Genomic DNA, 56,736 nt, shown 5'->3' with positions numbered 1-56,736 from the left:
CCAGATCGATCGCGGCGACGAGCAGGCGCGTGATCAGCTCCGCAGGTTGCTCGAGCGCGCGACGAAGTGGGACGACCTCGCGACCGTGCTCGAGCAGGACGCGATGAGCACGCCCGACACGGAGCAGAAGCTCGCGATCGAGAAGAAGCTCGCGGGCCTGCACGAGGCGAAGCGCAAGGATCCGGTGGCCGCGGCCGAGGTGTGGACGCGGATCGCGTCGCTCGTGCCGGAGGACGAGGCCGCCGTGAACACGGCCGTCAAGCTCTACGAGAAGGGCGAGCGGCTCGACCTCGCGGCGCAGGCCATCGCGGACAACATGAGCGGGTTCACGGACCCGAACACGCGCGCCGGGCTCTTGCAAAAGCTCGGCGAGCTGCGGCTCAAGCTGAACGATGCCGGCGCCGCGGGCGACGCGTTTGCCGAGGCCGCGGAGCTCGGCAAGCAGGCGAAGATTTGGGAGCAGGCCGAGAAGGCGTACACGGCTGCGGGCCGCATCGCCGATGCGGCGAACGCGATCGAGCAGCGCGCCGAGCTCGCCGATGGCAAGCAACAAGCGACGCTGCTCGCGCAGGCGGCGGATCTCTTCGCCAAGGCGGGGGATGCGCCGGGCGCAGTGATCCGGCTGGAGCGCGCCGCCGAGATCGATCCGACGAACGACGCGTACGTGCAGGCCCTCGAGGAGCAATACCGCGCGGCCGGGCGGCTGCCGGATCTCGTGCACCTCTTGCTCGGGCGCGCGGAAAAACTCTCCGATCGCGGCAAGCGCGTGGCGTCGCGGCGCGCGGCGGCCGAGGTGCAGCGCTCGCTCGGTGACAACGAGGGCGCGCGTGAGAGCCTCTTGCTCGTGCTGTCCGACGGCGACGACGAGGGCGCGCTCGCGCTGCTCGTCGAGGACGCGGCGCAGCGCGGCGATCACCAGGAGTGCGTGGAGCTGCTCCGGAGGCTCGGCGGGATCACGAAGGCGCCGGCCGACAAACTCAACCACGCGCTGCGTGAGGCGAGCATCCTGGCCGAGGGGCTCGACGACGTGGACGGCGCGATCGAGCGGTACGAGGGGATCCTGAAGTCGCTCGATCCCAAGAGCCGCGTCGCGCTCGCGGCGATCGCGAATCTCGAAGAGCGGCGGAACAACCCGCAAGGCGCGGCCGCGGCGCTCGAACGCGAGGTCGTGCTCGCCGAGGGCGAGCAGAAGGTCGAGCTCGCGCAGCGCCTCGCGCAGATTTACGAGGGCCAGCTCTCCGATCCGCGCGGCGCGATCCGCGCGCTCGAGATCGTGCACGCGGCCGACGCGGAGGACTTCGACGCGATTGGCCGCCTCGAGCGGCTCTGCGCCGAGGTCGAGGACTGGCCGCGCGTCGCGCACTTCCTGCAGATCCTCATCGAGGTCGAGGGCGACGAGGAGGAGCTCTCCCGCATGACCCGGCGGGTCGCGGACATCCTCTTCGACAGACTCGGCCGCGGCGACGAGGCGCTCGCGGCGCTCGACAAGGTCGCCGAGACGGGCGACGAGCCGTGCCGACGCGCGTACGTCGAGCTCGGCGACAAACTCGGGTGGAAGGGGCTCGTCGCGTCGAAGCTCGTCTCGTGGAACGAGTCGGGGTCGGGCCCGGCCCGGAACGAGGCGCTCCGCGGCGCGTTCGAACGGTTCGTCGAGGTCGGGCGTGAAGCGGACGCGGCGCGCGTGGCCATGGAGCTCGCGCGCTCGCGCGGCGCCGATCGCGGGCTCGCCGAGCAGCTCGAGCAGCTCGCGATCAAGCTGAAGGATCTCGACGCCCTCGGCGTCGCGCACGACTTGCTCGCGAAGGACGTCTCGGGCGCGGGCCGCGCGGCCGAGATGGTCCGGCAGGCCGAGGTGCAGATCGCCGCCTCCGTGCCCGCGAACGAGGCCATCCAACACGGCGAGGGCGCGCTGGCCAGCGTCCCGCCGGGCGAGGTCGAGCCCTTGCTCGCGCGGCTCGCGGCGCTCGCGCCCGACGTCACGCAGATCATCGACGTGTACGAGCGTCAGGTCGGGCGTTGCCGTTTGCCGGCGGATCGGCTCACGGCGCTCGCGCGCGCGGCGCAGGTCGCCGCCGAGCGTGGCGCGAACGATCGCGCGCGCAGCTTCTTCGAGCTCGCGCTCAGCGCGGGCGTCCAGGAAGAGACGCTCGGCGCGCTCGAAGCGGCGGCGGCCGCGGGCGACGAGCGCGCGGGCGGCACGGGCCTGCGCCGCATCCTGGCCGAGGCTCTCGCCGGCGGCGGCCAGGGCTCGCGCGACGGCGGGCGCACGAAGAGCGCGCTCCTCCGGCGCGCCGCGACGATCGCGCACCGCGCGCTCGGCGACGTCGAGCGCGCCTTCAAATGGATCGGCGACGCGATCGTCACGCATGTCGACGACGCTTCGCTCGACGCGCTCGAAGCGCTCGGCCGTGAGCTCAATGATCTGCCGCGCGTCGAGGCCACGCTCACGCGTGCGCTCGAAGAGGTCTTCGACGGCCCGCTCGTCCGCAAGCTCCTGCAGCGCCGCGCGCGCCTCCGCCGCGACGCGCTGAACGACAAGAAGGGCGCGGGCGTCGACTTCAAGAAGCTCCACGACCTGTCGCCTGCCGATCAGGACGTGATGAACGAGCTCTCGAACCTGCTCATCGAGCTCGGTGATCACCGCGGCATGATCCAGCTCTACGAGGATCAGATCCTCCGCGGCCGTGATCCCGCCGTCCGCGCCGAGCTCGCGCGCAAGGTCGCGCGGATCTGGGAGGAAGAGCTCGGCGACGCGCGCGAGTCGGCCGACGCCTGGCGCCGTGTCCTGCGCATGAAGGCCGGCGACGCCGAGGCGACTGCGGGCCTCGAGCGCGCCAAGACCGGCAAGCTCAAGCGTACGCCGCCGCGCTCGACGATGGCCTCGGTGCCGCCGACCGCCGGCGCAGGGCCCTCTGCGCCGCCGCCCGCGTACACCCGTACGTCCACGCCGCCGCCGCCCGCGTACGCCCGTGCGTCCACGCCGCCGCCGCCCGCGTACGCGGCTCCGTCGGTCCCGCCGCCCGCCGCGGTCCCGACGCCGTCTGCGCCGCCGCCTGCGGTCGCGACGCCGTCGACGCCTCCGGCGTGGCAGGCCCCGACCGACAACGAGCCGACGCCCCTCGCGCCTGCGGCGGATCTGCCTGCGCCTCCGGCGATGGTCGCGCCTCCGGCGTACGTCCAGGCCGAGCAAGCCCCTGCGTACGTCGATCCGCACGCGCAGCAGCAGGCGTACGCGCAGCAGCCCGCGCAGACGCCGGAGGCGTACGCGCAGCAGCAGGCGTACGCGGCGTACTACGCGCAGCAGCAGGCGTACGCGCAGCAGCAGGCCGCGCAGCAGCAGCCCGCGCAGACGCCGGAAGAGGCGTACGCGCAGCAGCAGGCGTACGCGGCGTACTACGCGCAGCAGCAGGCGTACGCGCAGCAGCAGCAGGCGTACGCGCAGCAGGCGCAGCCGCCCGCCGCGCAGCCGGCTCCGGGCGAAGAGCTCGAAGAGGCCGAGCTGCTCGACGACGAATCCTGATCCACGTGAGGGGGCGGTCCCGCCGCCCCTGCCTCACCAGAAGACCGACTTCCGCTCCTTCAGCCCGCGGTTCAGCATCGACTGGATGGTCGCCTTCACGCGGAGGACCTTCTCCTCGATGATCGCGTCGTCGTCGTCGGGATCGCCGTCGAAGCGCATGGGCTCGCCGAACGAGAGCCTGTAGCGCGTGGGCAAGGGGAGGACTCCGCCGGGCAAGAGGAGCTGCGGCAGGATCGGGAAGCTCGGCAAGTGCAGCGTCTTCGCCACGCGGTGGAGGTTGCCGAGCGAGACGTACTGCTCCTCGGCGCCGATGACGGCCACGGGCACGATCGGCGTGTTCGTCTCGAGCGCGAGGCGCATGAAGCCGAGCCCGAAGTCCGTGAGCTTGTAGCGCTCGGCGAACGTCTTCGTCACGCCACGCACGCCCTCGGGGAACACGAGGATCGCCTCGCCGAGCTCGAGCAGCCGCCGCGCGTTCTCGGGCACGCCGACGACCTGCCCCACGCGCGAGAAGAACGTCGAGACGAACGGCAACGTCTGCGACCACTTCTCCACCATGCTCCGCACGATGCGCGGCGGTTCCGCGTCGAGGAACATCGAGGCCGCGATGATCACGCCGTCCATCGGGATCTGCCCCGAGTGGTTCGCGATGAGCAGCACGCGCGACGCGGGCACGCGCTCGATCCCGCTGACGATCGTGCGGAAGTAGAAACGGTGGAAGAACGCCGCGCCGCCGATCGCGTACTTCGCCCAGGAAGGATCGAGCCCGAAGGGATCGACGCCGCCGCCGCCCAAGGGGATCGGCACGCGACGCAGGCGCTCTTCGAAGTCACGACCGAGCAGCTTGATGCCGAGCTCGTCGATTCCGTCTCGGGCGACGCCGAAGGCCGAGCGCGCGACCGGCAGGGCCTCGCGTGTCGTGAAGGTCGAGAGCCTGCCGAGGGTGCGCGCTGCTCCATCCAGCATGCATGCGAACGTAGCAAACCGAGTGCATCGCAGCACGACGCGAAGTGCTTGACGTGACGTGCTCCCGAGCTTCACGGTGAACGTTGGGGATTGGGGGGATGCGTGTGACGAACGGGGGAGGCGAGGCGATACTCGTCGCGCCGCGGCTCACGATGCGGCCGCCGCGCAGGGCGAGCGTGAGCGTGGATGTGGACTCTTCGCGCGAGCCGAGCGTGGAGAGTGATCGTTCGCATTTGCCGGTGCTCATCACGGGCATCTGCGGGCGGCTCGGGCGCAGGCTCGCTCGGCACTTGCATCGCGAGCGGCCGGTGATCGGCATCGATCGTCGATCGTTTGAAGACAAACCAAAGGACATCGTCCACCACCAGGTCGACATCCGCCGCAAGAAGACGCAGGACGTCTTCCGCCACGAGCGCATCGCCGCGGTCGTGCACCTCGGCGTCATGCACGATCCGCGCGTGGACCAGGCCGAGCACCACAGTTGGAACGTCGTCGGCCTGCAGCGCCTGCTCGAGTACGTCGCGCACTACGACGTCCCCAAGCTCGTCGTGCTCTCGAGCGCCAACGTCTACGGCCCGCGCCCGGACAACCCCCAGTTCCTCACGGAGGACGCGCCGCTGCTCGGCGGCGCTTCGTTCAGCGAGATCCGCGACCTCATCGAGGTCGACATGCTCGCGCAGTCGTTCTTCTGGAAGAGGCCACGCACCGAGACCGTGATCCTCCGGCCGGTCCACATCCTCGGCGCCGTGCGAAACGCGCCTTCCAACTACCTGCGCCTTCCCGTCATCCCCACGTTGCTCGGCTTCGATCCGATGGTGCAGGTCATCCACCAGGACGACGTCGTCAGCGCCATCGCGCGCGCGCTCATGCCCGGCGCGCGCGGCATCTACAACATCGCGGGCCCGCCACCTTTGCCCTTGTCGCGCCTCGTCGGCATGACCGGACGCACGCGCGTCGCCGTTCCCCACGGGATCGCGCAGGGCGTCGTCCGTAAGCTCTGGCAGTACCGGGCCACCTCGTTCCCCGCGCCCGAGATCGATCACATCCGTTACGTGTGCATGGTCGACGATACGCGCGCGCGCACCGATCTCGACTACGCGCACAGACACGACATCACGCAGACCGTCGCCGCGATCGACGACGTCTTCTGAGGCGCCGCGGATGCGTGCACGCTTCCGTCGTTCGTCCGGGGGTCACGCGGTGGTACGCTCGGCGTCCATCTCCCGCCATGTCTCTCTTGCCCGCGCTCCTCGCGGTGACCACCCAGGCGGCCACGCCGCACCTCACCGCGACGCGTGTCTCCACGCCGCCGGTCCTCGACGGCCGCCTCGACGAGCTCGCCTGGAAGCACGCCAAGGGCAGCGACGCCTTCACGCAGAAGCTCCCCACGCCCGGCGAGAAGCCGCGCCACCGCACGCTCGTGCGCGTCGTGTACGACGACGAGGCCGTCTACGTCGGCATCGACTGCGAGCAGACGAACGACGAGATCATCGCGCGCCTCACGCGGCGTGACAGGCAGGTCGAGGCCGACGCCGTCACGGTCACGCTCGACACGCGCGGCGATGGCAGGAGCGCGCTCGAGTTCGAGGTCAACGCGGCCGGCGTCCTCTCCGACGCGCTCCGCTTCAACGACACCGAGCTCTCGCGCGAGTGGGACGAGATCTGGGACGCGCGCACCACGCGCACCACGCACGGCTGGTCGGCCGAGTTCAAGATCCCGCTCCGCATCCTGCGCTTTCGTGATCTGCCCTCGCAGAGCTTTGGCCTGCAGGTCCGGCGCCGCGTATCGATGCTGCAGGAGGTCGACGAGTGGACGTTCATCCCTCGCGACGCGGGCGGCGAGGTGTCGCGGTACGGCAAGCTCGACGGCCTCTCCGGCCTCCGGCCCAAGGCCTCGCTCGAGCTCCGCCCCTTCCTCGTCGGCGCCCTCCGCTACAGCGAGAGCGAGGCCGAGATCCGCGGCGCGAGCGTCTTCCCTGCGGGCTCGGCGGGGCTCGATCTCAAGTGGCATCCTTCGCAGAGCCTCACGCTCGACGCCACGATCTTTCCGGACTTCGGCCAGGTCGAGGCCGATCAGGTCATCCTCAACCTCAGCAACTTCGAGCGGTTTTTCCCGGAGCGCAGGCCGTTTTTCCTGGAGGGTGCGGACAACCTCGCGACGCCCTTCAAGCTCGTCTACACGCGCAGGATCGGCCGCGCGCCGGGCATGCCGGCCGTACGGGACGACGAGGAGACCGTGGGCTCGTCGTCCCCGGCCACGGTGTACGCCGCAGCAAAACTCTCGGGCGAGCTCGCGGAGGGCGTGTCGGCGTTCGAGCTGCTCGGCGTCACCGCGCCCGTCCTCGTGAACGTGAAGCGCGCCGACGGCAGCTTCGCCTCGCGTGTCGCCGAGCCCCTTGCCGCGTTCAAGGTCCTCCGGCTCCGCAAGGATTTCGGCTCGCGCGCCTCGCTCGGCTTCATGGCCACCGCGAAGAGCCGCTTCGAAACACCGACCGTGTACCCCACCGTCGCGCCCGCTCCCGGCAGCGGCCGTGCGCGCGTGCTTTGCCCGAAGGAACAGGTCGTCGCGCACGGCGCTCGTTGCTTCCACGACGCCTACGTCGCAGGTGTCGACGGCCGCTTTCGTTCGCCGGGCGGCGACTACGTGATCAGCGGACAAGCCGTCGCCTCGCTCGTGCACGACGGCCCGCCGCGCACGCTGCCCGACGGCACCGTCCTCTCCTCCGGCGACATCGGCCCTGCGGTGCAGGCGCGTGTCGCGAAGGAGGGCGGCAAGCACTGGACCTTCAACACCGAGTACGCCGGGCATGGCCGCAAGGTCGACTACAACGACGTCGGTTACATGCAGCGGCAGAACCTCCACGCGTTCACCGCGTCCGTCGGCTACCGGACGCTCGATCCGTGGTGGGTGACGCTCGAAACGCAGACGACCATCGACGTGGTCGAGCGCGACACGCTCGACTGGCTCACGCAGGAGCGCATGCTCTTGCTCGGCAACTACACGCGCTGGGCGAACTTCTGGGAGAGCTTCGCCGGGATCCACGCCAAACCCTCGCGGTTCGACGATCGCGAGGTCGGTGACGGCACCGCGCTCGAACGCGCGCCCCTCTTCGGCGGCGAGCTCTGGATCGCGACCGACGGCCGGCGCGTCGTCAACGGCGAGGCGTGGGTGATGGTGCAGGGCATCGAGACCGGCCTCAACGTGGAGGCCGACGGCCGCTTGTCCCTGCGCATCCTGCCGCAGCTCGATCTCGATCTGATCCCGACCTTCCTCTACACGCGCGGCGAGCCGCGCTACGTCACGACGATCGGCGCGGGCCACGTCTTCGGCCGGCTGCGGGCGCAGAGCCTCGGGCTCACGATGCGCGCGACGTACACATTCTCGCCGCGGCTCTCGCTGCAGGCCTATGCGCAGGCCTTCCTCGAAGCGCAGAGCTTCCACGACCTCACCCTCTCGAAGGCGCGCGGGGCGGGTCGGGTCGCGCGCCTCGCGGAGCTCTCGCCGCTCGGGACGCCGCTCGACGACGATCCGGACTGGGAAGGCGGCTCGATCAACGCGAACATCGTCCTGCGCTGGGAGTACCGGCTCGGCTCGACCTTGTTCCTCGTCTACACGCACGCGCAAGGCGACGGACGCGTGCCCCTCGCCCGCCGCGGCGCGGGCTTCGACTTCGGCTGGCTCGGCCCGCGCGCCTCCGAAGAAACCTTGCTGGCCAAACTATCGTACTGGTGGGGCTAGCTTCCACAGGCGCCCCGCACCCGGGGCGCTGCCCCGGACCCCGCGGGGGGCTGTCCGCCCCCTCGACCCCGGACCAGCCAGGGGCTGGACCCAGGATCGATGAACTGCGCGATGCGCAGTTCATCGAACAGGCCCGGTCAAGACCTGCAGCGGCATTGCCAACCAAGACAGCCGCGCTGCTGGTTCGATTGGCAACCCGGCTTCTTCGTCGGCCTGTTTGAAAAACTGCGCGGAGCGCAGTTTTTCAACCCTGGGTCCAGCGCCTCGCTGGTCCGGGGTGCAGGGGGCGGACAGCCCCCTGCTGGGGCCTGGGGCAACGCCCCAGCGCTACGTCTCAGAGCCCCGTGCAGGCCGTGGGCGTCGGGTTCGCCTTGCAGTACGCGGCATCGTTCGGCGCGCCCACGATGAGCATCGCGTCTTGCGACACGAGCCGTGGGCGCGCGTTCGTCACGGCCTTGCACGTCTTGCCGTCGGACGTCTGCGGCTCGGCCAGCGCGCACACGCCGGCCTCGTTCGGCACGCTCCACGCCTGCCCCGTCGGATAGACGAGGTTCATCGAGTACTGCCCTTCCGGCAGGCAGCCGTAGACGATGTCGAACGGGCGGCCGAAGCGCGCCGCGAGGCTCTGCTTCAAGGCCTCCTCGTCGGCGATGATCGCTGTCCCGTCCGCGGCCGTCTTGCGGCTCAGCACGAACACGCCCTTCTTCGACGGATCGACCGGATCGATGCACAACGCGGCCGGCCGCACTGCGACCGTCACCTCGGGCTCGGCTGATTGGAACGGCGGCACCGGGTTCATCGGGTCCGGCATCGCGGGCGGCAGCTTCGTCGACGTGAGCAGGAGGTTCTTGAGGAGCGTCAGGCCCTGCATGATCACGCGCGGCCGCGACTGCGTCTCGATGCGCTTGTCGTTTGCGAGCCGGGGCGCGTTGATCTTCGAGAAGACCGAGGTTGGGTAGAGCTGCGGCACGTTCACCGACTCGACCACGTGATCCTCGTTGTTGAGCAGGCCGTCGCCGTTCACGTCCTCGACCGCCATGTAGAGCGTCGCCGCCGGGTTCTTCACGGGCAGGAAAAACGGCGTGAGCGCGGCTGCGTCGACCTCGGTCGGATCCACGCCGGCCGTGAGCGTGATGCGGATGAACGACGTGTCGGTCGGCGGGAACGTCGCGAACTCGAAGTCCGACGGCACCACCACCTTGCGCGGGTCCGTGTTGCCCGCGACGCTGTCGGCCACGGCCGACGGGTAAAACACGGGGCGTTCGAGCGGGAGCACCTGCCCGAGCGTCACGCCCACGCCGAGCACGCGCACGCCGACGGCCGGGATCACGAGGTTTCCGTTCCCGTCGGGCTCGCCGATGTTGACCTCCGTGTACCGCGGCGCCGCGCCCATGAGCACCTCGGCGGCGTTGTCGATCGCGCCGCCGCCCACGTCGCCGGCCGTCGGCAGGTTCGAGATGGAGAAGGCCGGGTTGAAGTCGCCGTCGCGATCGTAGAACCCGCGGAACTGGTACGTCCCGCCGCTCAGCGGCGCGATCGTCCACGTCCCGCTCGCGGTGACGTTGGGCGCCGAGGCGTCGGGGCAGCGGAGCTTGCCGTCCTTGTCGAAGACGAGTTTGTCGCGGATGCTCGCGAAGAGCACATCGCCCGGGATCGCGTCGAGGCTCGCGGCGCCCGTGCCGAGGCCCGAGGGCGGCGGCAGGAGGCGCTTGTCGAACGCGAGCACGAGGGCCGCGCCGACGACGTGGCCCTTCTCCGTGCACGGCGGCGGACCCGTGTAGGTCAGCGTTCCTTCGACGACGCCCGCCGGACCGCTGAACCCGGGGATATCCGGGACGAAGGTGTCGGGGTCACCGCACCCGGCGGCGAGCGCGAGGAGCAGGGCAGGGAAGGGAAGCGCGAGGGAGCGGCGCATCCGAGATAGGGGACCTCATCGACGCACGGCCGTCAAGCCGCGCCCCGTTTGTCGCTCGCGGTGTTCAGCCCGTCGCGCGCTTCGACATGGCGTCGAGCACCTCCTGGAGCTCGGGGAACCGGCCTGCCGACTGCTTCGAGAAGATCAACTCGCCGTCGACGATCACGTCGAACTGACTGGGCTTTCCGATCTCGAGTTTGCTGTCGACGTCGAACGCATCCTTGATGGCGGCCGCGAAACTCACGGCCCGGGGCTTGTAGTTTCAAACGTGGCAGTACTTGATCACGACGTTCATGGACGCCTCCTCGGAAATTCATGGAGGCCGGCGCGGCCGAGCGCAAGGGGCGGGGCGCTTCACGCCGAGGGGCGTTCGTCCCGCGCGAGCCAGAGAGCAAGGGCGACCGTGAACACGAGGGCCGCGGCGGCCGCGATGGCGTTTTCCGTGCGCTTCGCGCGTGAACGTGCGCGCGGCTTGTCGCGTGGGCTCTCCGCCGCGGGACGAACCTCGGGCTTTCCCGTGGGGGCCGAGAGCGTGCCGGGCGCGCCGTCCGCGGGCAGATCCTCGCGATCGAAGAGCGCGTCCTCGGCGAGCGCGCGTCGCACGTCCCGATCGAGCCAGTGCGAGATCCACAAGCGTTTCCCTTCGGGCATCCCCATCCCGCGGCGGAGCTCGGGCGCCATGGCGCGCGCCACGTCCTCCGGTTTCGCCTCGAAATCGTGCAGGAGGCGCGCCGATGCGGGCGGATCTTTCCACACGTACCGCGAGGACCCGACGAGCACGAGGTGCGTGCGGCGCGCAGGCGTGCGCGGCGGCTTGAACGCGAGATCCGCGGAGAACTTCCAGCCCTCGTCCGTCCGCGGGAACTGCCGCGCCCGCAGGATCTTCACGACACACGTCGCGAACGCGCGTGTCGCCTCTTCGCCCTTCTCGCTCGGAGAGCGCAGCGACGCCGTGTCGCCCTTCGGCCGGATCGAAGCCTCGATCGTCACCTTCGTGGCCTCGCCGGGGCGGCGCTCCAGGAACGTCTCGTAGCAGTCGAGCAAGGGGCCACTGCGCGCCCGCAGCACACGCGCGATCGCATCGCTGCTCGGCGCGACGGCCTTCGGCTCGGCGCGCACCGACTCCACCACGAGCGGGATCGCCGCGCCTTCCTGGGCTTCGTCCACGGGTGGCTCCGCGCGCGGCGGCTCGCGGCGCGCGACGATCACGCGCGGCGCATCAAACGAGACGTGCGCGGCCGGCGTCATGATCTCGAGAGGGCCTCCCGGCGGCGTGACCACGTCGAGCACGGCGAACGAAAAATTCCGATCGACGTAGCCTTTCGTCCACGCCGCGTCGAAGGGCTGCTCCCCCGCGGAGGGGGCGACGACGAAGCCCGAGAGCGTCGATCGATCGAGCACCCACGCCGCCGGAGGCGCCGGCGCGCGGCCGCGGGTGCGTCGCTCGTACGGCTCGACGAGCGTGTGCACGAGCGCCGCGAGATCGAGCTTGGGCAGCGGCTCGATCGTCGGCGTGCTCGGCGTCGGCAGGCCCATGAGCACGCGCGGCGCGGCGGGCGCGAGGCGCGCGGCGAAGAGCACGTGCTGCCGCCCGCTCGCCTCGTCGTGGCTCACGATCAGGTAGTCCTCGTGCACCACCGGCGAAGGCGTCGCGCCGCCTAGGGCGACGGCGCCGGCCGGGGATACGAGCGCCCCGATCGAGAGCGCGACGAGCGGGCCGAGCGCCTTCATGAGGCCGGAAACCAGCCGTGGCGCCCTTGCTGCTTCAGATCGTTCATCGTCCGCTGCATCGCGCTCCGTACACGTTCGAAGAGGTCCTCCACCGCCTCGGGATCATCGGCGGCGGAGGGCGGCAGATCGGTGTGGATCGGCGCGAGGATACGCGTGTGGATCTTCACGGGCGGAGGCAGGTGCGGCAGCGGGATGCCGGCGATGAGCCCCCAGGGCAACGCCACGCCGATCGGCGCCACGTTCGATCGCGCGAGCAGCGGCAGCCGGAGCGCCTCCGCGATGCGTCGCCCGTCGGTCCAGATGTAGAGCGAGTGATGCGCGCCCACGCTCACCACGGGCACGATCGGGACCTGGTGCCGCAGCGCCGTGCGCACGAAGCCGCGGCGCTTGCCGAACTCGATCTCGTACCTTCGCGAGAACGGCTTGCACGCGTCGATGTCGCCGCCCGGGAACACGAGCACCGCCGCGCCACGATCGAGCGCGCGCGCCGCGTTCTCGGGGCTCGCCGCGATCGCGCCCGCGGCGTTCAGCCACGCGCCCGCGCCGGGGAAGCGGAACGGCACGTCGTGCATGAGCCCGTACGAGATCCGATCGGGCGAGTAAAGCCTCCAGAACGCGAGCATGTGACAGAACATGTCCGGCGTTCCGGTCATCGCGTTGTGGTTGCCGACCACGAGCGCAGGCCCGTCCGTGAACGGCGCTTCGAGCTCCGTCTCGGCGCGGAAGTAGTGGTCGTAGAACATCCCCAGGAGCGGCATCGCGCGCTTGATGAAGTGCGGATCACGGCTCGCGAGATCGTTCGGGCGCACGGTCACGCGCGCCTTCTCCGCGAGCGCGGCGAGCCCGTCTTTCAGCACGTCGACGGAAGGGACTGGCTCGTGTGGAACGACGAAAGCAACCACGCATTCCTCGTATACCGAAACCAACAAAAGCGTGCCAAGCCCCGCGCCCTGTTGGGGGCTCGAAAGGCGTCGCGCGCCTCGCCCCTTCGTCCTTTTTTCCTCGAATTCATGCGACGATAGGTCGTCGATACCCCGGCGCCGCGCCCCATCGCGCGGCAGGAGGAGACATGATGTCCGCGCGTTCGATCTTCGTCATCGCTTGCTCGTTTCTCGCGCTCAACGTGTTCGCTTGCGCCACAGGCTCGACCGGCGGCGTCGGCGGCGGAGGCGGCGAGGGAGGCGATGACTGGGGAGGTCAAGGACCCAGCTCGAGCTCGAGCAGCAGCAGCAGCGGTTCGGGCGGCAGCGGCGGCAGCGGCGGCGGCGTCCCCATGACCACCTGCGACATGAACTCGAGCGACTGCTCCACGTGCTCGACGTGTTCGCGCGAGACCGGTCTCTGCACGTCCGAGTACGCGGCCTGCGCCGACAGCTTCGATTGTGGCGACTTCATCACGTGCATCGACGGGTGCGCGAGCGGCGATACGGCCTGTTACACGAGCTGCGAGACGGCCTATCCGACCGGGTACAGCATCTTCAACGACTACGCCTCGTGCGTGATCTGCAACGACTGCTACGTGCTCTGCGACGGCGCGGGCTCCTGCAGCTAGCGCTAGATCCCTTCGAGACGCACCTTCTGGCCGGCGCGCACCCCGTGCCGCCGGCAGTACCCCGCGTTCACCTCGATCACGTACCGCGACGCGCACGGCACCGAGAACGTCGAGTCGTTCATCGTCGGCGCGTTCTCCTCGATCCCCACGATCGTCCCGTCGTCGTCGACGAAGAGCATGTCGAGCGGGATGCACGTGTTGTGCATCCAGAACTGGTGCACCTCGCGCCGCTCGAAGACGAAGATCATCCCGCGCGTCTCGTCCATCTGCTTGCGGTACATGAGCCCGCGGGCGCGATCGTGCTCCCGCTGCGCGATCTCCACGGTGACCGCCTCGTCCTTCGCGTCGACGAACACCACCTTGCCCTCGCGCAGCAAGGGCGGCTTCGCGAGATCGTCCGGCGGGCACGCCGGATCGGCGCCCGTCCGCGCCAGCGTGCGCTTGGGTTTGTCTTCGGTCGGGTGGATGCACCGCGCCTTGGCGTTGTGATTCTCCAGAGCCTCGGGTCCTTGCACGATCGGCGCGGGGCGCGCGTCTCGTGAGGGCGGCACGGGCTCCTCGACGCGCGGCTCGCAGGCGACGATCAGAAACCCGAGCGACAGGGCGACGGAGAGCTTCGTGGCGGGCATGGCTCGTGCCCCTTCGTAGCACGATGCGCGCCCGCGCTTGACCTTCGCCGCGCCTCGCCGCAAGGAGAAACATCTCCTATGAAACTTCCCTCGCTCCAAGGTCCTCGTTTCGCCGCGTTCACCGCGGCTTCTGCCCTGGTCGTCGCCGCCTTCGCGAGCGGCTGTGAGTCGAGCCCGCCCGAGCCCACGGCCGCGCCCGATCGCAAGCCCGAGGCGCAGACGCAGGCGAAGGACACGAACGGCCTCCTGACCGAGAAGACCTCGCGGCCGCGCATCCAGCTCCCGAAGCCCACGAAGAAGAAGGTCTCGGCCAAGCCCGTCGCCGAGGTCAAGCCGAGCGAGGACGACCCGGTCAAGGGCAAGTGGACCCTCGCCGACGCCACGAAGGGCCTGCCCGAGGGCAAAGCGCTCACGGCGACCCTCGAGACGGACCAGGGCACCCTCGAGTGCGCGCTCTTCGACGACAAATCCCCCATCACCGTCGCCAACTTCGTCGGCCTCGCGCGCGGCGTTCGCCCGTGGAAGACGCCCGAGGGCAAGTGGGAGAAGAAGCCGGCCTACGACGGGACGATCTTCCACCGCATCATCAAGGGCTTCATGATCCAGGGCGGCGACGCCAAGAAGAACGGCACGGGCGAGGCCGGGTACGTCATCCCCGACGAGGTATGGGAGGACGCGAACCACGATCGTCCGGGCCTCCTCTGCATGGCGAACCGCGGGCCGAACACGAACAGCGCGCAGTTCTTCATCACGGACGAGGCAGCCTTCCACCTCGACGGCGGCTACACGATCTTCGGCGAATGCGCCCCCGTGGACGTCGTCCACAAGATCGCCTCCGTTCCCACAGTCCGCGAGAAGCCGGAGACCGCGCCCGTCATCAAGAAGGTCACCATCACCCGGAAGTGATCTTTTCTGCGCGATCTCCCCCTCGTCCTCGCAGCACGCGCAAAAAAATTCGGTTACCCTTCGGGCATGCAGAAGCGGCTTATCTTGGTGGCCGCCGCGCTTGGCCTCGTCGTCCCGGCCGCGGGTCTCGGCGGGTGCGGCAGCTCGATCGTGCGAGAGACCGAAGGCCAAGGCGGGGGCGGCGGCGAGGGCGGGGATTCGTCGAGCAGCACCTCGACAGGCCCCATCTGGGATGCAGGCAAGGACGCCTTCGACGAGTACATCGATCCCGGCTGTCCCTCCACGCCGCCACCCCTCGAAGACTTCCAGTGTGATCCCTTCGATCAACTGAACAGCGGCTGCTTCCCCGGCGAAGGCTGCTTCATCTTCGTCTCGTACCCGAGCGAGCCCTGCGGCCAAGAGGTCTACGGCGCATTCTGCTCGCCCGCAGGCTCCGGCGTGCAAGGCGATCCGTGCGGCAGCGGCTCGGGCCTCTGGTGCGCAGGAGGGTTCGCCTGCGTCGTGACCGGATCAGGCACCCAGTGCGTGCAGCTCTGTCCGCTCGATGGCAACGACGGCTGCCCATCCGGGCTCGTCTGCGAGCCCATCGACGTCGAAGGATTCGGCGGATGCCTGTGAAGCGTTTGCGGAAGGCGCAGGGCGGTCGAAGCCTGCTCGGACTCTCGCTCGCCGCACTCTCGGGCACCCTCGTGGCCGCAGGGATCGTGGCAGGCGGCTGCGGCGCGCGCACGCCGCTCGACGTGGGCCCGCCCCAGCCCCCGTGTTTCGTCGACTCGGATTGCCCCGGTCACAAGAACCTCTGCGAGCCCGTCTACTGCGATCTCGCAGCAGGCGCCGAAGCAGGGGCTCCGCGGAACGGCGGGCTCTGCGTCGACCTGCCGCCCGTCACCTGCGACGACAACGATCCCTGCACGGACGACGCATGCGTCCCGAAGACAGGGCAGTGCACCTACGAGATCGCGACACGCGACAACGACGGCGACGGCTTCCGCGGCCCGCGGCCCGGGACACTCCCAGGCGATCCCAACGCGTGCGGCGACGACTGCGACGACAAGAGCGATCTCGCATATCCAGGCGGCACCGAGGTCTGCGACGGCGTCGACAACGACTGCAACGGGATCGTCGACGACGGCGCGACATACATCCCGCTGCTGAACGAGCCCATCCGCCTCTCCGGCGACATCGCGCCCGCAGGCCCCGGCGGCATCGCGTGGAGCGGCTCCTCGTACGCAGCCGCCTACACAGGCACGATCTCCGGCTTCTCGATGCGCCTGAACATGCTCGCGCCGACAGGCCTGCCGCTCGGCCCCGAGTCGCCGATCGTCTTCCAGAACGGCGACAACGCCGGCGGCCCGATCGTATGGGTCGGCGATCGCTACGGCATCGCATGGCAAGATCGTCGCAGCGGCGACTACGAGGTGTACTTCACGCTGCTCGACGAAGCCGGCGCGAAGGTCCTCCCCGACACGCGTCTCTCCTTCGCCGAAGGCTTCTCGATCAACGTCTCCCTCGGCTGGACCGGCGGAGAGTTCATCGTCGCATGGCAAGACGAGCGGGAAGGTCTCTTCGACCTCTACGCGCAGCGCCTGACCATCGACGGCGCGCCCATCGGCGGGAACGTCAAGCTCACGCAAGCCTTCAACGTAGGCAACGAAGCGCCACAAATGGCCGCCGGCCTCTCGTCGATCGGCGTCGGCTGGGCACCCGGCGACGCCCTCCAGCACTTCATCCAGTTCCAGGTCTTCAACCAGGACCTGACGCCACGCTCCCAAGCCGTATCCCTGACAGACGGCTTCTCCGACTCGGTCTACCCCACCGTCGTCTGGAACCAGAACCAGTACGTGATCGCCTGGTTCGACCGAACGGCAAACCCCAAAGCCATCTACGGCGCCGTCGTCGACGAGGACGGGAACATCCTCGTCCCCCCCAAACCCCTCACGAACCCCGGCTCCTTCCGCTCACGCTACCCAAGCCTCAAAGCCCTCGGCGATCGCGTCCTGCTCGTCTACGCCGACGACCGAGACCAAAACGACGGCTACGAGCTCTACGCCCTCATGCTCGACCAGGAACTCAAACCCTCCGGCCCCGAGCAACGCGTGACCTTCGCCAAGCGCGACAGCATCTACCCCATCGCCACCTTCGGCCCCGACGGCAACGTCGGCATCCTCTTCCGCGACGACCGCGAAGGCGAACAACACGTGTTCTTCACACGCCTCGGCTGCATCGTCCCGTAGGCGCGAGGCCCTGGGCCGTTGCGCTGGGGCGTTGCCCCAGACCCCAGCAGGGGCTATCCGCCCCTGCACCCGGACCAGCCAGGGGCTGGACCCAGGGTCGATGAACTGCGCGATGCGCAGTTCATCGAAGGGACAGGGGAAGACCGGCGACGATGTTGCCCGTCGAGGTCGCAGCGTTGGTGGTTCCACCAGCAACGGTGCCTGTTGCCGGCCTGCACCCGAGCGGTGAGCCGTGGCCGTTGCGTCGCGGCATGCTCGACAGGGGACATCGGCTCTCGTCCTCGTTGGTTCGACGGCGCCGACAAGTCACGTCGTCGTGCGTGGGACATCGGGCACGAGCCGAACAAGGTTCGTCCGCGCGACAGGGCAAGTGTCTCGCCGCCGAACACGTGGGGACGCGTGTTCCCGGGGGAAGGTCGAGCCCGAAGACACGGGCCGGCGGCGCCCGAGGGGCCTCGACGCGCTGCCGAGCACGCACCTTCCGCCGTCGAAGGCGCTTGTCACGGGCGAGGACCGGCCAGAGCCCAGGCCAACGTCAGGAGGGCGGGCAACGCCCCACGGTCGGTCCCCCACCGCGGACACCTGCCGCGCTGCTAAACACGCGCTGTCGACACCCAAGGGCACGTGTCCGCCGCGCCAACGCGCCCCCCAGCCACGATACCAGCGCCACTCTCGTGGCCGGCAACGTCGTCGCCCGCCTTCCCCTGCCGTGTCTCGATGAACTGCGCGCATCGCGCAGTTCATCGACCCCGTGTCCAGCGCTTGCGCTGGTCCGGGTCCAGGGGCGGATAGCCCCGGTGGGGCCTGGGGCAACGCCCCAGCGCAACGCCGCCAGGAAGAACCTCAGCTCGGCCGCCTCCGGAAGGCGCCTGCTTTGTGCACCTTGCCCGGCAACGGACGCCCGAGCACCCGCTCGGCCACGTTGCCTGCTTCGAGGAGTTGGTCGAGGTCGATCCCTGTCTCGATCCCCATCCCTTGCAGCATGTACACGAGGTCTTCCGTCGCCACGTTTCCTGCGGCGCCTGGCGCGTAGGGGCAACCTCCGAGACCTCCGACCGACGCGTCGAAATCTCGCACCCCGAGCTCGAGACCTACCAGGATGTTCGCCAGGGCCGTCCCGCGTGTGTCGTGCAGGTGCAGCGCGAACTGATCCACCCGCATCGCGTCGAGACATCGCAGCACGATGTCGCGTGTCTGCTTCGGTGTCCCCACGCCGATCGTGTCGCCCAGGGATACCTGGTAGCAGCCGAGCTCGAGGAGCTTCTTCGTGATCTCCACGCTCCGCTCGGCGGACACCGGGCCCTCGTACGGACATCCCCACACGGTCGACACGTACCCGCGCACGCGTAGACCTGCTTCGATCGCGGGTGGCACGATCTCCGAGAACACGCCCAGCGTTCGGTCGATCGACTTGTTGATGTTCTTCTGGTTGTGCGTCTCGCTCGCGCTCATGAAGACCGCGATCTCGGTGAGCCCTGTGGCGAGCGCGCGCTCCAGGCCTTTTGCGTTTGGACAGAGCGCGCTGAACGTCACGCCCTCGGGCGGGCGCATCCCGCGTGCCAGCTCCTCGGCGTCGGCGAGCTGCGGCACCCACTTCGGCGACACGAAGCTCGTGATCTCCAGCCGCTTCACGCCGGACGCGACGAGCGCTGCGACGAGCTGCTTCTTCGCTTCGAGGGGCACCACGACTGCCTCGTTTTGCAGGCCGTCGCGTGGGCTCACCTCGTAGATCGACACCCGATCGGGCGTGTGGGCGAACAGATCGGGCGGGGCGGCGCTCGGGCTCGAGGGGCGATCCGTCATGGGGTGACCATTGTTCGGCATGCGCGCGCATCGTCAACGCACCGCGCGCGCGCCGTGATCTTAGCCGTGGACGAGCCTCAGATGCCGCGATTTCGGGCTCGGCGAGAAGGGCACCGGGTAGGTGCCCGAGAAGCACGCGGCGCAGTAGCCGTTCTCGGCCGCCTCCCCGCTCTTCGTCGAGGGCGGAGGGCTCGCGGATGCCGCTTGCTCGATGGTGCGCACCGACGTCACGAGCCCTTCGAGCGACAGGTATCCGAGCGAGTCGGCTGTCACGTACTTGCAGATTTCGTCGAGGGTGTGCGTCGCGGCGATCAGCTCCGCGCGTGTCGGCGTGTCGATCCCGTAGAAGCAGGGCCATCGTGTTGGCGGGCTCGAGATCCGGAGGTGGACCTCGCGTGCCCCGGCGTCGCGCACCATCTTCACGATCTTTCGGCTCGTCGTGCCCCGGACGATCGAGTCGTCCACGACCACCACGCGTTTGTTCGCGAGTGCGGCGCGGTTCGGGGAGAGCTTCAGCCGCACCCCGAAGTGGCGGATCGACTGCTGCGGCTCGATGAACGTCCGGCCCACGTAATGGCTGCGGATGAGGCCCATCTCGAACGGCGCGCCTGCGCGCTCGGCGAAGCCGATCGCCGCGGGCACCCCGGAGTCGGGCACGGGCACCACGACGACGTCGCCGGTGTCGCTCCCGCCGGGGACGGGCACCTCTTCGGCGAGCTTGCGGCCGAGCGCTTTGCGCACCTCGTACACGCTCGCGCCTTCGATGAGCGAGTCGGGGCGCGCGAAGTACACGTGCTCGAAGATGCAGAGCTTGCGCGTGCGCGGCGCGAAGGGCCGGAGCGAGCGCGTCCCGGTTGCGTCCACGATCAGCATCTCGCCCGGCTCGAGGTCGCGCACGTACGTCGCGCCGATCAGATCGAACGCCGTGGGCTCGCTGGCGACCACGATCGCCTCGGCATCTCCGTGCGTGAGGCGCCCCATGCAGAGCGGGCGAAAGCCCATCGGATCCCGCACGGCGATGAGCTCACGCTCCGTGAGGAACAGGATCGAGTAGGCGCCTTCGACCTGCCCGAGCGCCTCGGCGACGCGGCTTTCCACGGTCGCCTGCGTGCTCGCGGCGATGAGGTGGACGATCACCTCCGTGTCGCTCGCGCTCTGGAAGATGCTCCCGCGCGCCTCCAGCCGATCCTTCAGCGCCTCGAAGTTCGTCAGGTTGCCGTTGTGCCCGACGGCGATCGATCCGCGCGCGTAGTCCACGGCGAACGGCTGTGCGTTGCGGATGTGCGAGCCGCCGGCGGTCGAGTACCGCACGTGGCCGATCGCTCGGTCGCCGCGCAGCGCTGCGAGATCCGTCGGGGAGAAGCCTGCTTGCACGAGGCCCATCGACCTGTGCGGCGTGAGCCGCTCGCCGTCGCTCGTGACGATCCCCGCCGCCTCTTGACCTCGGTGCTGCAGCGCGTGCAGCCCGAGGTACGTGATGTTGGCGGCCTCGGGGTGGCCATAGATGCCGAACACACCGCACATGCGGCGTCTCTTTAGTACGAAAGCAGGAGCCGGCCACGCGAGGTGGCCTTTGCGGGGCGGGGAGGGGTGGAGAGGGCGGAAAGGCGAGGAGAAAACCTCGCTTGCGGGCGAGCGCTACTTCTTCGCGATGCCCCAGACCTTCGTGATGATGTCGCCCTCGAAGGGGTCACCGTGGCACGTGCCGCACTCCATGTCCTTCTTGTCGGCGCGCGTGAGCTTGTCCTCGTACTGCTCGTCCATGAAGGTCTCGAGGGCCTTCTTGTCGGCGTGGTTGAGGACGTGCTCGTTGCCGTCGTGGCACGAGTCGCAGAAGAGCGCGCCGCCCTTCTCGTCGCGCAGCCCGACGACGAAGTTCTTCCACATGCCGCGCGTGATCTTGATCTTGCGCGTCTCGGCCTTGAAGTCGCCCTCGACGTGGCAGCCGTTGCAGTCCTTGTAGCCGAGCGCCTTCTGGAAGAGCGGCATCAGCTTCTTCTTCTGCGCGAGGCCGATCTTCGGCAGGTCCTGGAGCTTGTCCGGGGCGAGGCCGATCTTCTTGATGTCCTCGAGAAGCTGGCTCTGCCGGAGGTTCGTCGACGGCTTGCCCGCCGCGGCCGGCGGCGTGGCGGCCGTCCCGCCCGTGCCCGTGTCCGCGGGCTTCGCGTCGCCCGGCTTCGCGTCGCCGCCTTCGGGCTTCGCGTCCGTGGCGCCGCCCGGATCGGCGGGCTTGTCGGTCGAGGACCCGTCCGTCTTCTGATCGTTGGCGGTGTCGGGCGGAGGCGTCGAACCGCCGCCGCAGGCCGCGGCGACGCCCGACAGGGCAAGAGCAAAAACGAGGGCGAGGTGCTTCGTGGCTACCATGGTGTCTCGGCCAGACACTACACGACCCGCCTCGCAGGACGGAAGTCCAAGGCGCGAAACCCGCGCCGGCGCCGTCAGAATTTGCCGGTGACGGTGAGGAACGTGAGCTTGTCGTTCGTCTCGCGGAGCCGTTGCGTCAGCATCCGGACGAAACTCCAGAGCACCTCGTAGGCGAGGTCCTTGTGCAAAAACAGGAGGTCCTCGAAGGCGTCCTTCGGCACCGTGAGCAGGCGGCATCGCTCGTGGACACGGGCGTCGGCGGAGCGCGGCGCCTCGTCGAGAAGGCTCATCTCGCCGAACACCGAGCCCGGGCCGAGCACCGCGAGCGCCTCCTCGCCCATGCCCGGCACCTCGCGGCTGATGCGCACCTTGCCTTCGAGGATGATGTAGAGCTTGTCGCCCGGATCTCCGTGCTGGAAGATCTTCGTCCCGAGCGCGTGGGACTCTTCGTTGGCGACGCGCGAGATCAGCTCGAGCGCCTGGGTGGTGAGCCCCTCGAAGAGGGGCACCTTGCTGAGCTTTTCGATGCGTTCGGCGACGTCCACGGGTGCGCCGAGGATAATGAGGCGCCGCGCGGAAAGGAAGCGCGGCCGCGGGCGATGAACGTCAGCGGGTGAAGCGCACGCGGATCGGCGGGGTCGCGGCCACCATCGGCGTCCCGGTCCGGTCGAGCGCGGGCGTGTAACGCCGTGACAGGGCGCAGAGGCGCGCGGCGCGGCCGAAGCCGTAGCCCGGATCGTTCACGACCTTCACGGATTGCGGCGAACCATCCCCCCGCACCGTCACGATGATCGACACGACGGCCTGATCGATCTGTTCGGCGTCGGCCTCGGGCGGGAAGGGACAATCCCAGGCGGAGCTGCCGACGAGGCCCGCGGCCTTCGACAGATCCGGCCCCGTGGGCGCCGGCGGCGGCCCGCCTTTGCCCGTGCCGGTGCCGCCTTCTTTCCCGTCGAGCGAGGCGGCCTTGTTGTACGTCGGGGTTTTGCCGGTCCCCTGCGCGCTCACCATCCCGTAACTCGGGCCGCTCCCCTCGCCGCTCACGAAGCCTTGCCCGGTCATGTCCACGGGCTCTTCTTCGTCCGGCTCCTGCGTGAGCACCTTCGCGGCTTGCGAGGGCGGCGGCGGCGGACTGTTGTCGGGGACCTCTTCTTCTGGCGCCTTCTCGGCCTTCGCCTGGGGCACGGGCGGCGGGGCTTCGGGCTCGGGCTCCGGCTCCGGGGGTTTTTCCTCGGGCTTCGGCTTGTCTTCGTTCTTCGGCGTCAGGTCGATGTCGTACTCGGTCCAGAAGAACTCGTGCAGACCTTGACGCATCTCGCCGACCGCGCGGCGCATGTCGAAGAGGGCCGTCATCGCCTGCGCGGAGGCGTAGCCGTGCGAGAGCAGCGCGAGCACGAGCCCGATCACCGTGCCCGTCTTCGCCGCGCGATCTCCGAGCGCGACGACGGGCGCGAGCGGATCACGGTCGCGCTCGGCGGTGTGGTGGAACGGGCCTCCCCCCATCACGACTCTGTTCGCCGCCGAGCTCATGATTGATGCATCTCCAAGGTTCTAACGTGGAGCTCCGCGTGGCCTGGCGGAGCCCCTCAAGTTCGAGCGAAAGCTATCACGGCGTCACGGGCGTGGGCGGCGGGGCTGGGGCCGCCTTGCCGTCTTCGGCGGGCACAGGCGTCACGCCGAAGGCGATCTTCGTGATTCCGGCTCGCTTCAGGAGATCGAGCGCGTGAAGCACGCGGCCGTGCTGGACCGTCTGCTCTGCGCGGATGACGGCGCGCAGATCGGGCGTCTTCGCCTGCGCCTCCTTCGCGAGCGGGAGCGCGGCATCGTCGTTCGGCAGCTTCTTGCCGTCGATGACCATGTCCCCGTTCGCGCGGAGTTCGACGCTGAAGACCATCTGCACTTCTTGCCCCGACGCGGCCTTCGGCAGGTCGAGCGGCAAGGCCTGCGACACGATGATCTTCGCCGTCACCATGAAGATGATCAGGAGCACGAGGGTGATGTCGACGAGGGGGGTGACGTTGATCCCCTCGACCATGTTCTCCTCGTTGTTGGAGCTCGACCCAGCCATCAGCCGTTCTCCTCGCTGGACTCGTCCTCGTCCTCGCCCTTCTTGGCGGCCTTCTTGTTCTGCGCGCCGTTCGTCTTCGCGGGCTTCGCCTCGGCCTTCCTGTTCGCGGACACGGCGAGGGCGATGTCCTCGACCGCCTCCTCGAGCGCGCTCTCCTTCTCACCATGCAGGTGCGCGAGCAGCACGCGCGTGAGCGCGTCGGTGTTCGCGATCGTCGAGCGGATGAGCCGCTGGAAGTAGTTGTTCGCGGCGACGGCCGGGATGGCGACCGCGAGGCCGACGGCCGTGGCGACGAGCGCCTCGGCGATGCTCGACATGACCTGCTGCGGCGCCATCGCCGCGGAGGCGGCCTGCGCGAGCGGCTTCTCGGCGGCCTTGCCGAGCGCGTCGAACGCGCCGACGACGCCGATGACGGTGCCGAAGAGGCCGATGAACGGAGCGTTGTTGCCGAGGGTGCCGAGGTAGGCGAGGCGCCGCTCGAGCTTCATGCGCTGGAGGGCGAGCGCGCCGGCCATCGCCTCTTCGGCGGCCTTCGGCCCGCGATCAGCCTCGACGAGGCCTGCCTTCACGACGGCCGCCTCGGCCGAGGGCGAGGCCTCCATGCGCTTCTGCGCGGCCTCGATCGAGTCCTTCAGCGCGTTCCGCAGATCCCGCGCCAGCACGACCACGTCGTCCCGCAGCGACCAGAAGAACCAGGCGCGCTCGAGGATGATCGCGACGCTCACCACGGAGAGCCCGATCATGAGCCACATGACCCAGGCAGCGCCGAAGCCGACCATGATGCGCTGCAGCCACTCGATGAGATTCATCTTCCGGTTGTGCCTTTCCGTCGTGGGCCGTTGCAGCCCTGGCTTTTGATCTGTTCACACGCCCTCTCGACGAGGCTCGAGGTGGGCGCGAAGGGGCGCTAAGCGGAACCCGAAGGCTCGGAGGAGGACTCGTCGCCTTCTTCGCCACTGTCCGCGTCGCTTTCGCGGAACGTCGCATCGGCGATCTGACAAGCGGTGGCGAGGACCGTTGTGGCGTAGCCACCCTTCGGTAGCACAAAAGAAACGGTGAGCCCGCCGGATGCGTCAATCGGACGCACCGAGAGATCAGCGACCATGAGCCGCAGGGGCCTTCGGGTGCCCTCGCCGAGGGCGCGGAAGGACTCGAGCCGGCTCGCGTCGGGCAGCACCGTGGCGAGCACCTCGCGCTCGATGTCCCGCGGCGCGCCCTCGGGCCAGCGCATCTTCGCGCCGAACATCGGCCCGGTCGGTGAGATGGCCCCAGCCTCGGCCCGCGCCTTCGCGTCGTCGAGGTCCCGCCCTTCCGCGGGCACGGCAAAGATCCCGCCAGAGTCGTGTTTCTTCGCGATGTCCCCCGGGAGCACGGCGGCCCACGTTCCGGCCGCCACGCGCCGCGCGAGCACGTCATTGAACAGGATCGACTGCAGGGCCGAGAACAAGAACCGCTGCTCGCGCCGGTCCCTCGGCCCGCGCTCCTCGCCGCGTAGCCAGGCGAGCGCCCGCGCCGGGTTCTGACCGTCGCGCCCGAACCGTTGCGGGCCAAACGAGTTCGGCACGCCCACACGGCCGGCCTCCGCGAGCCGCTCGCCGACGCGGGCGGCGTCGTCGCCGGCGAGACCTCGCAGCGTGATCGTGAACCGGTTTCCCACGAGGTGCCCCGGCTTCAGCTTGTTCCCGTGCCTGCTCGCGCCGAGGATCTCGACGCCCGGCAGCGACACCTGCGCGAGCTTCGCCTCCGCGTCCTCCGCGATCGGCACCTGGATCGAGATCGTCTGCGTGGTGATCGCGTGCCGGTCCTTCATCCCGGCGAAGCCCGTGCTGCGGGCGTCGGCGCCGAGGGCGCGGGAGAGGTCACGCACGACGTCGAGCGTGTTTTTTCCGGTCTTGCGCAGGGTGACGTAGAGGTGCTCGCCCTTGCCGCTCGGCGCGTACGCGGGGATCTCCTCGACGACGAAGTCCTCGGGGCTCGTACGGATCTTGGCGATCGGGAGGGGCGCCTGCATGGGCGGCAGAGGTTGACCGAAAACCGGGGCCCGTCCAAGCGGCCACGGCGCATTTGCCCCCGCCGGAAGCTTTCGGTATGAGTCGACGAGGCGGCTCGCTCGTCCTTCGTGGAACCATGAAGCCCATCGTCTTTTTCCACTCTCCGCGAGCTTTGGGCCTCGCGGCTGTCGCGCTCCTCGCGGCGACCTTGCCGGCGCCTTCGGAGGCGGAGGCCAAGGGCAAGAAGTGCCCCGAGGGCATGGTGAGCATCGCCGGCAAGTACTGCATCGACACGTACGAGGCGCACGTCGTCGAGATCGTCGGCAAAAACAAGGCGAAGGGGCACTCGCCGTACCAGTCCGTCGCGGGCCTGCGCGTGAAGGCCGTGAGCAAGAAGGGCAAGGCCCCGCAGGCGTACATCAGCCGCAATGAGGCCGAGGAGGCGTGCAAGAACGCGGGCAAACGGCTCTGCGTGGACGACGAGTGGATCGGCGCCTGCAAGGGCAAGAAGCCCACGACGTTCCCGTACGGGAGCGATCGCGTCTCCGGCAACTGCAACGACGGCGGGTATTCCTCGTTCAACGCGCTTTACGGCGTCGCCGGCGGCCCGCCACCGCAGGAGGCGTACACGTTCGCGAACATGAACGACGAGCGCCTCAACCAGATGAAGGGGACGCTCGCGAAGAGCGGCGCGTACAAGAAGTGCCGGTCGAGCTACGGCGCCTTCGACATGGTCGGCAACCTGCACGAGTGGACGGCCTCGAAGACGGGCACGTTCCGCGGCGGCTACTACCTCGACACGCACCAGAACGGCGACGGCTGCGACTACAAGACGACCGCGCACAACGCGCGCTACCACGACTACTCGACGGGCTTTCGCTGCTGCCAGTAGCAGGCTGCCGATAAGCTTGCTGCGCGCCCCGGCGCTCGCGGCGCTTCTCGACAGCCTGCTGGGGTCAGAGCTCGTGCGGCATCAGGTCCCGCGGGCTGCGCCAGTACTGCAGCGGCGAGTACGCCAGCATGTTCGACACGCGTGACGTGTAGATGCAGGCGAACTCCTCGACCTGATCGCCGAAGCTGCTCGGCTCGATCGACTCCTTGAGCAGCGAGCCCCAGTAGGGGTGGAAGCGCTGATCGATCTCGCGCTCGAGCTTCGTCGCCTCCGCGTCCACCGAGCGCAGCATGCCGCGGATCCGCTCCACGGCGCGCTTCGCCCGGCCGCGCTCGGCCTCGTACGAGATGCCGCTCCCGCTTCCGCCCCCGTGCCCGTTCTTCGCCGCCTGCGCCGCGTCCTCGATCTTGCGCGTCAGGTCCTTGTACCGCTGCTGGTAGTACCGGAGCTGATCTTCGAGCTCGTCCCGTCGCTGCTCGAGCTCCGCGCTCTTCTGGTGCTCCTCGCGGCACATCTCGTGCGCGATCACCTCGGCTTCCATCTCCTGGATGATCATCGCCGTGCGCCAGGCCGACTCTTTCTTGGACCTCAAAATGTCGCCGTAGATGTGATCACCGACGTAGAGGATCCGGTCGCCGCCGATGCCGAGGGCGGCTTCGAGGTCGTGCAGGTTGCCGCCCTCGTAGATCACGCCTCGTTCGAGTGGGTACGTCGCGGGGCGAAGGTTCTCTCCGTCCCGCTCGAGCAGCGGCCTGCGCTCCTGGAAGAACGCCGGCTTCTGCGCCGCCACGATGACCAGATCGAAGTAGTGACGGAAGCTCGGGTACTCCGGCATCGCGTCGCCGAGCAGGTACGTCATCATCCGCTCGGTGTACGGCCAGCGCGAGTTCGTCAGCAGAAACAGCCGTTTGCCCGCGGAGCGGAGCTTGTGCAGCGTCGGCGCGAGCAAGGGGTCGCGCTCGATGAACCGCGGCAGATCGGAGAGCACCACGTCCAGGATGGATCCGTCGCGATGCGCCTCGTCGATGCACTCGCGGATGTCCGTGAACAAGGTCGCGTAGTCGAGCTCGATCCGTCGCGCCTCGAACGCCTCCACGATCCCCGTGTAGAGCGCGACCTCGCTCAGCGCGTAGAGCGTGTCGATGAAGTGGTAGCGGCCGGTGTTCGGCTTGACGCGCTTCTGGTGGTAGAGCGAGCGCAGCTCCTCTTTCGTGAGCTCGCGCAGGCCGTGGTAGCCTTTGTGGACCACCTTGAAGCGGTCCATCTTGAGGACGTTCCCGGCCTTCTTGTCGATCAAGAGCCCGCGGATCGGGAAGTCGATGGGCCAGGTGATCCCGCGGAGGACGTCCTCGTCGTAGCCGCGCCTGGCGAGCTTGGGGATCACGGCGTCGATGGACAGCTTGTCCATCTCGACCTGGTTGTAGATCGCCAGGGTGTAGTCCATGTCGAACCCCACCCAGTCGATCCCCGCCATCTTCAGATTGCGGTTGACGAACACCCGCCGCGTGCGCGGGATTCGCGCCGGCGCGGTCGGGGTGAGATGCCCCTCGAACGGTAGAGAGAGCTGTTCGAACGCCACGGGACCCGCAGCCATCCTACCTCATCCGCAGCACATAGGCGCGCCGTCCACGTTGCACGCGTGCGTTCTTGTTCCAGCCCGCTCTTCCTCGCTTGCTCGTCCGCCTTCTCCGTGAGCCCGTGCCCGTTCGGCCTGCGTGCGCTATCGTCCGCCGGCACCTCCGTCCCAGGCAGCGATGACGAAGAACAGGGAGAGCGGCCCGCTGCGGCGCCCCACCTCGTGGTGGCTCGGGATGCTGCGCAAGCGGGCGGAACGGATGTACGAGGAGAAGCTCGATCTCGGGGAGCCCATCGTGTGGACCTCCGAGGCGGAGCGGCAGGCGGCCATCGCCTTCTTCAACGCGGCCTTCCGCGCCGAGGAGTCGGGCTTGCGCCAGGCCCACGAGCTCGCGGACGAGATCGCCACGTGGGATCCCGAGCTCGCCGAGTGCCTGCGCCTCTACGGCGACGAGGAGGGCTGGCACCGCGCGCTGCTCACCGAGTTCCTCGCCTATCTCGGCGGCGAGGTCCGCCCCATGGGCCGCGTCACCGGCACCTTTTACCGCCTCTACGGCCGGGCCAAGCGGATCGAGACGATCGTCCTCACGAACCTGATGTTCGAGACCATCGGCTCGACGACCTACCGCCTCGCCTTGCGCCGCGCGCGCCACCCGGCCGTGCGCCACATGCTGACGATCCTCACGCGCGACGAGTCCTTCCACGTCCCGCTGAACGTCCACTTCCTCCGCGAGACCCTCGCGCGAAACCCCGGCACCTCGCGCCTGCGCCTGCAGGTGATCCACGACGTTCTCTACGTCGCCCTCTTGCTCTCGTCGTACGCGAGCCGCCGCCGGGCCGAGGCCTTCGACCACATCCCGTTCCGCGTCCTCTGCCGCGCCTACGCCGAGCACCTCGCGCGCCTCTTCGTGAAGGAAGACGACCTCCGCCTGCGGCCGCCGCGCCTCCTGCTCTGGCTCTTCGGCTTCACGGACGAAGCGCTCCGCGAGGCCGAGGACACGTCGGCCGTGAGCGTACGCGCCGCGGAGGCCGCCGTGGATCGCGAGCGCGTCGTGGTCTCGGCGTTGTGAACGTCGCGGCCATCCGCACCCGTGGTCTCGGCCGCGTGCACGACGGCGGCCGCGACGCGCGCCGGGCCCTCGTGGACGTGGAGATCGTCATCGAAGAGGGCGAGTTCGTTTGTGTCCTCGGCCCGAGCGGATCGGGCAAGAGCACCCTGCTCGCCGTGATCGGCGGGCTCGATCGTGGCTACGAGGGGCAGGTTGAGCTCTACGGGCAGGACCTCGGCCGCATGAGCGACGCGGCCCTCGCGCGGCTGCGCGGCGAGCGCATCGGCTTCGTCTTCCAGCACTTTCACCTCTTGCATCACCTCACCGTGATCGAGAACGTCACGACGCCCGCGCTCTTCGATCCACGCGGCGACGAACATGCGTGCCTCGCCCGCGCGAAGCAGCTCCTCGAACGGCTCGGCCTCGCCGATCGTGCCGGCGACACGCCTGCGGAGCTCTCGGGCGGGCAGCGACAACGTGTCGCGATCGCGCGCGCGCTCCTCCGCAAGCCCAAGCTCCTCCTCTGCGACGAGCCCACCGGCAACCTCGACGCCGATACGGGCGCGCGCATCATCGAGCTCTTCGAGGAGCTTCACCGCGAAGAGGGCCTCACGATCGTGGCCGTCACGCACGAAGAGCGCCTCGCGCGTGCCGCGACACGCATCCTCCGTCTGAAGGAGGGCCGCGTGGACACCTCGAACGAGGAGCCTGCATGAAGCTCGCTGCCCTGGTCCGCCTCGTGCGCCGCGACCTCGCCCGCGCGCGCCGCGCGCTCGCCGGCAGCGCGTTCGGCATCACCGCGGGCACGGCCACGCTCGTGTTTTTCCTCGCCCTCGGCCTCGGCGTGCGCGCCGTCTTGCTCGGCGAGGTTTTTCCCATCGATCGGATCGAGCTCGAACCACCGAAGGCCAAAGATCCGGGCCTGCTCGGCTTGCTCCTCGGCGGCGGCGGCGAGCCCCCAGGCATCTCCCCCGACGACGTCGCCAAGCTCGGCACGCTCCCCGGCGCCTTGCGGGTCCGCCCCAAGCTCTCGTTCGCTTTCCCCGCGAGCGCGCGTGGCGGCCGCGAGATCATCGGCCACGACGTCGGCGCCGGCGAGCTGCCCGGTGACGGCATCGATCCCGCGCTCGCCGCGAACGACGTGAAGCCTGGCCTCTTCGTGGATCCGCTCGACACGCCCGGGCCCGCCTGCACCGACGACGCCGCCTGCACGGGGGGCGCCTACTGCGAGCGCGCCGCCGATGCCGCGGAGGGCCGTTGCTCCGCGCCCGTGCCCGCGATCGTCAGCCGTTACCTCGTCGAGATCTTCGACAAGAGCATCGCGCCTGCGCACGGCTTTCCCGCCGTCGGCGAGACGCTGCTCGGCCGCGCGCAGGGCATCACCTTCACGATTCGCCTCGGCGAGAGCCTGCTCGGCCGGGCCAAGCAGGGCAGCCCTCGCACCATCAAGGCGCGCATCGTGGGCATCTCGGGCAGCGCCACCGACCTCGGCCTCACGTTCCCGCTCGGCGTCGTGCGCCGCTGGAACCGCGAGTTCGGCGGGCAGCGCGCGGCCGAGCGGTATTCGAGCGCCGTCGTGGAGGCGAGCTCCGGCGCCGAGGTCGCGGGCATCATCGACGCGGGGGCGCGCATGGGTTTGTCTCCGAAGGACACCCGCGCGCGGGATGTAAGCGTCCTCGTCTCCGGCGTGATGGCCTTGCTCTCGCTCGTCGCGGGCATCGTCCTCGTCGTCAGCGCGTCGAGCATCACGCAGACGTTCCGCGCCCTCGTCCTCGAGCGTCGCGGCGAGATCGCCCTCTACCGCGCGGTCGGCGCCACGGCGGGCGAGATCGGCGCGTGGACGGTCTCGCTCGCGGCCGTCGTGGGGTTCTTCGCGGGCGCCGCGGGTCTCCTCGTCGCGCGGATCCTCGCGTTCCTCGCCGACTGGGCCGCGGCCGAGAAGCTCCCGGACTTCCCCTTCAAGCCCGACACCTTTTTCGCGTTTCCCTGGTGGCTCTGGCTCCTCGGAATGGGATTTTCCATTCTGTTTTCGGTCCTCGGCGCCATCGGCCCTGCGCGGGCCGCTGCGAAGGTCGATCCGGCGCGGGCGCTCGCCGGCAGCTAAATCGACGCGACCCCGTCACACTTCACCGCGCCCTGCCGATGAGGGGATAGCACCATGCTTCGATCCCTCTGGCTCCTCCTCCTCGCCTCGATCCTCCTCGTTGCGACCTCGGCCCAGGCCGCCGAGCCGCTCGTCGTCCACGTCGTCGTCCCTCTTTGCTCGAATGAGCAGATCGATTGCGGCAGCAACGTCGCCGGTGATCCCGACCGCCTCGACACGAACCTCTACTGGGGCGCCGCCTTCGGTCATCGCCGCTTCTTCGACCGCAAAAAGAGCGGCTTTTCCCGCGTCGACGTCATGGGCGCCGAGGGCGCGCGCCTCGAACGCGTGGTCTATCGCCGCAACGTCTCGGCCGAGCCGTTTGGCGGCAAACCCGGCGACACGATCGAGCAAATCATCGTCCTCGACGCCTACCACGGCGATTCCATCGACCGCGCCGTCGAGGCGTTTTGGCGCCTCGCCACCCGCGGCGGACGGATTCGTTTCCGCGACGGCGGCAACGAGCGCGACGTGCGCATTTCGGTCGCCGGCTACGCGGGCCACAACCGCCTCATGGATGGCGTGCGCCTCTCGCCGCCGCCGGGCCCCGAGGAGCGCGCCCGCGCCATTCCCTCGTTCGTCCTGGCCTGTGACTCCGAGCCTTATTTCGGCCCCGCCTTGCGCGCCGCCGGGTCGGAGACGTGGCTCATGACGCGCTCCCTCATGGCCCCCGAGGGGTACGTCCTCGACGCTGTCGTCACCGCGATCGGCGAGCACGCGTCCCCCACCACCATTCGTGAGCGCGCCGTCGCCGCGTACGCCAAATGGCAAAAGCTCTCCCACGGCGCCGCAGGCACCATCTTCGCGAAGCCCCAGTAACGACCGCACGCGGATTCGAGGCTATCGATTCCCTTTTTTGACCTCGAACAGATGCGCGCCGTACGCCGGTAGCTCCACGTAGAGCCCGCGCCGATCGTCGAGCAGCTCGTCCCCGCTGCGCCGGTATTCCTCGCCGCCGATGCGATCGACGAGCCGCACGTTCCTCCCCGCGATCCCCGCCAGATCCAGCGTCAGCGTGCAATGTCCGCGGGCCGGGCCGAGGTTCACCACGACGACCACGGCGCTCGCCCGCGCATCCCAGCGATACGCGACGAACGATTCGAAGCTCGTGCTCCCCGGCCCCGCGGCGCGCGGCGAGAGCAGCGCGAAACGGCCGCGCCGGAGGACGTCGAGCTTCATCGCGTCGAGCAGCGCGTGGTGAAACGCGAGGCTCGCCTCGTCCACGCGTTCGTCCGCGCGCCGCGCGAGCTGCACCGGCGCCCGGATCTTCCGTCCTTCGAGTTGCCCGTCGTGGAAAAACCGCATCCCCGGCGTGGTCCCGAGCAGCACCGTGGCCGCCTTGCGCCGATCGGGCGGCAACGCGGACGCGATCCGCGGCTCGTCGTGGTTCTCCAAAAATCGCGCCGAGCGCGCCTGGTAATCGAACGATCCGGAGAGGTGCCCGCGCACCGCGCGCGCCGAGCCGTGCAGGAGCCGGTCGTACATGCTCTTGTCGTACGTGTAATCGAACCCGAGCGTCTGCAGCCGCCATTCGAGGTCCCAGTACGCCTCGGCGAGCAGCACGAACGTCGGATATCGCTCCCGCACGGCGTCGATCGCCTCGGCCCAGAACTCGCCTTCGGCCTCCCGCGTCTCCTCGGCCCGCCGCGCGTGGGCCCACGTCCGCTGAAAGACGTCCGAGAGCACGAGCATCGCCATGTCGCACCGCACGCCGTCGCAACGCGAGGCGACGTCGAGCAGCGCCTCGATCGATGCCTGCCGCGTCTCGGCCGCGCGGAAATCGAGCTGCGCCGTGTCGGTCCACGGCGGGAAATAAGGGTCCTTCCCGCAGGCGATCTGCCCGTTCGCCTCCCGCACGAAGAGCTCCGGCCGCTCTGTGATCCAATGGTGATCCCGCGCCAGATGATTCGGCACGAAATCGAGCAGGAGCCCGATTCCACGCGCCCGGAGCTTCTCCCGCAGCACGGCGAGCGCCGCGTCCCCGCCGAGCGAGGGATCGACCGCGTACCGCGCCACCGCGAACGGCGAGCCGATCACGTCCGCCTGCCCGAGATCGGGCAAGGCCCGCTCGTATTCGGCGCGGAGCGACGGCATCTCCCGTGCGATCTTCGGCCCCACCTCGCCGAGGGTCCACACGCCCATCAGGTACACGTAATCGAAGCCGAGCCGCGCGAGCCGATCGAGCTCCTCGTCGGGCACGTCCGCGAGCGTGACGCGCGCGCCCTTCACGCGGCCAAGATCGTAGAGCCACATGCGCGCGAAGATTTCGTAGAGGGCCGGGCTGTGGACGCTCGTATCACCAAGGATCATCGGTTCCTCCCCCGAGCAGGGACGCCATTTCCTGCGCGACCTCCGCCGGGACATACCCCTCTTCGTCGAGGGCGCGCCGCGCATGATAAGCCTTCATCGACCGGGCGAACCCCTCGCGCTCGATACTCCGCGCCCTTCGCCGCGTCGCGTCGTCGAGCGGCACGTGTTCTGCGCACCGGCGGCGGAGGTCGACGCGCGGGGTTCGACGCCCAGGGCGGCGAGCGCTTCGCTGAGCGAGCGCGCGAAGGCCTCGATACGCCGCACGTCCAGCACGCAGCCGCGCCACGCCGTCGTGCTCGATGGTCACCACGCGGCAAACCTACCAGCACACTGCACACGCCCCTCGATTCCCACGAGGTTTTTCCTCGCCAGGACCTTTGACGCATCCCGTCACGAACATCCTTGGAAATTCGTCGCTTGACGATGCGTGGCTTCTCATGGTTTCACGTCAAACGAAGGCCGTGGGTCATTCCGGCAGCCCGCGCACGCGTTTTCGCGGGCCGGGGCGGTCATGAAAGCCACCACCCCCATCGGCGGAGGTCAGCGCGATGCAACTTCGTAGGCGACAGCTTCCCCTCTTCCTCTCGATCCTCGCGGCTCTCTTCCTGTTCGGCGGCAGCGCCTTCGCCGAGGACTGGAAACTCACGGGCTCCGGGATCCGGGTCAAGACCGTGGTCCTCGTCGACGTGAACGTCTACCAGATCTCGCACTTCATCAAGGGCGCGGTCGAGAAGTCGAAGAAGGCCGTGATCGACGCGGACATCGACAAGAAGTTCGAGTGGTCGATGAAGCGCGACGTGGATCACGAGAAGGTCGTGCAGACGCTGCGCGACGCGTTCGCGATGAACGGCTACGCGGACAAGGGCAAGATCGACAAGTTCCTCGCCGCCTTCTCCCGCGAGCTCAAGGAGAACTCCAAGATCACGATCGTGTACGACGCCGCGAAGAAGGCCACGACGGTCTCCGTGGGCGGCGGCGGCAGCGCGACGGTCGACGGCGTCGACTTCATGAAGGGCGTTTGGGCCATCTGGTTCGGCAAGATCGACCAGCCGAAGCTCGGCGACGCGCTCATCAGCAAGCTGTGAACGAAGACGCGGCGCCCTCGGGTCCGCGCAAAGAGGCCGGCTGCTCGTCACGACAAGCGACGACGCCGGCCTTCGTTTTTCCCGACCTCCTTGCCCGCCGCGGCCCCCGGCGACAAGCTCCGCGCCTCGCATGGCCCGCGCCCCCCTTCCACGCTCAGGGCTACGCTCGGACGAGCCGAGCTGCGCCCCGAACCCCTTCACCCAGCGAACCGACTGGGATCGCACCGAAAATCCGCTGACCACGCTGCTCGCCGCCGCCGCGCGCGCGGGTCGCGAGCTCACCGACCTCACGGAGTCGAACCCCACGCGCGCCGGGATCGTCGACACCGAGCCGCTCGTCGGGCTGCTCGGCCATCCCCGCGGCGCGACGTACGCGCCGATCTCGCTCGGCCACCCGAAGGCCCGCGCGGCCGTCGCCGCCTCCTTCCACGAGCGCGGCCTGCCTGCCCGCGAGGATCGTGTCGTCCTCAGCGCGAGCACCAGCGAGGCGTACACGTGGCTCTTCAAGCTGCTCTGCGAGCGCGGCGATCGGGTGCTCGTCCCGGCGCCCTCGTACCCGCTCTTCGAGTTCCTCGCGCGGCTCGAAGACGTCGAGCTCGCCATGTACCCGCTCGTCCGCGAGGAGGGGTTTCGTATCGATCTCGGCGCGCTCGATCGTGCTGCCGAAGAAGCGCAGGGCCACGCGCGCGCGATCGTCCTCGTGCACCCGAACAACCCCACGGGCACGTTCGTGCGTCGCGACGACGCGGCCGAGGTCGGGAGGATCGCCGCGCGTCACGGCATGGCGCTCATCGTGGACGAGGTCTTCGCCGAGTATCCGCACGGCGCGCTGCCCGCGGATCGGCTCCCGAGCTTCGCGGGCGAGCGCGAGGCGCTCACGTTCGTGCTCGGCGGCCTCTCGAAGAGCCTGCTCCTCCCGCAATGCAAGCTCGGCTGGACGCTCGTCTACGGCCCCGACGCGCTTTGCGACGAGGCGATCGCGCGGCTCGAGCTCATCGCGGATACCTACCTCTCGGCCTCGACGCCGGTCCAGCTCGCGCTCCCGGAGCTGCTCGCTGCGCGCGCCTCGGTGCAAGGGCCCGTCCGCGCGCGGACCGCGGAAAACCTCGCGGCGCTCGACCGCGCGCTCGTGGCCGCGGGGGAGGACGCCGCGGTCCGGCGCCTGCCCACGGACGGCGGCTGGTACGCGATCCTCGAAGTGCCGCGGACGCGCGACGAGGATGCCTGGGTCGAAATGCTCGTGCGAGAGCACGGCATCGTCGTGCATCCGGGGTATTTCTTCGACATGGAGCGCGAGGGGTTTCTCGTGGTCAGCCTGCTGCCGCGCCCCGAGGTCTTCGCGCGGGCGATCGAGATCGTCGTCACGTCCGTCGCGAAAGGTTGAGCGCCGCGACGGATCGCCTAGGATGCGCCGCATGCGCGAAGAGACCGAGGTCATCGTCGTCGGCGCCGGTCCGTCGGGGCTCTCCGTCGGGGCGTGCTTGCGGTCCCGCGGCATCCCCTTCGAGATCCTCGAGCGATCGACCGAGGTCGGATCGTCCTGGCGGAACCATTACGAGCGGCTGCACCTGCACACCATGCAGCGCTTCTCGTCATTGCCAGGCATGCCCTGGCCTGCCGGCACGCCGACCTACCCGTCGCGGGCGCAGATGGTCGCGTACCTCGACGCCTACGCGCGCGACTTCGAATTGACGCCGCTCTTCGGTGAGGATGTCCGCTCGGCGCGGCGCGAGGACGGGGGATTCGTCCTTCGCACCGAGGCGAACGAGTACCGGACGCGCGCGCTCGTGGTGGCGACGGGATACAACCGCGTCCCCAACGTCCCGACCTGGCCGGGCGACGCCTCGTTCGGCGGGCCGATCCTGCACAGCTCCCGCTACAAGAACGGCGATCCTTGGCGCGGAAAGAGGGTCCTCGTCGTGGGCGCGGGCAACTCGGGCGCGGAGATCGCGCTCGACCTCTGGGAACACGGCGCCAAGCCTGCGCTCTCGGTCCGCGGCCCCGTGCACGTCGTGCCGCGTGATTTGACGGGCGTCCCGTCGCAGCTCACCTCGCTCTTCTTGTTCTCGCGCCTGCCGCCCAAGGTCGCCGACGCCATCTCGCTTTTTGCCCTCGATCGGATGCTCGGGGACCTCACGCCGTACGGCTTCACGCGCCCCAAGCTCGGCCCGATCTCGCAGGTCGTCCTCGAAAAGCGCATCCCGCTCATCGACGTGGGCACGCTGGAGCTCGTCAAGCAAGGGCAGATCGACGTGGTGAAGGACGTGCGCTCCTTCGACCCTGGCGAGGTGCACTTCGTCGACGGGACCACGCGCCCCTTCGACGCTGTCGTGCTCGCCACGGGGTATCGGACCGGGATCTCCGAGTATTTCGAGGACGCGGAGGGTTGGCTCGACGAACGGGGCTATCCGCGTTATTTCGGTGAGCCGGTGCCGGGGGCGCCGGGGCTCTTTTTCATCGGCTTCCGGAACCCGCTCACCGGCGCGCTGCACGACATCGCGATCGAGGCCGAGCGTGTCGCGGAGCACCTCGCGGGGGAGAGACGTTGAAATGGCCGAGTTCGATCACTGGCACCCGGTGCTCTTCGCCGACGCGCTCGGCTCGAAGCCCGCGCCCGTCCGCGTCTGTGATCACGAACTCGTCCTGTTTCGCGCCTCGAATGGGAAGGCGAGCCTCGGCGCGCTCGCCGACGTGTGTCCGCACCGCGGCATGCGCCTCAGCGAGGGGCGCGTGGAGGGCGGGCGGCTGGTTTGTCCCTACCATGGATGGTCGTTCGCGCCGGACGGCGAGGGAAAGTGCCCGGCCACGCCCGCGGCGCGCCCCTGCGCCGATGCTTTCGACGTCGTCGAGCGATTCGGCCTGATCTGGATCAAGCGCCGCGGATCTCCGGTCGTGTTCCCAACGATCGACGTGAGCGGTTATCACCTCATCGGCAAGACGCGGCACCGGGCGGAGGCGCCGCTCGAGGTCACGCTCGACAATTTCATCGAGGTCGAGCACACGCCCGAGGTCCACGCGCTGCTCGGTTATCCACGCGAGCGCATGGAGGAGGTCACGTGCGAGGTGACGAGCACGGACACGAGCGTTCGTGTCGTCAACGAAGGCCCGCAAAAGGCGCTCCCGCGGCCGCTGTATTCGCTGCTCCAGATCGAGCCCGGGGATACCTTCGTGGACGACTGGACCACGTGGTTCTCGCCGGTCTACACGGTCTACGACCAATACTGGTTCGACCCGGCGACGCGGCAGCGGCGGCCGAATGCCCTGCGGATCGTGGTCTTCTTCGTGCCCGTCACGGCGGAACGGACGGACATCTTCGCGCTCTCGTACGCGCTCGCGGCGCCGTGGGAGCGGTACGGGCTCAATGCCTTCACGTACCTCCTGACGCGCGCGTTCGTGGTGATGGAGCTGCGGCGCGACGTCACGCTCCTCGGAAAACTCGCGGACAAACGGCCCGAGCTCCGCGGCCGGACGTTGAGCCGCTTCGACAAACCGCTCGGGCTCGCGCGAAAGCGCATGGAGACGATCTACCGCGGCCGCAGCTAGACCGCCCGGTGCGCGCGCTTCACCTCGTCGGCCGCTTCGAGCGCTGCTTCCATCTCCTGCACGAGCTCGTCGGCGGCCGCCTGCTCCTTCGCCGCCTGCTCCTCCCGCATCGAGGCTTCGAGCCGCGCCGAGGTTTTTCGTAGCGCCTCGGCGACCCGCTTTCCTTCCGCCGATCCCGGGTCCACGCGCCGCTCGCGGAGCGACCGGATCGCCGCGTCCACCGCGGGCGCGAGCGGCGCCGCCAGCACCGGATCGGCGCGCCGGAGCTGATCCTTCACCCCACGCGCGAGCGAAAGCATCTGCCCCGCGGGCGAGGCGTCCCGCTTCTTTTTCCACGTCCACGCGGCGAATCCGACGACCGCCGCGATCATCACGCCCGCGCCCGCCTGCACATACGGCATCACGCCGGGCGCGACCTCCACCACGGGCGGCGGCGGCAGGACCGCCGTGATCCCCTCGCCGACGAGCGAGCCCTTGAACTCCTCCCAGCCCATGAGCCGCTTTTGCAGCGCGATTCGCTTGTTCACGACGAGGCACGGCGCCTCGACGCCCGCCGCCGCGCACGCCTCTGCGCCCGAGCCCGTCGCGACGAGCTCCGCCTCGTGCGCGTCCACGTTTCGTTTCGTCAGGTGAAACCCGCCCGCCTCCACCTCCACGAGCCCCACCGGATCGACCGACGCGCCCCCGGGCGCCTCCTTCGGCCAGGTCGTCGTGGCCGCGTCGAGGATCGAGCCGTCGTGCTTCCACGTGTAGAACCCGCGCAGGGTGATGGTTTGTCCCGCCGCCACGTCCACGTGCACGGCGGGCTTGTCGAGCGGGATCCTGAGGACGATCGGATCGGACATGTCCGTATCAGCCTAACGCAGGTGCGAGCGGCTCGCGGTCTCGAGCAGCATGGCGAAGAGGAGCGGATCCCCCATGCCCGTGCTCTGCGCCGCGTGCTCGCGCATGCGGGCGAGGCGATCGGCGTCCTTCAAGAAGAGCGGCTCTTCGAGCGTCTTCGCCGCCTCGCGCAGGATCGTCTCGCGCTCGGTGAGCAGGCTGATCGCGTACTGCTTGTCGCCCCCCGCGACGTTCTGTGCTGCGCGCGCGAGCGTCTCGCCTGCGGCGAAGCCCTGGATCGTACGGGCCACGGAGCCGTCGATCGTCGCCCCGCTCGCCGCGTCGGAGTCGGCCCACTCGATGTCGACCGGGAACTCCTCCGTCACGTTTTTCTTGGAAATGCGGTCCTTGTACTTGAGCTCGACCAGCGCGAGTTGCCCCTTGCCCACGCCGGCGCCCGCGCGGAGCTGGAAGAGCAGCGCGTGGCTATCGCCCGCGGCGAAGGCCGGGATGAAGAAGCGCATGCCGCCCTCGTTGTCCTCCTTGCGGTCCTGCTTGATGTTGTCGCGCTTCGCCGCCTGCTCGTCCGCCGCGACCTCTTGCGCCCGCACGCGTTGCGCCTCGGCCTCCGAGAGGCGGCGCGAGCCGTAGACCTTCAGCAGATCAAAGCCCTTCTTCAGGCGCACGCGGACCTCGACGGCCGTCGCCGCCGGATCGAGGCGCTTGTCGAGCTCGGTGCCGAGCGCCGGGGCGATCTGCGCCGCGTCGCGCAGGTAATAATAGCCGCCCGCGCCGTCCTCGGCGATCGCGCTCATGAGCGCGCCATCGTAATCGGCGCCGAGGCCGAACGTGCTCGTTTGAATGCCCTTCTGGAAGGCGTCGAGCGCGAGCTTCGAGATGCCATTCGCCGACTTGATCCCGCTGTTCGCGCGACCGTCGGAGAGCAGAAGCACGACCTTCACCGCATCCTCGGGGATGCTCTTCGTCTCGGCCTGCGCATACCCGAGTTCGAGACCGCTCGAAATGTTGGTGCCGCCGCCTTCCTTGATCTCGGCGATGACCTTCTTGATGGCCTCGCGGCGCGCGCCGACGGGGCCGTCGGGGATCTTCACCTCGGCGTCGGTCGAGAACGTCACGAGGGAAAAGTCGTCGCTCGGGGCGAGCTTGTCGACGAGCGCGCTCGCGGCCTCGCGGGCCTGCTTGATCGATTCGCCTTGCATCGAGCCGCTCACGTCGAGGACGAGGTGCACGGAGAGGTGCGGGCGCTCGGCGGGTTTGTCGGGGCTCGATTTCAGCGTGAGCCGGAGGTGGAACGGGCTGCCCGAGGGCGGGAGCTTTCCGCGTTCGAGGCCGGCCTGGATGCCGAGCGCCTTGCCCTTCGGGACCTCGAAGCCCGTGACGTAGCGGGCGCCGACGTCCGAGACGAGCTCGCGCTCGCCCGGGGGGATGATGCCGCGCGCGACGGCGGACTCGAACGCGGCGAGGTGGCCGCCGCCGGGACGGTATGTCGTGGCAAACCGGCCGTTCGGGTCGATCGTGGGCGCGTCATTCGCGGCGGGCGGGATCAGCGCCTGGGTCGGGGCGGGCGGCGGGGCGGCGCCGCCGCCGCCGGCTTTGGCCTTCTCCGCGGCGGCTGGGGCATCCCCCGGCGCGCGGGTCATGTCGCCGCCGCGGACGTCGTACTTGCCCGCCTGCGCTTCCTGCTTGCCGTCGTTGGCCAGGAAGCCCTGCTCACCTTTGGCCCGGGTGTTCGCCTCGTCGGGAGGCGCCAGCGCGGGCGCTTCCTCGTTGCTCGGGGCTGCCTTCGTGCACCCGCCGCCGCCGAGGACGCTCGCCAGGCAGAGGCTTCCGAGGATCATCGAGGTACCGCTCTTCGACATGCGCGACATGGTCATATCCCTCAGGCTCGAGACGTCGTGTCCGGTGCGGTTCGACGAAGCAGGGCCGCGGACGATCTACGGCGGCTCCGCCGATCTTCGCCGATTTTCGAACCCAAGGGGAGCGGGAACTCGCGGCGTCGGCCGTTGTCGGAGCTCAACGGGCACCGAGCCCCATGGCCATGTCGAAGGTGAAGAGGAAGCTGCCTTGCAGGGCGATGCCCGCGCCGGCGCCGCGGACCCAGTCGTTCTTGCCAAACCCGACCATCAAGGCTCCGGCCGTCACGTAGAGGACGTCGAGCCCCGCATTCACGAGGAAGATCGTCCGCATCCTGCGGTCCTCGGCCTGCCAATAGGAAATAGGTTTGTCGAGGCCGCGTTGTTTTGCGAGGCCGTGGTAGCCGAACCCGGCGATGACGCCGTCGACCGCGCCCCAGGCGACGTTCTGGATGCCGATCGAGCGGGTGTAGTCGTCGCCGCCCGTGGCCCATAACGCGGCGCCCGTGGCGAGGCTGGCGAGGGCCCAGCTCGTGAGCACGGTCATCGCTCGCGTTTGTGTTTCGAGGTGCGCCTCGCGCGCGGCAAGGGCGGCGGCGGCCGCGGGATCGGGACCTTTCGGTACCGGCAGCGGCACGGGCGTGATCGCGGATGAAGGCGGCTCGGCGCGCGCGATCGCGGGCGCGAGGAGCAAGGCGAAGACGTGGATCCCGAGGGCGCGCCGTGGCATCGTGGTTTGGAATGTACCAAGACGACGCGCTCCCCCGAAGACCCTTCCTCGGACTCGAGCTTCGGGCGCGCCCTGCGGAAGGTGTCTCCGAGGGCCTCCCGGTCGTGCGGGTGGCCGAAGGCGGGGCCGCCGCGCTCGCGGGCGTGCGCGCGGGCGATCGCCTGCTTTCGCTGGGCGGCGCGACGGTGTCCGAGCCGCGCGCGCTCGTCGCGCTCGTGCGAGGCCTCGTGCCCGGCGCGCCGCTCCATTTCGAGATCGTGCGGGACGGCGCGCGCGTGACGCTCCCGGGCAAAGCCACGCCGCTGCCGGTCGAGGATATCGCGGGGGCGGAGGTTTGTCTTGGACATGTGACCGTGCGGGGATCGTGGCGGCAAAGGACCTTGTTGGCGATTCCGACCTCCGGAAAGCCGCCCTTCCCGGGGATGCTCTTTCTTTCGGGCCTGGGTACAGGGTCGTGTGAGCTCTCGCAGGACCCCGAGGATCCGATGCGACGGCTCCTCGAAGGCCTCGCTGCGGCGGGGATTGCCACGATGCGCGTCGAGCGCAGCGGCGTGGGCGACAGCGAGGGGCCGCCCTGCCAAACCCTGGGATTCTTCGACGAGGTGGAGGGGGCCCGGGCCGCGCTCGAATCCCTGGCGAACGACCCGCGCGTGGGGCGGATCGTGCTTTTTGGCCAGAGCCTCGGGGGGATGATCGCGCCCCTCCTCGCGGGCGAGGGCACACGGGCGTGTGGCGTCGCCGTGTTCGGCACGACCTCGCGCAAATGGGTCGATTGTAGGGTCCGGGCGGCGAGGTTCCAGGGGAGCCTCGCCGGGATGGAGGGCGAGGCGCTGGAAGAACACGTCGCCGCGTGGAGCGAGATGCTTGTGAGCGTTTGTCGGGAAGGTATGTTCCCGCGGGACGTCTTCGCGGCGCGCCCCGAGCTCGCGTGGCTCGAAGGGCCCTCGTGCCACGGCGAGACGATGTTCGGCCGGCACGTCTCGTTGTTCCGGGAGATCGAGCGCCTCGATCTCCCCGCGCTGTGGAGGACGACCACCGTGCCCGTGCTCGTGCTGCACGGCCGTTACGATCACGCCATCCCGCCGGACGAGGGCCGGATGATCGCGGACGAGATCGCGGGCGCTTCCCCGGGGCGATCGCTTCTCGTGCTCCTCGACCAGGTCGGGCACGACATGCGCAGGCACGAGAGCCACGTGCAGAGCTATACGAATCCACGCGCCGGCGTGGGGGACGAGGGGATCCTCCGCACGATGCTCGAATGGCTCGCGCTCGCGGGGCTGATCCGCGAAGAACCTCGTCGATGAGGGCCCACATGGCGCAGCCTTCGGCCGCAGATCAATCGGAAGCGATCGGCAACCTGCGCCGCGGCGCGCCGCCTTCCGTACCGGCGGGCTCCGCGCCGAGCGGCTCCTCCACGAGCTCGAACAGGCCGAAGTCGTAGGGCTGTTGCGGGGCGTTTTTCCGCTTCTCGATCCGTTCGCGCACGCCGCGTTTTTCGAGCTCCTTCACGCGGTGATAACAGAACGGGTTGTTTCCGCGCCGTCCGAGCGTGCAGTGGGTCGTCCACGAACAGCCCGCACGGCAATACGGGGCGAAATAACAGGTCCGGCAGAACCCCCAGAGCTCGTCCTCCGTCCGCTCGCGGGAAAACTTCAGCGCCTCCCCGTGCTCCCAGATGGCGTCGAGCGAGATCGCGCGTACGTTGCCGCCCGCGTAAGGCGCCGTGGGCAGCGAGGGGCAGCCTTTCACGGTCCCGTCGGATTCGATGCCGATGCCGGAAATGCCCGCACGGCAGCCGCTCCAGTAGGCCTCCTGGCCGCCCGGCCGCGATCGGAGCAGGGCCTCGTGCGGGCCATAATAGCCGAGGTTGTTGCCCGCCACGACGTCGAAGATGAAGCCCTTGCCCTGGTCCTCGATCGCCGCCTCGCGCTGAAGGGCCGCGAGCGTGTCGATGATCGGCACCACCTGCCACGGCTCGACGATCCATTCGGGCCGATCGGCCGCGCGGCCCATGGGAACCGTGAGCTGCACCTGCCACGCGAGCACGCCGCGGGCGCGGATTTCCGTGGCGACCTCACGCAAGACGCCCATGTTCAGGCGATTGATCTGCGTATTCGCGGTGAGGAGCAGCCCGGCGGCGGCGCCCGCGTCGAGCGCGCGCATCGCGGCGGCGTGGCTGCCTCGATTGCCGCGGAGCTCGTCGTGAATCGGCGCCGTGCCGTCGACGGAGACCCCGAGGACCGTAAGGCCGGCGTCGCGGAGCTTTCGCGCTCGTTCGACCGTCATGGCGCGGCCGCCCGTCTGCATGATGACGCGGAGCCCGTGCCGGGCGAGGCGGCCGACGATCGCGTGGATGTCCTCGCGCAGATAGGCCTCGCCGCCGATGAGCACGACCTCGCGGCAGCCGAGGCGGGCGAGACTGTCGGCGACTTCGAAGACCTCGTCCGTCGAGAGCTCGGCGTTCCGGGCGTGGCCCGCGCGCGACCCGCAATGCTGGCAGGGCTGGTCGCATTTCATCGTCAGCTCCCAGACGGCGAAGAGGGGGATCGGCGCGTCGCCGTCCTCGGGCCTGCGCGCGCGGGGGGCGGGGGTCGTCGGGGGGATCCGAGGATCGGCCATGGGCGCCGAGCTTAACCGGTTCGTGCTTTCGTGTCGCGGGGCACGAGAGCGCTTGACGAGGCTGCCAGGTCGTTGCGACGATGACATCCATGCCTCCCATGCTCGTGCTCTGTTCGGCTTGTGGGTGTCATGCGCGATCGACCGAGAACGATTGCCCTCATTGCGGCGCTCGTCTGCGCGGCGAGAGCGGCGCTCCGCTGCGCAGCGCGGCCGCGCTCCTGCTCGGTCTGACCCTCGCGGCCGCGGCGGCCGAGGGCTGCGTGGTCACCGCGGCCTATGGCGTTCCGCCGATCGATGGATCGGGCGGGGGAGGCAACGGCGGCGCGGGCGGGGACGGCGGCGCAGGCGGCGACGGCGGCGCGGGCGGCAGCCAGGACGCCGGGACGGATTGAACGAGGGCTCCGATCATGTCCACTGCGACCCGACTGTGCACGATGTGCGGCGCCCCGAATTCGCTCAGGGACCTTTCCTGCGTGTCGTGTACCTGGTTCTTGGGCGCCACCGAGGAGAACCGCCCGCCGCCTCCACCGCCTGAATTCTGGCAGCAGCCGCCGCCATTTCCGCTTGTCCCTCCGCCATGGGATCCATCGAGCGGCCCGCCGCCCGCTCCGGGATACGGCGCGCCGCCGCTGCCGGCCAACGCGCCCGTGCCGCAGGGGTACGGATTCGGCCCCCCGCCCATGCCGCCGGTGCCTCCCGCATCAGGTCCGTCGCGGCCGGATTGGGTTCCGCCGGGCTTCGTTCCTCCGCCAAACCTCCCGGACGACGAGGGCGAGAAAAACTCGTAATTCAATCCCCCGCGCAAACGCCCGCGCTGCACACCTGACCGCTCGGGCAATCACAATCCACCTGGCAGGGGAGCTGCGGCGCCGGCGGGGCCTCGCAATATCCGCCGACGCAGCTCTGGCCCGTCGGGCATTCACACGACGCCACGCAGGCGACCTTGCATGCGCCGTCGATGCACGACGCGCCGCCCGCACAATCACAATCCGCCTCGCATTCGACCGAGGACCAACCCCCTTCACCGCTGCCGCCGACGCCGACGCCGCCGCCGCCGTAGCCGCCGGTGTCGCTGCTGCCGCCGCCGGTGCCGTAGCCGCCTTCGCCGCCGTTGCCGGGCGGAGGGGGCAGCGGCGCGCCCGGACATGCATAGGCGTCGAGATCCACGCACCCCGCCTCGATCACGCAAATGCAGCCCGTCTCCACCAGGTAAGGCGTCGACGCGTGCTGGGCATTGCAGCCATCGATGCACGCGGCGAACGCGTCGGCGTCGATCGCCCCGCAGCCGGCGAGGTGATCACACATGTCGTTGCAGATGCCCGCCGGCCCGTACCCGCCGGTCCCCTCCGACCATTCATCGTCCCAGGGGCCATTGCCGTGCTCGATGTAGCACCCGCCCGTCACCGTCACCATGGACAGAAACAACCCGAGAGCCCACGCATGGGCCGCGCGACGCGTCATCATTCGTCACCTCGAACGGTGGTAGGTTTGTCCCGACGAAGGCACGTCACCACGCGCCTCCTGTCGATTCGTCCGTGGGTGCCCCGTCCCGCGCCGTTCGTTCAATTCTTTTCCGTTTGTACGAGAGGACACGAACCGAAGACCCCCGCGGTCCGTCCGCGCGGGTACGATCGCCCGGAGGGGCACGAAATCGACGTGGGGGCTTGAACGAACGCCCTTGTTGCGGGCACGAAGAGGGGCGATGAGGGCCCTCGATTTGCTTGCGCCTCTCTTTTTCTCGCGCCCCACGGCCAGCGCCGCCCGGGTCGAGGAGGAGCTCGTGGAGCGGCTGCGTCGCGGCGAGAGCTCTGCGATCGCCGAGGTGTACGACGAGCACTACGCCACCGTCCGCGCCTTCGCCCGCCGCCTCACCGGCGACGACGCGGCAGCCGAGGACCTCGTCCACGACGTGTTCGTCAGCTTGCCCAGCGCGGCGCAGCGGTTCCGCGGCGAGTCGTCGCTCAAGACGTTCCTCGTCTCGATCGCCGTGAACCACGCCCGCCATCACCTCCGCTCCGCCGCGCGCCGCCGCGTGGCCCTGGAGCGGCTCGGCCGCGAGCCTCTGCCGGACGCGCCGAACCCGGAGCGGGACGTGAGCCGCGCCGCGCTGGCCCGCGCGCTCGACCGCGCCCTCGATCAGCTCCCCGTCCCGCAACGTGTGGCGTTCGTGCTCTGCGAGGTCGAGGATCGCAGCGCGCGCGAGGCCGCCGAGATCATGGGCGTGCCCGAGGCCACGGCGCGCACGCGCCTGTTCCACGCGAAGCAGAAGCTCAGGGCCCTGCTCGACGAGGAGGAGAGCCGATGAAGGACGACATGCTCCGCGCCGCCACCCGCGCGCTCCGCGAAGAGGCCGAGGCATCGAAGGGCCGCGAAGCTGAGACGCGCGCCCGCGTCCTCGCCACGCTGAAGTCGCGTCGCGCGCGCAAGCTCGCGGCGATCCGGGTGTTCGTCCCGCTCGCGGCCGTGCTCGTGGGCTCGGTCGCGTGGGCCGAGGCGACGCACCGATTGCCGAGCGTCTGGTACGAGCTCAAGCACGATCTCGGGTTCGGACGAGAAGAAGAGGAGGCGCCCGCGACGGCGCCCGCGAATCCATCCGCAGCGAGGCCTGTCGCGAAAAACGCGGCGCCTGCGGTCACGGTGAAAGCGCCTGCGGACAAGGCGGAAGCGCCCGCGGCCAAGGCGGTCGAGCCCGAGGTTCCGCCGAATGAGGCGCCTGTCGTGTCTGCCGAGACCGTGGGAGTTCCAACGGTTGCAGCGCCCAAAATTGTCGCAGCCGCGTCGTCTCCCAAGCCGAGCGCGCCGACCGAAGCGGCCGCCGTCGAAGCTCCCGCTGCAGCGCCTGCGCCTCGGGTCGACACGGACGACGCGTTGTACCGCGCCGCCCATCAGGCCCATTTCGTCACGCGGGATCCGGCCGGCGCGCTCGCTGCGTGGGACGCTTATTTGCGGGCGGCGCCGCGCGGCCGGTTTGCGCCCGAGGCCCATTACAACCGGGCGCTTTGCCTCGTGCGGCTCGGACGAACGGCCGAGGCCGAGCGGACGCTGGAGTTCTTCGCGTCGGGCTCCTTCGGCGGCTACCGCAAGGCCGAGGCGAAAGCGCTGCTCGACGCGATGCGCGGCCCCACGCCTTGATTCCTGTCGAATCGTGCGCGTCAAAAGAACGAATGGGTCCCCTCCGGGCACGAAGTCCGCGATGAACCGAAACGACGCCGCCACGAGGGCCTCGCGCGCCATTCTCCTCGCGCTCCGCGTCTCCTTGCTCGCCGCGGGCCCGCTCGCCGTGCCCACGTATAGCCTCGCGGCGCATGCCGAGGAGCCGACGGGCAGCGCGGTCGTCCTCGTCGTGGAAGGTTTGCCGTGGGATGTCGATCCGGAAGCCGTGCGCGCGGCGATTGGCCGGGAGATTGGCAAGACCGTGGTCCTTTCGGGCGCGGCGCCGGCAGGGAAAGCTTCGTTCGTGCTCCGCGGCGAGGGCGGGCGGCGCGTGAAGCTGACGTACCGCGCCGACGGCGAGGGCGCGATCGTCGGTCGTACGATCGATCTTCCGGACGACGCCGAGCGCGCGGCGGACACGCTGGCCCTGCTCGCGGGGAACCTCGCGCGCGACGAGGCGGCCGAACTCGCGGCGCTCCTCGGCAAACGGTCCGAGGACAAACCCACGGCTGCGCCGAGCGAGCCGCCGGAGGAGACACCAAGCGAGGCGCCGAGCGAGGCACCGGTCGAGCCTCCCGCCGCGGAAAAAAACGAGCTTCCGGCGCAGGAAGTGCCCGCGAAGGCGGCGGCGCCCAAAAGCGAATCCGCGCCACGAAAGGCCACGCCTGCGCGCGCGCCTGCGCCTGCGGACGAGCCTCCCACGACGCCGACGCGTACGCCCTCGCTCGAAGAGCTCGCGCCTTGCTGGCGTCATGACGCCACGCAGTTTTTTGCGGGCGCGAACGCGCTTCCGCGGATCGGCACGTCGACGCGCCGGGGGTCGAACGTCGTGCACAACCTCTCGGCGAACTTCCTGGCCGGATATGGCACGGGCCTCGACGGGTTCGAACTCGGGCTCGGTCTGAACATCGAGCGCGAATTCGCTTGCGGCGCGCAGCTCACCGCCCTCGCCAACATCGTGGCCGGCCCCGTGCGCGGCGTGCAGGTGGCGGCCGGATTGAATTTCGCCTCCTCTCTGCGCGGCCTGCAAATGGGCAGCATCGATATCGTCGCGGGCCCGGTGAAAGGGGTGCAAATGGGCGCCCTCGACATCGCCGGCGACGTGGTCGGCGCGCAGCTCGGCGTGCTGAACATCGCGGGCGCCGTGTCGGGGATCCAGCTCGGCGTCGTCAACGTGGCCACGAGCCCGGTCAAAGGCGTGCAGATCGGGCTCGTCAACTACGCGGACCGCTCCACGTTCTCGTTTGGCCTGCTCAACATCGTCCGTCGCGGCCGTCTGCACATCGATCTCTGGGGCCAGGAGACGGGCATCGTGATGGCCGGGATCGAGCACGGCGGCGATTACATCCACAACATTTACGGCATCGGCACGCGCGTCGTGGGCGCCGAGCGGCGCCTCGTGTTCAGCTTGGGCCTCGGCGGACACGTGCAACTCTCGAAGCGGTTCTCCGTCGACGTCGATCTCCTCGGCTATTCGCTGCACGAGACGCCGAGCCTCGCTCCCACCGCATTCCTCGCGCAGGCGCGTGTCGTCGCCGCCCTGGAGATCGGCGCGCGCCTCGGCGTTTTCGCGGGCCCGAGTTACACCGTGGTCAATGCACGCTCGGTGGAAGACGCCCTGCTCGCCCCGTACGACAGCGGGAGCCTGGATCTGACCGCCCCGAGCCCCGTGTTCGGTTGGCCCGGCGTGACGATCGGCTTGCGGACGTTTTAAGCGCGCGCCGCGACCGAGGACAAGATGCGCTCGAGCTCGGTCGGGTCGATCGGCTTTGTCATGTGAAGATCGAAGCCTGCTTCCCGCGCGCGGCGGCGATCCTCCGCGTGGCCGTACCCGGTCTGCGCAATGAGGTACGCCCGCGCCGTCGCCGGATCGGCCCGGAGCGCCCGCGCGAGCGCATACCCGTCCATCCCCGGCAAACCGAGATCGCAAAGGACCACGTCCGGCGCGAGCTTGCGCCCCACGTCGAGCCCCGAAGGACCGGTATACGCGACCTCGGCGCGATACCCGAGGAGAATGAGCAATTCCTTGAGGATGTCCGCCGTGTCGCGGTTGTCCTCGACCACGAGCACCCGCAAGGTCTCCTCGCGCGCACGGGAGACGGGCCGGGTGGCCTCCGTTTGTCCGGTGGTACGCTCTGGCGCGGACGAGAGCGGCAGCCGCACGCGGAAGGTCGAGCCGCGCCCCGGGCCCGCGCTGTGCGCCTCGACGGATCCGCCGTGCAAGGTGATGAGGCTCCGCACCAGGGAGAGCCCGAGGCCGAGGCCGCCCCGCTTTCGATCGAGGCTGCTATCGGCCTGGCTGAAGGTCTCGAAGACGCGCGGGATCATCGAGGGCTCCATGCCGATGCCCGAATCCTTCACCACGATCGTCGCGGTGTTCGTCGCCGGATCCGGGACGAGGCAAGCGTGCACCTGTCCGCCCGCGTCCGTGAATTTGAGCGCGTTGTGCAGGAGATTGCCGATGACCTGCGAGAGGCGCGTGGGATCTCCCAGGGTCCAGACCGGCTCGTCCGGCAGGGAGACGCAGAGCTCGATGCCATTGCCCCGGAACGCCGGCCCATAATCGTCGGCCACCTGGCGGACGATCCGCGTGAGGCTGCAAGGCTCCTTGCGCAGCTCGATCTTGCCGCGGGCGACGCGCGAGACGTCGAGCAGATCGTCGATCATCCGGGCCATGTGTGTGACCTGCCGCTGGATCATCTCGCGCGTGCGCACGACGTCCGGCGCGTCGCCTCCCGTGATGTCGAGGACCTGAATGGCCGTACGAATCGGGGCGAGGGGATTTCGCAGTTCGTGGGCCAGCATCACGAGGAACTCGTCCTTGCGGCGATCGGCCTCCCGGAGGGCCTGCTCGCTCTCGCGGAGGGCCTGCTCGGCGCGTTTTCTTTCGGTGACTTCCTGCACGACCACATTGATGCCGAGCAACGTCGACGCTTCGTCGCGCACGGGATGGACGCTGACGAGCCAATGCCGATCACCCTCGGGCCGCGCATGGCGGAGCTCGCAATTCGTGACGGCCTGCCCCGATGCGAGGACCCGCTGGCAGAGCTCCTTGAACGGGGTGGCATCCGGAATGAATTCCCCGAGCGTACGGCCGAGGTGCTCGGAGATGGGACGCCCCGTGATGCGCGAAAGCGTCTCGTTGACGTGTACGTACCGGAGGCTCCGATCGAGAAAACAAAGGCCCACCGGGGCGGTCGAATAGACGTTTTGCAGGAGCGCGAGGTGGCGCTGCGCGGCCTCTTCGCTCGTCCGCAGGCTCCGGACGAGGCGATTGCGCTCGAGCACGGCCGCGACCTGATCGCTGAGCATTTGCATGAGCTGGAGCTCGTCGGCGTGGAGGCGCGGGCGTTTCGTGGTGGCGAACGCCAGGGTGCCGAGCAGGCGGCCGTGGGACATGAGCGGATATCCCGCATAGGCCTGCACGCCCGCCTTTTTCAGGTCCGCCCCGGGCTCGAGGTTCGAGCGCTGGAGGTCCAGGGCGATGAGGGGTTTGCGGGTCGCGGCAACGGTCCCGCACATGTACTGGCCGAACGCGATCTGCCGATATTTGAGCCTGTCCTCGGGCGAGATTCCCCCGGCCGACTCGAGGACGAGGGTATCCGGCGCTTCGCCGACCAGGAAATTGAAGTAAAGCTCGACGCCGAGGTCGTTCGCCAGCTCCTCGAAGAGCGATCCGAGCAGGTCCGACGGCTCGTCGCAGAGGACGAGTCGACTCGCCGCTTTCGCCAGGATATGCAGATGCGTGTGCTCGGCACGCGCGTGCCTGGGCGTCTCGGCGGCAAGGGCGAATTTCCGGTGATGCGGCAATTGAACCGATCAGGCGGCGCCGAGGGCTCCCTCGGTACGGTCCCGTTTCCTGTACCGTCGAGTGTACTGCGGAGCAGGCGCGACGCCACGTCGACGCACGCGGGAGCCGAGGCGGAGCGGCGGGAAGGGCTGCCCTTCGGGAGATTCTGCGTTCGGCAGGCTTTCGGCTTTTAGATGTCTTTGCAGCAGCGGAAGCCGAGGTGATAATTCGCGTGGCTGTTCTCGCTGCCGAGGCGCGTCTCGTGCCAGCTCGGCGCGCGCCAGCGGCAATCGTCCTCGTGGGCCTCGATCGTGGCGAACACGAACCAGCTCCCCTTCATTTCGGTGAAGCCGAGCCCGCCGCTCGCGGCGAGCTCCTCGGGCAACGTGGGCAGGTTCATGTGCTCCGCGGCATTGCCGTGCATGTCGAAGACGCCGAGCGGGCTCCGGCAAGCCGGGAAGGCGCCGGCGGGATAGGTATTCGAGCCACACTGGTCGTAGCCGCCGCCTGGACAACCGGGGGTGCGGCTGCTCGACGTGCCGCAGAGGGCGTGGTTTCGGGCGGCGCCGTAGGCCCATACTTTTTCGCGTTTGTAGTTGTGGTACCAGGTCGCCTCGGCGCGGGGCCGCCCCCATTCGTATTCGGTCTCCGGCGTCCGGACCGCGCCCGCACAGGCGCCCTCCCATTCGTGCGTGTCGCAGATGCGCTTGCCGACGGCCCGGCAGAGCGCCGCCGCCTCGCTCGCGCGCACGTGCACGACGGGGTATTCACACGGTAGGTTCGGGAATTCGAGCTGGTCGATGCAGACTCGCGCGCCTTCCGCCGTTTGGCCGGACGAATGATCGTAGAGCGGCACCATGGAAGGCGCCCCGCAGGCGGGCACGTTCGCCTCCGTGACGCCGGCCTCGAGGCGGACGCGCCGGCACTCCGAGCGCGACATCGGGTGGCGCGAGATCGCAGGGTTGCCCTGGCCGAGCACGGGCGAGGCGTCGAAGATCGCGCGGACCGCGTCTATCTGCATTTCGGACAAACCGAGGCCAGCGCGCATGCGGTCGAGCAGGCGCGCGCGTTGCGCGTCGAGCGTCTCGGGCTCCTGGTCGAGATCGTCCGGGGCGAGCGTGCGAGGCGGCGGAGGCGCGGGGAGGAACGTCGCGAGCCGGCGCGCGGTGAGGTGCCGCTGCGGCGGGAGGGTGACGGAGAGGACGAGCGTCGCGGCGGTGCCGAGCGCGAGGACCACGAGCGCCGCCTCGGCCAGCGCCCGCCGTCCGAGGCGCGGCGTTTGCGGCGCCTCGACGAGCGTCGAGGCGAGCGGCGGCACGGAGTCGGGGCGGGGAGGATCGAGGGGCATCGCGGATCGCGCCTCTCATTGTGTCCGCGCCCTCGCCGCGTGGCCAAGAGAGCGGCGGCCTAGCCGCGCGGGCGGACCGGATTTCGTAACGTCCCCACGTCTTCGACCTCGACTTCCACGACGTCGCCGGCCGCGATCGGACCGACGCCGTGCGGCGTCCCGGTCGCGATGAGGTCCCCGGGTTCGAGCGTCATGACGCCGCTGATGTACGCGATGAGCCGCGTGATCGAGAAGATCAGGTCGCGCGTGTTCCCGTCCTGTCGGATCTCCCCGTTCACGCGGCAACGCACGGCGAGCGCGCTCGGATCGATCCCGGTGACGAGGAGCGGGCCCGTGGGGCAGAAGGTGTCGAACCCCTTTGCCCGCGTCCACTGGCCATCCTTCTTCTGCAGATCTCGCGCCGTGACGTCGTCGACGCACGTGTATCCGAAGACGAAGTCGAGCGCGCGCTCCTCGGAGACGCGACGGCAACGCGCCCCGATCACCACGCCGAGTTCGGCCTCGTGATCGATGCGGCTGCTCTCCTCGGGCAGCTCGATCGTCTCGTCCGCGGCGATGATCGACGAGGGCGGTTTGAAGAAGAGGAGCGGCTCGACCGGGACGTCGTTGCCGAGCTCGGCGGCGTGCGCGCGGTAGTTCCGGCCCACGCACACGATCTTGGAGGGCGTGACCGGCGCGAGCAGGCGCGCGCCGGCGAGCGGCACTTCCTCTCCCGTCTCGGATGTTCGTTCCCAGGGCGCGCCTGCGAGCAAGCGGAGCCTGTCCCCGTGGAGACGCGCGAAAGCCGCGCGCCCCTCGCCTCGATCGATGCGTGCGAACGTAGTCATCGTGCTTCCGCCGAGCGTAGCATGCGGGGCCTCGCGTTCAGCGAAGCGCTCTCGGGATCCACGCCCGTCCAGACCGAGCACGTTCGTCGTGTCGTGGTCGATCGGATCGTCGCTGAGGCCCGCATGTACGATGTGGGCCATGCGCAAGCGCCACGCTTCTCTAGCTTTCTTCTCGATCTTCTTCGCCGCTGCCGTCGCGGACGCGGCCGACATCGGCGCGGATCCGTCGAACTACCGTGACCTCCTCGACACGTTGAAGCCCGGCGACACGCTCGTCCTCGCCCCGGGCACGTACACGCAGGGCCTGCCGATCACGAATCTGAATGGCACCGACGCCGCGTGGATCACCGTCCGCGGCCCTGCCTCCGGCGCGCCGGCGATCTTCGAAGGCGACGCCTGCTGCAACACCGTCGAGCTCGTGAACGCCTCGTACGTCGCGATCGAGAACCTCACCGTCGACGGCAAGGGCATCCCCGGCGTGTTCGGCGTCAGCGCCAAGAACGGCACGAACAACGTCGTCCACCACGTGCGCATCGAGGGCTGCTCCTTCGTTGGCCAGAGCGGCTCGCAGCAGACCGTGGCCATCTCCACGAAGACCCCGACCCACGGCTGGATCGTGCGTCGCAACGTCATCGACGGTGCCGGCACGGGCATGTACTTCGGCAACTCGAACTACGCCGATCCCTTCGTGGGCGCGGTCATCGAGTACAACCTCGTCAAGCGCACGATCGGCTACGGCATCCAGATCAAGAACCAGAACGCCTGGCCCGCGCACGCCGCGCTCCCGAGCGTCGACGCGCCGCGCACGATCCTCCGGCACAATGTCTTCCTCAAGGACGACAAGCCGAGCCCGGACGGCGCGCGGCCGAACTTGCTCGTCGGCGGCCCGCCTGCGAGCGGACCGGGCGCGGGCGCGCTCACGGAGATCTACGGCAACGTCTTCGTGCACAACACAAGCGAGTCGCTCCTGCAGGCGACCGGCCGCGTCTCCGTGCACGACAACGTCTTCGTCGACGTCGCGGACACGGCCCTCCGGCTCACGCAACACGACGGCTTCCCGCTCCTCTACGCGCGCGTCTACGACAACACGTTTTACGCGGCGAAGCGCGCCGTCGTCTTCGGCAGCGAGGCGACCGAGGGGGATCTCGTCGCGGGCAACCTCGTGTTCGCGGACGAGGCCGTCTCCGGGCCGAGCATGGGCACGGGCTCGAACCTCGTCGACGTCTCGGCGAATGCAGCGAACTTCGTGCAGAAGCCGTCGATGCTTCTCGGCGACATGGACTTCTACCCGCTGCCCGGCAAGGCCGAGACGAGCCCGCTCGACACGTCCGCGTTCGTGGACGACTCCGAGCACGCGTGCGACTTCAACGGCAGCCCCCGCAAGGACTTCGCTTTCCGCGGCGCGTACGCGGGTGCGGGCACGAACCCTGGATGGAAGCTGGCCGAGGCCATCAAGCCGACGGTCGTCTGTGGAGGCGGGAGCGGAGGCGTAGGCGGAAGCGGGGGCGGAGGCGCGAGCGGAAGCGGAGGCGCGGGCGGGAGCGGAGGTGCAGGCGGGAGCGGAGATGCGGTGGACGCCGAAGGTTGTGGATGTCGTTTGGGCACGAACGAGCCGCCGGGTCCTGCGGCGCCGGTGTTGCTCGGCCTCCTCTTGAGCCTCGGCCGTCGTCGTCGTCGCGGCTCAGCTTGAGCGCGCGTCACATCGCGACGACTTCCACCGACACGTCCCGCTCCTTGCCTTCACGGATCACCGAGAGCTTCACCTGGCGGCCCGGCCCGACGTGATCGAACGCATCGAGCAGCTCTTCGTTCGTTCGCACGCGCTTGCCGTCGATGGCCACGATCACGTCACCGAGCACCACACGCTTGCCGCGGGCCACGCGAACGCCCTCGAGCCCAGCCTTCTCCGCGGGCGAGCCTTCGATCACCTCGTAGATGACGACACCTTCGATCCCGGCGCGGCGCGCGGCGCGATCCAGCGTCGGGCTCACCTGCACGCCGATCCCGGCGACCGAAGCGCGTCCTTTCTCGATGAGCTGGGGGATGAGCCGGGCCACCGTGTCGACGGGGATCGCGAAGCCGATCCCTGAAGATGCGCCGCTCGGGCTGTAGATCGCGGTGTTCACGCCGATGAGGCGGCCGCTCGAGTCGAGCAGCGGGCCGCCGGAGTTGCCGGGGTTGATGGCAGCGTCCGTCTGGATGACGTCGCGGATCTTTCGGCCGATCGGCGAGGTGAGCTCGCGGCCGAGCGCGCTGACGACGCCGACCGTGAGCGAGTGATCGAGGCCGAAGGGGTTGCCGACGGCGAGGACGCGCTGGCCGACGAGCAGATCGCGGGATCGGCCGACGGGCAGGGGGACGAGTTTTTGTTTGGGCGCCTCGATCTGAAGAACGGCGAGATCTTTTTCGGGGGCCGTGCCGACGACCTTCGCGTCCCACTCCGACTGATCGGCGAGCGTGACGGAGAAGCGGTCGCCTTGCTGGATCACGTGGAAGTTCGTGACGACGTGGCCGGCGTCATCCCAGAGGAAGCCGCTGCCGGTGCCTTGCGGGATCTGCATGACGTCGAAGGAGAAGAGGTTGCGCTGGACTGCGATGCTCGTGATGAACACGACGGCCGAGGAAGCGCGGCGGAAGACGTCGATGTCGCGGCGCTCGTCGCCGGTGAGCTCCTCGGGGATGGGCGGTTGTGGAGGTGCGGGCTCGGCGGGGGGCGCGAGCTCGTAAGGAGGAGAAGGCGGGAGCTGGCGCGAGCGCCCGAGGAAGAAACCCAAGCCGAAGACAGAGGCGACGAGGAGCAGGATTCCGAGGGCTTTGGATGCGGTTTTCATGCGGCCTTCGCAGGAACGATCGAGGTGAGCCGGAGGGCGGATCCTGGCTCCACCCGGTGTGCCGGGCAACCGAACAGCAGAGATCCAAAGCCCTCCGGACGATTTCCTTGACAGGCCTGAGGGGGGGAGTATGTTCCGCCTCCCCGACGCGCCCGGGACGACAGATCCAGGGCGAGACGGGGCAGGCCCCCCGGGCCAAATGTCTCAGCCGGTCCCTCAATAGAGAGAACGGTAAGACGAAAAAAAAGAAACGGGGTGCTTGACAGGCGGAACGGAGTGAGTAAAGTCCGCCTCCCCGACGCGCTGGAGGGCAAACCCTGAAGGCGCTGGATCGCGAGGAAAACGCAAGCCGAAGAGGTAAGCGGAGTCCAAGCGAAAGGGATGTCGAAGCGAAACTGGAAGGAAGATCCAGCGTAGCGGAAGCAAAAAAAGGTTGACAGAGCGAACGAGACGCTCTAAAACAACCGACCTCGCCGCAAGGAACGGCGCCGCGAAAGCGGCCCGGACAGACGGCGAGATGACAGAACGAAGGAATGGCAGGAGTGTCTGCCGCAAGCCTTCGGCTCGGTCCTTGAAAACTGGATTGTACGCAACACGCAATAACGTGTGGTGACGTGGCCCTCGCCTCGTACCTGCGCAAGCACGGTCGAGGCAACACGTCATGCCAATAAGGCATGAGCCGTCACCCGGTCTTTAGCCGGACCGAGGTGACCTCCAGCGAGTTTAA

The 56,736-nt window shown here is 69.3% G+C and carries 46 protein-coding genes and 1 pseudogene (1 of these 47 only partly in view); 22 read left to right on the top strand and 25 right to left on the bottom strand.

Annotated features, from left to right (window positions below):
* Window positions 1-3,520 carry part of the coding region annotated (locus QHF89_RS41250; RefSeq protein ID WP_342763985.1) for a tetratricopeptide repeat protein on the top strand (this coding region is incomplete at its 5' end). 490 nt of the annotated region lie to the left of the window's left edge, so 3,520 of the 4,010 annotated nt are shown.
* Window positions 3,521-3,553: 33 nt separating this feature from the next.
* Here QHF89_RS41250 and QHF89_RS41245 read toward each other — a convergent pair.
* Window positions 3,554-4,486, bottom strand: coding sequence for a lysophospholipid acyltransferase family protein (locus QHF89_RS41245; RefSeq protein WP_136971491.1), 933 nt, complete (start codon window positions 4,484-4,486; stop codon window positions 3,554-3,556).
* A 98-nt stretch (window positions 4,487-4,584) separates the two neighbouring features.
* Here QHF89_RS41245 and QHF89_RS41240 point away from each other — a divergent pair, with 98 nt between their 5' ends.
* Both QHF89_RS41240 and QHF89_RS41235 read left to right on the top strand, forming a co-directional pair.
* Window positions 4,585-5,637 carry an NAD-dependent epimerase/dehydratase family protein gene (locus QHF89_RS41240; protein ID WP_232379889.1) on the top strand — a complete coding sequence of 351 codons (1,053 nt, stop codon included), beginning with the start codon at window positions 4,585-4,587 and terminating at the stop codon, window positions 5,635-5,637.
* A gap of 77 nt (window positions 5,638-5,714) precedes the next feature.
* Window positions 5,715-8,225 carry a DUF5916 domain-containing protein gene (locus QHF89_RS41235; protein WP_136971492.1) on the top strand — a complete coding sequence of 837 codons (2,511 nt, stop codon included), beginning with the start codon at window positions 5,715-5,717 and terminating at the stop codon, window positions 8,223-8,225.
* Window positions 8,226-8,559: 334 nt separating this feature from the next.
* Here the strand turns inward: QHF89_RS41235 and QHF89_RS41230 are convergent, their stop codons facing one another.
* From QHF89_RS41230 to QHF89_RS41215, 4 genes and pseudogenes are all read right to left on the bottom strand, one after another.
* Complete coding sequence (locus tag QHF89_RS41230; protein ID WP_136971493.1) at window positions 8,560-10,140, bottom strand: hypothetical protein; 1,581 nt, start codon at window positions 10,138-10,140, stop codon at window positions 8,560-8,562.
* Between the two features lie 64 nt (window positions 10,141-10,204).
* Window positions 10,205-10,390, bottom strand: a pseudogene (locus tag QHF89_RS41225) (Rdx family protein); the annotation flags it as partial.
* Between the two features lie 104 nt (window positions 10,391-10,494).
* The gene (locus QHF89_RS41220) at window positions 10,495-11,871 is read right to left on the bottom strand and encodes a hypothetical protein (protein WP_136971495.1); all 1,377 of its coding nucleotides are present in this window, start codon (window positions 11,869-11,871) and stop codon (window positions 10,495-10,497) included.
* Entirely contained in the window at window positions 11,868-12,773 is a 906-nt protein-coding gene (locus QHF89_RS41215) for a lysophospholipid acyltransferase family protein (protein WP_284721601.1), read from the bottom strand. Before QHF89_RS41215 ends, QHF89_RS41220 begins: the two co-directional genes overlap by 4 nt.
* Before the next feature lie 167 nt (window positions 12,774-12,940).
* On the opposite strand from QHF89_RS41215, the gene QHF89_RS41210 reads away from it, so the two are divergent.
* Window positions 12,941-13,423 (top strand): hypothetical protein, encoded by a 483-nt coding sequence (locus tag QHF89_RS41210; protein WP_136971496.1) that lies wholly within the window; start codon window positions 12,941-12,943, stop codon window positions 13,421-13,423.
* A gap of 2 nt (window positions 13,424-13,425) precedes the next feature.
* Here the strand turns inward: QHF89_RS41210 and QHF89_RS41205 are convergent, their stop codons facing one another.
* Complete coding sequence (locus QHF89_RS41205) at window positions 13,426-14,052, bottom strand: DUF192 domain-containing protein (RefSeq protein WP_136971497.1); 627 nt, start codon at window positions 14,050-14,052, stop codon at window positions 13,426-13,428.
* Window positions 14,053-14,130: 78 nt separating this feature from the next.
* Between QHF89_RS41205 and QHF89_RS41200 the strand changes: the two genes are divergently transcribed.
* The 3 genes from QHF89_RS41200 to QHF89_RS41190 all read left to right on the top strand — a co-directional run bounded on the left by QHF89_RS41200 (window position 14,131) and on the right by QHF89_RS41190 (window position 17,192).
* Window positions 14,131-14,958, top strand: coding sequence for a peptidylprolyl isomerase (locus QHF89_RS41200; RefSeq protein ID WP_136933364.1), 828 nt, complete (start codon window positions 14,131-14,133; stop codon window positions 14,956-14,958).
* 66 nt (window positions 14,959-15,024) lie between these two features.
* Window positions 15,025-15,576 (top strand): hypothetical protein, encoded by a 552-nt coding sequence (locus QHF89_RS41195; protein ID WP_136971498.1) that lies wholly within the window; start codon window positions 15,025-15,027, stop codon window positions 15,574-15,576.
* On the top strand, window positions 15,567-17,192 hold the full coding sequence (locus tag QHF89_RS41190; protein WP_136933366.1) for a putative metal-binding motif-containing protein: 1,626 nt from the start codon (window positions 15,567-15,569) through the stop codon (window positions 17,190-17,192). Before QHF89_RS41195 ends, QHF89_RS41190 begins: the two co-directional genes overlap by 10 nt.
* Window positions 17,193-18,035: 843 nt before the next feature.
* On the opposite strand, the gene QHF89_RS41185 is transcribed toward QHF89_RS41190, so the two are convergent.
* The 8 genes from QHF89_RS41185 to truD form a co-directional block, all read right to left on the bottom strand.
* The gene (locus tag QHF89_RS41185) at window positions 18,036-18,995 is read right to left on the bottom strand and encodes a hydroxymethylglutaryl-CoA lyase (RefSeq protein ID WP_136971499.1); all 960 of its coding nucleotides are present in this window, start codon (window positions 18,993-18,995) and stop codon (window positions 18,036-18,038) included.
* A 60-nt stretch (window positions 18,996-19,055) separates the two neighbouring features.
* Window positions 19,056-20,519 (bottom strand): amidophosphoribosyltransferase, encoded by a 1,464-nt coding sequence (gene purF, locus QHF89_RS41180; protein WP_136971500.1) that lies wholly within the window; start codon window positions 20,517-20,519, stop codon window positions 19,056-19,058.
* A gap of 114 nt (window positions 20,520-20,633) precedes the next feature.
* On the bottom strand, window positions 20,634-21,359 hold the full coding sequence (locus QHF89_RS41175) for a cytochrome c3 family protein (protein ID WP_136971501.1): 726 nt from the start codon (window positions 21,357-21,359) through the stop codon (window positions 20,634-20,636).
* A 74-nt stretch (window positions 21,360-21,433) separates the two neighbouring features.
* Complete coding sequence (locus tag QHF89_RS41170; RefSeq protein ID WP_136933370.1) at window positions 21,434-21,904, bottom strand: cyclic nucleotide-binding domain-containing protein; 471 nt, start codon at window positions 21,902-21,904, stop codon at window positions 21,434-21,436.
* Window positions 21,905-21,965: 61 nt separating this feature from the next.
* Window positions 21,966-22,889 carry an energy transducer TonB gene (locus QHF89_RS41165; protein WP_284721600.1) on the bottom strand — a complete coding sequence of 308 codons (924 nt, stop codon included), beginning with the start codon at window positions 22,887-22,889 and terminating at the stop codon, window positions 21,966-21,968.
* Window positions 22,890-22,965: 76 nt separating this feature from the next.
* Entirely contained in the window at window positions 22,966-23,427 is a 462-nt protein-coding gene (locus QHF89_RS41160) for an ExbD/TolR family protein (RefSeq protein WP_136933371.1), read from the bottom strand.
* Complete coding sequence (locus QHF89_RS41155) at window positions 23,427-24,236, bottom strand: MotA/TolQ/ExbB proton channel family protein (RefSeq protein WP_136933372.1); 810 nt, start codon at window positions 24,234-24,236, stop codon at window positions 23,427-23,429. Before QHF89_RS41155 ends, QHF89_RS41160 begins: the two co-directional genes overlap by 1 nt.
* A 98-nt stretch (window positions 24,237-24,334) precedes the next feature.
* Window positions 24,335-25,438 (bottom strand): tRNA pseudouridine(13) synthase TruD, encoded by a 1,104-nt coding sequence (gene truD, locus QHF89_RS41150; protein ID WP_136971502.1) that lies wholly within the window; start codon window positions 25,436-25,438, stop codon window positions 24,335-24,337.
* A gap of 116 nt (window positions 25,439-25,554) precedes the next feature.
* On the opposite strand from truD, the gene QHF89_RS41145 reads away from it, so the two are divergent.
* Entirely contained in the window at window positions 25,555-26,310 is a 756-nt protein-coding gene (locus QHF89_RS41145) for an SUMF1/EgtB/PvdO family nonheme iron enzyme (RefSeq protein WP_284721599.1), read from the top strand.
* A 64-nt stretch (window positions 26,311-26,374) separates the two neighbouring features.
* Here QHF89_RS41145 and QHF89_RS41140 read toward each other — a convergent pair whose 3' ends face one another.
* A complete protein-coding gene (locus QHF89_RS41140; protein ID WP_136971531.1) occupies window positions 26,375-27,889 on the bottom strand; it encodes an HAD-IG family 5'-nucleotidase in 1,515 nt (504 codons plus the stop codon).
* Between the two features lie 175 nt (window positions 27,890-28,064).
* Between QHF89_RS41140 and QHF89_RS41135 the strand changes: the two genes are divergently transcribed.
* From QHF89_RS41135 to QHF89_RS41120, 4 genes are read left to right on the top strand one after another with little or no spacing between them, the layout of a single operon-like run.
* Window positions 28,065-28,955 carry a ferritin-like domain-containing protein gene (locus QHF89_RS41135; protein ID WP_136971504.1) on the top strand — a complete coding sequence of 297 codons (891 nt, stop codon included), beginning with the start codon at window positions 28,065-28,067 and terminating at the stop codon, window positions 28,953-28,955.
* The gene (locus QHF89_RS41130) at window positions 28,952-29,650 is read left to right on the top strand and encodes an ABC transporter ATP-binding protein (protein ID WP_211365512.1); all 699 of its coding nucleotides are present in this window, start codon (window positions 28,952-28,954) and stop codon (window positions 29,648-29,650) included. Before QHF89_RS41135 ends, QHF89_RS41130 begins: the two co-directional genes overlap by 4 nt.
* Window positions 29,647-31,038: an ABC transporter permease gene (locus tag QHF89_RS41125; protein ID WP_136971505.1), complete on the top strand. Its 1,392-nt coding sequence runs from the start codon at window positions 29,647-29,649 to the stop codon at window positions 31,036-31,038. Before QHF89_RS41130 ends, QHF89_RS41125 begins: the two co-directional genes overlap by 4 nt.
* Window positions 31,039-31,092: 54 nt before the next feature.
* Window positions 31,093-31,896 carry a hypothetical protein gene (locus QHF89_RS41120; protein WP_136971506.1) on the top strand — a complete coding sequence of 268 codons (804 nt, stop codon included), beginning with the start codon at window positions 31,093-31,095 and terminating at the stop codon, window positions 31,894-31,896.
* A 21-nt stretch (window positions 31,897-31,917) separates the two neighbouring features.
* Here QHF89_RS41120 and QHF89_RS41115 read toward each other — a convergent pair whose 3' ends face one another.
* On the bottom strand, window positions 31,918-33,387 hold the full coding sequence (locus tag QHF89_RS41115) for an alpha-amylase family glycosyl hydrolase (protein ID WP_136971507.1): 1,470 nt from the start codon (window positions 33,385-33,387) through the stop codon (window positions 31,918-31,920).
* Window positions 33,388-33,935: 548 nt separating this feature from the next.
* On the opposite strand from QHF89_RS41115, the gene QHF89_RS41110 reads away from it, so the two are divergent.
* From QHF89_RS41110 to QHF89_RS41095, 4 genes are all read left to right on the top strand, one after another.
* Window positions 33,936-34,472, top strand: a complete 537-nt coding sequence (locus tag QHF89_RS41110) for a chalcone isomerase family protein (RefSeq protein WP_136971508.1) — start codon at window positions 33,936-33,938, stop codon at window positions 34,470-34,472.
* 130 nt (window positions 34,473-34,602) lie between these two features.
* Complete coding sequence (locus tag QHF89_RS41105; RefSeq protein WP_136971509.1) at window positions 34,603-35,856, top strand: pyridoxal phosphate-dependent aminotransferase; 1,254 nt, start codon at window positions 34,603-34,605, stop codon at window positions 35,854-35,856.
* 31 nt (window positions 35,857-35,887) lie between these two features.
* A complete protein-coding gene (locus tag QHF89_RS41100; protein ID WP_136936188.1) occupies window positions 35,888-37,021 on the top strand; it encodes a flavin-containing monooxygenase in 1,134 nt (377 codons plus the stop codon).
* A 1-nt stretch (window position 37,022) separates the two neighbouring features.
* Window positions 37,023-38,015, top strand: coding sequence for a Rieske 2Fe-2S domain-containing protein (locus tag QHF89_RS41095; RefSeq protein WP_136971511.1), 993 nt, complete (start codon window positions 37,023-37,025; stop codon window positions 38,013-38,015).
* Here the strand turns inward: QHF89_RS41095 and QHF89_RS41090 are convergent.
* The 3 genes from QHF89_RS41090 to QHF89_RS41080 form a co-directional block, all read right to left on the bottom strand.
* A complete protein-coding gene (locus QHF89_RS41090) occupies window positions 38,012-38,860 on the bottom strand; it encodes a hypothetical protein (RefSeq protein WP_284721598.1) in 849 nt (282 codons plus the stop codon). The genes QHF89_RS41095 and QHF89_RS41090 overlap by 4 nt on opposite strands.
* Window positions 38,861-38,872: 12 nt before the next feature.
* Window positions 38,873-40,726 (bottom strand): vWA domain-containing protein, encoded by a 1,854-nt coding sequence (locus tag QHF89_RS41085; protein WP_284721597.1) that lies wholly within the window; start codon window positions 40,724-40,726, stop codon window positions 38,873-38,875.
* A gap of 145 nt (window positions 40,727-40,871) precedes the next feature.
* Entirely contained in the window at window positions 40,872-41,441 is a 570-nt protein-coding gene (locus QHF89_RS41080; RefSeq protein ID WP_284721596.1) for a DUF6992 family protein, read from the bottom strand.
* Between the two features lie 11 nt (window positions 41,442-41,452).
* Here QHF89_RS41080 and QHF89_RS41075 point away from each other — a divergent pair, with 11 nt between their 5' ends.
* Window positions 41,453-42,745, top strand: coding sequence for an alpha/beta hydrolase (locus QHF89_RS41075; protein WP_284721595.1), 1,293 nt, complete (start codon window positions 41,453-41,455; stop codon window positions 42,743-42,745).
* 31 nt (window positions 42,746-42,776) lie between these two features.
* On the opposite strand, the gene QHF89_RS41070 is transcribed toward QHF89_RS41075, so the two are convergent.
* Window positions 42,777-44,060, bottom strand: a complete 1,284-nt coding sequence (locus tag QHF89_RS41070; protein WP_136971516.1) for a radical SAM/SPASM domain-containing protein — start codon at window positions 44,058-44,060, stop codon at window positions 42,777-42,779.
* 89 nt (window positions 44,061-44,149) lie between these two features.
* Here QHF89_RS41070 and QHF89_RS41065 point away from each other — a divergent pair, with 89 nt between their 5' ends.
* Window positions 44,150-44,452 carry a hypothetical protein gene (locus QHF89_RS41065; protein ID WP_136971517.1) on the top strand — a complete coding sequence of 101 codons (303 nt, stop codon included), beginning with the start codon at window positions 44,150-44,152 and terminating at the stop codon, window positions 44,450-44,452.
* Between the two features lie 397 nt (window positions 44,453-44,849).
* Here the strand turns inward: QHF89_RS41065 and QHF89_RS41060 are convergent, their stop codons facing one another.
* Entirely contained in the window at window positions 44,850-45,524 is a 675-nt protein-coding gene (locus QHF89_RS41060; protein WP_136971518.1) for a hypothetical protein, read from the bottom strand.
* Window positions 45,525-45,762: 238 nt separating this feature from the next.
* On the opposite strand from QHF89_RS41060, the gene QHF89_RS41055 reads away from it, so the two are divergent.
* The 3 genes from QHF89_RS41055 to QHF89_RS41045 all read left to right on the top strand — a co-directional run bounded on the left by QHF89_RS41055 (window position 45,763) and on the right by QHF89_RS41045 (window position 48,927).
* Entirely contained in the window at window positions 45,763-46,365 is a 603-nt protein-coding gene (locus QHF89_RS41055; RefSeq protein WP_136936197.1) for an RNA polymerase sigma factor, read from the top strand.
* Window positions 46,362-47,192, top strand: coding sequence for a hypothetical protein (locus tag QHF89_RS41050; RefSeq protein ID WP_136971519.1), 831 nt, complete (start codon window positions 46,362-46,364; stop codon window positions 47,190-47,192). Before QHF89_RS41055 ends, QHF89_RS41050 begins: the two co-directional genes overlap by 4 nt.
* A 61-nt stretch (window positions 47,193-47,253) precedes the next feature.
* On the top strand, window positions 47,254-48,927 hold the full coding sequence (locus tag QHF89_RS41045) for an LA_2272 family surface repeat-containing protein (RefSeq protein WP_136971520.1): 1,674 nt from the start codon (window positions 47,254-47,256) through the stop codon (window positions 48,925-48,927).
* On the opposite strand, the gene QHF89_RS41040 is transcribed toward QHF89_RS41045, so the two are convergent.
* From QHF89_RS41040 to QHF89_RS41030, 3 genes are all read right to left on the bottom strand, one after another.
* Window positions 48,924-51,023, bottom strand: a complete 2,100-nt coding sequence (locus QHF89_RS41040) for an ATP-binding protein (RefSeq protein WP_136971521.1) — start codon at window positions 51,021-51,023, stop codon at window positions 48,924-48,926. The two genes, QHF89_RS41045 and QHF89_RS41040, sit on opposite strands and share 4 nt — an antisense overlap.
* A gap of 170 nt (window positions 51,024-51,193) precedes the next feature.
* On the bottom strand, window positions 51,194-52,351 hold the full coding sequence (locus QHF89_RS41035; protein ID WP_136971522.1) for an SUMF1/EgtB/PvdO family nonheme iron enzyme: 1,158 nt from the start codon (window positions 52,349-52,351) through the stop codon (window positions 51,194-51,196).
* A 59-nt stretch (window positions 52,352-52,410) separates the two neighbouring features.
* A complete protein-coding gene (locus QHF89_RS41030) occupies window positions 52,411-53,178 on the bottom strand; it encodes a fumarylacetoacetate hydrolase family protein (protein ID WP_136971523.1) in 768 nt (255 codons plus the stop codon).
* Between the two features lie 139 nt (window positions 53,179-53,317).
* Between QHF89_RS41030 and QHF89_RS41025 the strand changes: the two genes are divergently transcribed.
* Window positions 53,318-54,868, top strand: a complete 1,551-nt coding sequence (locus tag QHF89_RS41025; protein ID WP_284721594.1) for an MYXO-CTERM sorting domain-containing protein — start codon at window positions 53,318-53,320, stop codon at window positions 54,866-54,868.
* A 7-nt stretch (window positions 54,869-54,875) separates the two neighbouring features.
* On the opposite strand, the gene QHF89_RS41020 is transcribed toward QHF89_RS41025, so the two are convergent.
* Complete coding sequence (locus QHF89_RS41020) at window positions 54,876-56,009, bottom strand: S1C family serine protease (protein ID WP_136971525.1); 1,134 nt, start codon at window positions 56,007-56,009, stop codon at window positions 54,876-54,878.
* Window positions 56,010-56,736 lie beyond the last annotated feature (727 nt).

The sequence above is a fragment of the Polyangium sorediatum genome, assembly GCF_029946465.1.
Taxonomy (GTDB): Bacteria; Myxococcota_A; Polyangia; order Polyangiales; family Polyangiaceae; genus Polyangium; species Polyangium fumosum.
This window is presented reverse-complemented; position numbering and strand designations above follow the sequence as displayed.

Excerpts from the sequence above, each read along its gene's own strand:
- QHF89_RS41135 (WP_136971504.1), top strand. The coding sequence starts at position 28,065 with ATGACGAAGAACAGGGAGAGCGGCCCGCTGCGGCGCCCCACCTCGTGG.
- QHF89_RS41210 (WP_136971496.1), top strand. The coding sequence starts at position 12,941 with ATGATGTCCGCGCGTTCGATCTTCGTCATCGCTTGCTCGTTTCTCGCG.
- truD (WP_136971502.1), bottom strand. The coding sequence starts at position 25,438 with ATGCAGGCGCCCCTCCCGATCGCCAAGATCCGTACGAGCCCCGAGGAC.
- QHF89_RS41160 (WP_136933371.1), bottom strand. The coding sequence starts at position 23,427 with ATGGCTGGGTCGAGCTCCAACAACGAGGAGAACATGGTCGAGGGGATC.
- QHF89_RS41145 (WP_284721599.1), top strand. The coding sequence starts at position 25,555 with ATGAAGCCCATCGTCTTTTTCCACTCTCCGCGAGCTTTGGGCCTCGCG.
- QHF89_RS41055 (WP_136936197.1), top strand. The coding sequence starts at position 45,763 with ATGAGGGCCCTCGATTTGCTTGCGCCTCTCTTTTTCTCGCGCCCCACG.
- QHF89_RS41095 (WP_136971511.1), top strand. The coding sequence starts at position 37,023 with ATGGCCGAGTTCGATCACTGGCACCCGGTGCTCTTCGCCGACGCGCTC.
- QHF89_RS41075 (WP_284721595.1), top strand. The coding sequence starts at position 41,453 with ATGTACCAAGACGACGCGCTCCCCCGAAGACCCTTCCTCGGACTCGAG.
- QHF89_RS41120 (WP_136971506.1), top strand. The coding sequence starts at position 31,093 with ATGCTTCGATCCCTCTGGCTCCTCCTCCTCGCCTCGATCCTCCTCGTT.
- QHF89_RS41030 (WP_136971523.1), bottom strand. The coding sequence starts at position 53,178 with ATGACTACGTTCGCACGCATCGATCGAGGCGAGGGGCGCGCGGCTTTC.
- QHF89_RS41125 (WP_136971505.1), top strand. The coding sequence starts at position 29,647 with ATGAAGCTCGCTGCCCTGGTCCGCCTCGTGCGCCGCGACCTCGCCCGC.
- QHF89_RS41240 (WP_232379889.1), top strand. The coding sequence starts at position 4,585 with ATGCGTGTGACGAACGGGGGAGGCGAGGCGATACTCGTCGCGCCGCGG.
- purF (WP_136971500.1), bottom strand. The coding sequence starts at position 20,519 with ATGTGCGGTGTGTTCGGCATCTATGGCCACCCCGAGGCCGCCAACATC.
- QHF89_RS41175 (WP_136971501.1), bottom strand. The coding sequence starts at position 21,359 with ATGGTAGCCACGAAGCACCTCGCCCTCGTTTTTGCTCTTGCCCTGTCG.
- QHF89_RS41220 (WP_136971495.1), bottom strand. The coding sequence starts at position 11,871 with ATGAAGGCGCTCGGCCCGCTCGTCGCGCTCTCGATCGGGGCGCTCGTA.
- QHF89_RS41155 (WP_136933372.1), bottom strand. The coding sequence starts at position 24,236 with ATGAATCTCATCGAGTGGCTGCAGCGCATCATGGTCGGCTTCGGCGCT.
- QHF89_RS41035 (WP_136971522.1), bottom strand. The coding sequence starts at position 52,351 with ATGCCCCTCGATCCTCCCCGCCCCGACTCCGTGCCGCCGCTCGCCTCG.
- QHF89_RS41110 (WP_136971508.1), top strand. The coding sequence starts at position 33,936 with ATGCAACTTCGTAGGCGACAGCTTCCCCTCTTCCTCTCGATCCTCGCG.
- QHF89_RS41230 (WP_136971493.1), bottom strand. The coding sequence starts at position 10,140 with ATGCGCCGCTCCCTCGCGCTTCCCTTCCCTGCCCTGCTCCTCGCGCTC.
- QHF89_RS41190 (WP_136933366.1), top strand. The coding sequence starts at position 15,567 with ATGCCTGTGAAGCGTTTGCGGAAGGCGCAGGGCGGTCGAAGCCTGCTC.
- QHF89_RS41105 (WP_136971509.1), top strand. The coding sequence starts at position 34,603 with ATGGCCCGCGCCCCCCTTCCACGCTCAGGGCTACGCTCGGACGAGCCG.
- QHF89_RS41115 (WP_136971507.1), bottom strand. The coding sequence starts at position 33,387 with ATGATCCTTGGTGATACGAGCGTCCACAGCCCGGCCCTCTACGAAATC.
- QHF89_RS41025 (WP_284721594.1), top strand. The coding sequence starts at position 53,318 with ATGCGCAAGCGCCACGCTTCTCTAGCTTTCTTCTCGATCTTCTTCGCC.
- QHF89_RS41050 (WP_136971519.1), top strand. The coding sequence starts at position 46,362 with ATGAAGGACGACATGCTCCGCGCCGCCACCCGCGCGCTCCGCGAAGAG.
- QHF89_RS41090 (WP_284721598.1), bottom strand. The coding sequence starts at position 38,860 with ATGTCCGATCCGATCGTCCTCAGGATCCCGCTCGACAAGCCCGCCGTG.
- QHF89_RS41165 (WP_284721600.1), bottom strand. The coding sequence starts at position 22,889 with ATGAGCTCGGCGGCGAACAGAGTCGTGATGGGGGGAGGCCCGTTCCAC.
- QHF89_RS41020 (WP_136971525.1), bottom strand. The coding sequence starts at position 56,009 with ATGAAAACCGCATCCAAAGCCCTCGGAATCCTGCTCCTCGTCGCCTCT.
- QHF89_RS41245 (WP_136971491.1), bottom strand. The coding sequence starts at position 4,486 with ATGCTGGATGGAGCAGCGCGCACCCTCGGCAGGCTCTCGACCTTCACG.
- QHF89_RS41100 (WP_136936188.1), top strand. The coding sequence starts at position 35,888 with ATGCGCGAAGAGACCGAGGTCATCGTCGTCGGCGCCGGTCCGTCGGGG.
- QHF89_RS41080 (WP_284721596.1), bottom strand. The coding sequence starts at position 41,441 with ATGCCACGGCGCGCCCTCGGGATCCACGTCTTCGCCTTGCTCCTCGCG.
- QHF89_RS41195 (WP_136971498.1), top strand. The coding sequence starts at position 15,025 with ATGCAGAAGCGGCTTATCTTGGTGGCCGCCGCGCTTGGCCTCGTCGTC.
- QHF89_RS41070 (WP_136971516.1), bottom strand. The coding sequence starts at position 44,060 with ATGGCCGATCCTCGGATCCCCCCGACGACCCCCGCCCCCCGCGCGCGC.
- QHF89_RS41200 (WP_136933364.1), top strand. The coding sequence starts at position 14,131 with ATGAAACTTCCCTCGCTCCAAGGTCCTCGTTTCGCCGCGTTCACCGCG.
- QHF89_RS41060 (WP_136971518.1), bottom strand. The coding sequence starts at position 45,524 with ATGATGACGCGTCGCGCGGCCCATGCGTGGGCTCTCGGGTTGTTTCTG.
- QHF89_RS41085 (WP_284721597.1), bottom strand. The coding sequence starts at position 40,726 with ATGTCGCGCATGTCGAAGAGCGGTACCTCGATGATCCTCGGAAGCCTC.
- QHF89_RS41185 (WP_136971499.1), bottom strand. The coding sequence starts at position 18,995 with ATGACGGATCGCCCCTCGAGCCCGAGCGCCGCCCCGCCCGATCTGTTC.
- QHF89_RS41235 (WP_136971492.1), top strand. The coding sequence starts at position 5,715 with ATGTCTCTCTTGCCCGCGCTCCTCGCGGTGACCACCCAGGCGGCCACG.
- QHF89_RS41065 (WP_136971517.1), top strand. The coding sequence starts at position 44,150 with ATGCCTCCCATGCTCGTGCTCTGTTCGGCTTGTGGGTGTCATGCGCGA.
- QHF89_RS41205 (WP_136971497.1), bottom strand. The coding sequence starts at position 14,052 with ATGCCCGCCACGAAGCTCTCCGTCGCCCTGTCGCTCGGGTTTCTGATC.
- QHF89_RS41045 (WP_136971520.1), top strand. The coding sequence starts at position 47,254 with ATGAACCGAAACGACGCCGCCACGAGGGCCTCGCGCGCCATTCTCCTC.